This is a genomic window from Thermococcus marinus (genome assembly GCF_055389025.1).
Genome location: NZ_AP042417.1, coordinates 930209 through 986282, shown reverse-complemented (window position 1 = coordinate 986282; position 56074 = coordinate 930209). Strand labels below are relative to the sequence as shown.

Sequence of the window (56074 nt, the reverse complement as noted above, 5' to 3'; positions counted from 1 at the left end):
GAGCGCTATCGAGGCAGATATGGCCACTATCATGACAACCACTAGCTTGGTAATTGCCCTTGTTATCAAATCCATATGCCTGTGCGGTTCACTGGCCTCAAGCTCCTTTACTATCTTCTCCTGCTCGCTCGTCAGCCTCAGCACGCTGAAGGCCCCCATAATCGCCAGGAAGAAAACGAATGTCTCGAAGAGGGTATCAAAGCCCCTGTAATTCCACACTATCGCGGTGACGACCTCCGGGCTGTGGCTGGTCAGGCCCTCGTGGGCGAAGGAATGGCTTAGATAAAACTCCCCGAGGGGCCTGAGCTCGGCTCCCCCCAAACCGAGGACATTCTCCACAGTCACCGCGTAGGCTATGAACAGGAAGGCAAGCAGGAATGAGACGGCGACTACGACGTCCCTCTTCATTCTCCCACCTCGTAGCGCTCCGTTTTGCTTATGGCGAGGATCACAAGAGCCGTATATGCACCGACGGCTATCGCAAGGTATGCCAGGACTATATCGGGCGCGGCCAGTATGTAGAAGCCGAGGGCGAAGAAGGTTGACTGTACTGAACTCAAAGCTAAGGCCTTTAGCAGGTCGTGCTCCTTCATGGCAAGATAGCTGAAGACGAAGCCGAAGGAAACAACTATCGCCAAGATTAGGAAGTGTAGCTCAATCATTTCATCAACCTCCTGAATGTGAACTTCGGCTCCTCTTCCTCACCCGGAAGCTCCTCGTGCTCGTGAACAAGCTCTGCAACGTCCTCTCTCTTCGGCAGGTCTTCCTCAAGCTGGTCGACGACCAGCGGCGGCTTCTTTCCGACCCTTCCGAAGTAAACCGCTGAAACTATTGAGTGCGTTCCGGTGGGCGCTATCAGAAGGATAAGGACACCCACGGTAAACGCTATTCCGGCCATAAAGAACCTCTGGGAGCCAAGGGGGTGGTAGACGAGCGCCACCAGTCCCGCCCCGAAGATGGGCAACACCGCACCCCCAATCGTCCCAACGGTAGCTGCATGAGTCCTCATGTAGAAGTCGGGGAAGCGGAGCAGGCCTATAGCCGCTATTAGGTCGTAAACCGCCCCGAGGAGTATGGCTATTGAGCCGATTATGAAGACGATGTTCTCTAGGATCATACCTCCACCTCCCCGTAGAGGACGTATTTCGTGTAGTAGATGTCCAGCATGAAGGCCCAGAGGGTGAGTATTATCGCACCGCTCGCGAGCATTATTGACTTGAAGTAAATCCCCAGCACAACCATGAAGGCGGCCATATCAAATGAGAGACAGTCAACGGCAAGGATAATATCAGCAGTTGTCGGCCCCTTAATTGCCCTAATTCCGTAGAGGACGAAGGCAAGGGTGTAAATGACAGCGGCGAAGTACAGGACGTTAAGGAAAACGGCCTCAACGTTCATGCAAACACCCCCAGGAGGATTATTACCACGGCCATTGCTATCGCAAAACCGCTCATGAGCGTGTTCATGTCGGGGTTCCGTGATTTACCCCACTGGGCGAGTTTCCCAACGGCCCTTATGATGGGCATAAACATGGCCTCGTCGAGGTGTCTGATGGGGTAATCGAGGGCATCGTCGTAGTCCTTGATGAGAGGTAACTCATGCCTCGGAACGACCTTTATGATGGGGAGTATGCGTTTGAGGTAAAAGTCCTTGCCCGCTGAGATGAAGTAGTCGGCCGTGAATCTGAGAATGTCGCCCATGTTGTAAAATATGAGGAGGAGCTCGCTTACACGCTCGGTTGGCATTCTGCCTATCCTCAAGCCCGTGTACACGGTAGCGATAAGCGTAGCGAGTGCGATGAAGGAGCTAGGTCCTCCAAAGAATAGCTCCACAGGATTCTCGGGCAACGGGTAACCGAGCCCCTCCACCGATCCCGTCAGCCAGGGAAGCAGAATGAACGGAAACACCGCCACGGTGAAGCTTACAAGTGCAACAGCTCCGGTTACCGCCCTCATCACAAAGGGAACCTCTTCCCTCTCTACCTCTCTCTTACAGAGGAGCCTGTTTACCCTCCTGACCTGGATTATCGAAGCCAGCGGGAATATCCCAAGGAAAGCCACCGTGACGACCATGAGCCAGAGGAGGACGTTGGTCGTGCCCATCGAGGCGGTGTAGATCAGCCACTTGCTCACGAACGCCGAAAGCGGCGGGACTCCTGCCATTGAGAACACGGAGAGCGAGACGAGGAAAGCCATGACATGGCCCTTAAGGAGCTTCCTTATTGAGCATATGTTGGGCTCCTCGCCGTAGTGCTCTATTGCGCCGAGGCCGAAGAAGAAGGCGCTCTTGTAGAGGATCTGGTAGAGGACGTGAAGCAACGCTCCGAGGAGGGCAACGGTTCCGAGGAAACTTCCTTTGAGAACGAGGGAGCTACCGAGGGCGAAGTAGGCTATTCCAACGTCCATAACGCTGTGGTATGCGAACTTGCGCTTGAGCCTGATTTCCCTGAAGGAGTAGAGGGTGGCAAAGGCCGTTACCGTCCCTACGAACGCAACGACGTATCCGAAGGCCTCACCCGTCGGAATGATGAAGTGGGCAACCCTCAGGAGCAGGTAGACACCAAGGCCCTCACCGATGAGGAAGACCGGAATAAATGGGCTTGGAAGTGAGCGGTAAACCCTCGGAACCCAGACGTGGAACGGAAACGCCCCGCTCCTGACGAGGGAAGCCGAGAGGAAGAGGGCCACGAGGAATGCAGGGCCCACGGGGAGCTTTCCAAGGTTTTCGTGGAGGGCGTGGAAAGTCAAGTGGTGCAAATCTCCCACTGCACCGTAGGCAAGCCCGCTGACCACCAGAAGGGGGATTATCCCGAAGACCTGCGTGAGAACCAGGTAACGCCAGGTGGCCTTCCTTGAACCTCTCGTTTCAGAGGCGAGCACCATGACCACGGTAAACACCGCAAAGAGCTCGTAGGCGAGAGTAAGTCTTTCAAGGTTGTCAGTTACAAGGAAGAGAACCGCCGAAAGGAGGGCCATGTTGGTGGCCATTGTCAGAAATCTGACGTTGCCCCTGACCTCGTAGGAGGGGACGTAGAGTGAAAGAGCCAATGCCGTGAAAGCTACGACAAAGAGGAAAAGGGCCGAGAGGGAGTCTATTTTAACCGTCGTAGGGAGGAAAGGTATAATCTCGCCCTCAAGGCCTTTGAGGCCTTCAATTGAGACTCCGAAGAGTGCCAGTGAAGAGAGGAACGTGAAGGCGTAAGCTACTCTCTTTCCGGTGAAGAGGCCGACCAGAGCCGCTATGAAGAGCAGTCCGAGGGCCAGCTCCAGGAAGTAGAGGCTCATGGTACCACCCCGTAGAATGTTATCTCCTCAACGAGCGGGTAGGCGAGGTAAGCCGAGACCAGCGTCAGGACGATGAGGGTGACCAGAGAGGCCGTTATTATCGGGTGGGTTGGGGCTCTCTCAACGCTGGGCCTGCCAAAGACGTTTCTCGTTATCCACTTGAGGCCGACCCAGAGGAAGACGGCCGAATCAGCCAGCACCATCAGTATCGGGAGCCAGGCCAGAGCGGAGACCCTGATGAGGCTCAGGTTAGTCAGCAGTTCTGCCTTGCTGAATGCTATTCCCATCGGGGGGAGGCCCGCTAAACCGAGGAGTGCCACCGTCCAAGCGAGGCCGTTTATCGGCAGTATTTCCCTGAGACCGCTTATCCGCCTCAGGTCAAGGGTTCCGAGGGAGTACGTGAAGGTTCCAGCGGTGAGGAAGGCAAGGCCCTTGACGAAGGCGTGGGTTGTCAGCTGGAACATCGCGGCTTTGAGGCCGATGTCGAACCCAGGGGCCTTTCCAGTAAGGCCGAGGACGGCGTAGGTCAGGCCAACGAACATTATTCCCGCCTCTGCCACCGTTGAGTATGCCAAAAGCCTCTTCGCGTCCTTCTGGACGGGGTAGTTGAGTATCGGGATTAGGAGCGTGAGGGAGACCATTACGGCCATGAAGTAGAAAATCCAGACTGGCAAAGGCCCTATGAACTGGATAACCCTCGCGACGAGGTAAACGCCCATCTCAACCATCGCCGCGCCGTGGAGGAAAGCGCTCGCTGGAGTCGGCGCCTCCATCGCGTCCGGAATCCACGAGTAGGTCGGGAACTGGGCGCTCTTGGTGTATCCCGCTATGAGCAGGGCGAGGAAGAGCCATGGCTTGACGTCGGGGGAGACCTTGGAAAGCGAAAACAGGCTCAAATCGTGGAGCTGGGTGAGGCCGATGTAAATGGCCGTGTAGAAGCCTATCATAGCCCCTACGTTCGGAATTATGAAGGCCTTGAAGCCCGCCCTCCTGCCTGCGGGAGTGTTGTAAAAACTAACGACGCCCCAACAGGCCAGTCCCATAAGCTCGAAGAAGATGAGCAGGCCGAGGAAGGTCGAGGAGTATATGAAGCCGAGTGTTGCCCCCTCGAAAAGGGTCATCCAGGCGTAGAAGAGGCCCCTTCCCTTTCCTCCGGGGTGGCCGACGTTTCTTTCGCTCATGTACTCGACGCCGTAGAACATGAATATGAAGCCAGCAACTGCAACGACCGTTCCGATTAGAACGCTCATGGGGTCTATTATTATGCCATAGACTTCGCCGAACTGGGTGCTTCTTAGGTAGGTTATGTGGATTAGTTCCTCATGGGTTTTAAGATACAGGAGAGCGACCCCAAGCTGGGCTATCATCGCAGTGAGAAATGAACCTAGCATCACGATGTCGGCCTTTCTCTCGTCGAGCTTGAGGAGGATTAACCCACCGATGAGCGGGACTACGAAGGCTAATGTTACGAGAAGGTCTATCATGACTGACCCCCCAGTCGGGTTAAAGTCCATTCGGTTTGTCTAACGAACCTTTTTAAAGTTTTTCGTTTATCCCCGAAAGGCCTTTAGGCAAAAGTTAAATTAGGGCCAAAATCTGAGGAATACCCAAAGGCCTTTTGACTGATTTTTACTCCTTCCCTTCCTCGTCCAGCTGGATGTATTCAATAGTGCTGATGTACTTCACGTAGTCCATCGCCTTCTTTGGGTTCAGCATATCGCTTATGAGATTCTGGAAGTAGTCCTCCCTGTCGTAGGCAACCTCGTAGTTCACCACGACGTCAAGGTAGCCGGAGTGGAAGTTCTCCGCCTCCTCACGCGTGTATAGCTCGAATGAGACATGGTAGCCGTACTTCTCCTCTATCGGGTCCCTGATGTTCTCGACAAAGTCGGCGACGCGGTTCATCTTCACCGGGTCGTAGGCGTGCTCGATGATGACCATAACGTCTATCTCAGGGAACTCCGGGTCTTTAAGGTGTCTGCCGTAGAACACCACCGAAACGAGATTATCCCCGTAGAAGTCCTTCAGCCTCCTGAGAAGTTCCTTCTTCGCCTCATCAATCCTCCTCACGTTTTCACCTCCAAAAAGTTAAAGATAAGATCTCAATCGAAGCTCGGCCGGTAGCGGTACTCCACGTGAAGCCTGCTCTCCGCGTCGAGCTTTCCGGCTGCCTCCAGCAGGAGGTTCCTGTCCCCTTCCGGTAGTTTCTCAATCGGCAGCTTCATGATGTCCCTTGGCGTTATCTCGAACTCCCTTGCGTCATCGGCAACCCCCAGCGTGCTCTTAATAACCTTCACTGCCTCTTCGCTGAGCTCCCCTTCCTCCTCTATCAGCAGCAGATCGCCCGCGTAATGTCCCGTAATCCTCGCCGAGTACTCCGGGTAGTCCACGTACTTGAGGCGGTAGAGCTTCCAGGGCACCTCAGACACCCGCCGTAACGGGGTATTTCTTCCTGAGGGCCTCTCCCAGGGAGCGGTACTCATCGTAGAGGCGCCAGAACTCGTTCTCAAGGAAACGCATTGCAAAGCCAACCCTGGAGTCCTTCTCTTTGAGGAAGTATCCTGTGACGAGGTCGTGGAGCTTCTCCCTCGGGTTCTCGGGGCTCTCTTTGAAGGCCCTATCAACGAGCTCGATGAAGTCGTTGAGAACCGCTTCCCTGTCGTAGTAGCCTATGACGCGCCTGAGCTCCTCCCTCAAGGTTAGCCAGTAGCGCAGGGGTATCGGCCTGTCCGGGATTCTAAACTCAACCTCGTTCTCGGCCTTGGGCGTCTCCTTCGGCGGGAGCGCAATCCAGTATTCACCTTTCATCTTCTTCTCCTTGATGCCGAGGAGCTGGGCCACGCCGTAGAGTATCTCCTCCGGACTCGGTGGACAGCCGGGGATGTACATGTCTATCGGCACTATCATCTCGGGCCCGCCGCTCCTGAGCCTGTCCCTTCCGCGCTGGGGAGAGGTGTTGTAGAGGGCGTAGCTGTTGTAGAAGATTCCACCGCTCGAGGCGCACGTCCCTATCGCGACCACTATCCTCGGCTTCGGCGGCATGGCCTCGTAGGCCTTCTTGAGCATTATCCTCGTCTGCCTCGTGAGCGGGCCGGTGATGAAGAGCGCATCCGCGTGCCTCGGGTTGGGGACGACCTTGACACCGAGCCTCTCGAGGTCGTAGTAGGGGCTGAGTACGTCGAGCACCTCGATGTCACAGCCGTTACATGAGCCCGCATCAACGTGATAGACCCAGACGGACTTGAGCCTTCTTTCCATCACTCCTCACCCCCCTTCTTTACGAGTATGAACGCTGGATATGCGTTGCCCTCGGTTTCCCTGAGCTTCTCGACGGTCTTCCTCATCTTTGCCTCCTGGGTTAGGCAAATCCTGTCTTCGAGCGCGTACATGTCGAGGATTTCCTTGGGCAGAATCGCCTTAACGTACTCAATCTGCCTCTCGGTGAAGTCGAGGTACTCACCGCACTCCTCGCAGTAGGCCAGCTTGTGCTCAACGACCTCGACGAGGTCCTCCTTGTTGTCAGTCGCCACTTCGAAGATGTTAGTCGGCTCCATCGCGCCGGTCGGGCAGACCTCAACACAGCGGTGGCACCTTATGCAGCGGGCCGCGTTGAAGGTGAGCCTCTTGACGCCCCTCTTTTTGTCCCACTCGAGGATTAGGGCATCGGGCGGGCAGGCGTTGACGCAGGCTCCACAGCCTATGCACTTCTCGGGGTTGATGTGCGGGATTCCCCTGTACTCGGGTGGCTTCTCAACCTCAACAAAAGGATAAAGGGTGGTGACCGGGGCCTTTTCGCTGAACTTCCCTGCCTCCATCCTGTTCCACTTCTTGAGCTTCTCGGTGTAGGAGAGGCTCTCGGCCATCAGAACACCCCCTTGTATTTAATGGAGAGCTCGTTGAACTCGGCCTCGGTGAGAACCCTAACTTTACCCGTCTCCACGTCAACGAACTGAACCCTCTCGGTACAGGAGTAGCACGGGTCAATGCTCGCTATGATGAGCGGTGCGTCTGCAACGTGGTAGCCCCTGAGCATCTCCGGCACGGCGGGCAGGTTGTTGTAGGTCGGAGCCCTAACCTTCCAGCGGTAGACCTTGTTCTTCTCGCCGGTCATGACGTAGTGGACGACCTCACCGCGGTGGGCCTCGGTGAAGCCCAAAGCTTCTTCGTACTCGGGCAGGCTTCCTATCGGCGTGAATATGTCGCCGCCCGGCATCTGGTCTATGAGCTGCTCAACAATCCAGATGCTCTCGAAGAGCTCGTCCATCCTGACGAGAACCCTGGCCAAAACGTCGCCCTCTTTGTAAACCGGAACCTTGAAGTCAACCTCGTTGTAGGCTGTTGCTGTTTTCGTCGCCTGGTCGAGCCTCGTGTCAATCCTCCTTCCGCTGGCCCTTGCAGTAGGCCCGAGGACGGAGTAGGCCTTGGCAACCTTGTAGGGCAGGATTCCAACCCCCTCGGCGCGCTTGATGAACGTGTTGGTGTTTAGAGCGATGTCGATGAACTTCTTGGTCTCCTCACGTATCTGCTTGACGACCTTCAGGATTTCCTCCTTGCGGTAGTCCAGGAGGTCTCTCCTGACGCCACCTACGATGTTCATTCCGTACTGCTTCCTGTTTCCTGTGAGCCTCTCAACGAGCCACATGACTGGCTCACGAATTCTCCACGCGTGCATGAAGCCCGTGTCGTAGCCGACGAGGTGAGCGGCAATGCCGACCCAGAGCAGGTGGTTGTGAATCCTCTCCAGCTCAAGCAACAGGGTCCTTATGTAGCGCGCCCTGTCTGGAATCTCCACATCGGCCAGGCGCTCAACCGCCATTGCGTAGCTGACCGAGTGCTGATAGCCGCAGATTCCGCATATTCTCTCCGCCAAGAAGAGAACCTGGTTGTAGGTCAGTCTGCCTTCACCAGTCTTCTCGATTCCCCTGTGGGAGTAGAAGCCGCGGTAGTCAACGTCCACTATTTCCTCGCCCTTGACGAAGAGCCTGAAGTGGGCAGGCTCCTCTATGCCAGCGTGAACCGGACCCATCGGGACGAGCGACGTACCTTTAGGGGTTTCCTTGAACTCCGTCTTCGGTTCAGTGACGGGAGAGTGCCTGTAGTCCATGTCCTTTCTAAGAGGATAAACTCCCTCCGGCCAGTCCTCTGGGAGGATAAGCCTCCTCGGGTCTGGGTGGCCAACGGGGTTGAAGCCGAGCAAGTCCTTAACTTCTCTCTCTATCCAGAGCGCCGCTGGAAGCTTCTCGGCCACACTCGGGAAGCTGGGGTCGTCAGCGGGCAGATAGGCTCTGAGGAAGACGTAATAGTTCTCGTCCATGTTGAAGGGCTCAACCTGGACGTTGAGGAAAGGCATGTAGACGAACTTGCCGTTGAGCGGTCTCTCGTCGGTTCCAACGGCGGTCGAGAGGTGGGTCTCCTTGAACTCGGGGTGGTTGTGCCACCAGAGCACCGCCTCGGGGAGGACTTCCCTGTCGATGACGAACATGTACTGCCCGTAGCTCATCCTCTTGCACTCTCTAATGTGCTCCTTGAAGGCCTCGTAAAACTCCCTCAGACCCTTCCTTTCAGCCAGGATTTCGTTAACGTCCGCCCTTCTGCAGTGGCCCTTTTCACATGCCCTGCATTCAAACTCGGAGTGAGCTTCCAAATCCTTCGTCCTAACCATTTTCACCACCCCATGAACGCCATCGCAAACACTATCAGACCTGCGAAGAACATTCTAACGTTCATCTTGACAACGTGGTCTACCCTAAGCCTTGCGTTGGTGGCTTCCAGAGCCGCTATAACGGGGTAGAGCGCTATCGTCAGCAGGAACTGGAGGGCCAGCACCAGTACTGCCTTCTCCGCCGTGTCTACTGGTCCGACCCACGGAAGGGTCAGCAGGCTGACGAAGAACCACAGCAGGGCGAAGCGCTTGATGTAGATGGCGTAGTAGAAGACTCCAAGGAGCCTTCCGCTGTACTCTGCCAGAGGCCCACCTATGACCTCCTGCTCCGCCTCGGCTATGTCGAAGGGCACGAAGCCGCTCTCAACGTAGAGCGCGTACGCCAGGATTATGTATGCCAACAGCAACGAGGGGGTGAAGTGGAGATTGGCCACGATGTCCGCTATGTTAAGCGAGCCTGCGTTATAAGCAAGGACGCCATAGATTATCGCTATTAGCGGTTCGACGGTGAGGACGATCTGCATCTCCCTCGACGAACCTATGTGGCTGAAGGCGTTCTGGACGCTGAGGCCAGCCAGGATAAGGAAGACGCTGACCATCAGCACCACGTAGAAGAACACCACTAAGTTGAATCCAAAGTCCACGGGGACTACATTGCCGTAGGGGAGGAGCAGGGCCGCCGACATCGCCGAAGCGAGTGCCAAATAGGGTGCCCATGTGAAGAGCGCGCTCTTGGTCGGCTTGACCGAGGGGAGGGCAAAGAGCTTGTTGAGATCGTACCATGTCTGCATGAGCGGTGGTCCGCGCCTGTACTGGAGCCTCGCCTTAACCCTTCTGGCTATACCGTCTAGGAGAGGAGGCAGGAACAGGAACAGGACGATGCCCGCAAGGCTGAATCCAAGTTTGACCGCGTCTATCTCCATCTCCCTCACCTCACAGTGCTATCAGTATTCCAACAATCGCTCCCACCACCACAAGGGCCAGCACGACGAAGGTTCCAAGCCTCATCCCTGGGAGGACGTCCCTGGCGATGTTAAGGAACCTGACGAGTGGCTTGAAGACCTCCTCGTCTATGTGCATTATCTCCCTCTCGCGGAGGTCGTCGAGGGTCTCTATCTTGGTGTACGGTGTGTCAACTATCTTGGTGAAGTAGCTCGCCATCCAGAGGTAAGCCTTGGTTATGTAGTGAATTGCTCCAGCTCCGACGCGGTAGAACCAGTCGCCTAACCTATAGAACGAGCCTATCTTCTCCTCGTACTTGAGGTAGTAGCCCTCGGCGTTTATCCTGTACTCGTCCTCGTCAAGCTTCGTTGCACCGCAGTCCCAGGGCTTGGCTTCCTTTCCGAACTCCGGTTTGAAGACGAGGTAGAGTCCAAAGGCCAGTATTCCGAGAACTATCACGAAGAGCACTGGAGAGAACATCACCGACTGGAAGCCTATCTTGTAAAGGTTCTCGTTTAGCGGGGCGTTGAAGACGTTGAGGATTCCCGTTACCGTTCCAGGGAAGACGCCTATGAGGAGCGTTAAGCCTGCGAGAACCCACTGGCCAACGAGCATCCCAGCTGGAACCTCCTCGACGTTCTCGTAGCGCTTCATCTCACCGCCGAACTGGGCACCATAGAGCTTTATTGAATACGCCAGAGTTCCCGCACTGAGGAATGCCGCGAGGACGGCGCCGAGGGCCAGGATGTAACTGTCGGAATAGTAGCCCGAGACGTAGATGAGCCACTTGCTTATGAAGCCGTTGAAGGGCGGAACGCCACTTATGGCGAACGAGGCGAAGAGCGCCGCCAAAGCTGTTACCTTCATCGTCTTGCCGAGGCCACCGAGCTCGTTGAGCTCAACTGTTCCAGTCCTGTACTCAACTGCCCCAGTCGAGAGGAAGAGCGAGGCCTTGAATATCGCGTGGTTGAGGGCATGGAAGAGTCCCGCGAAGGCCCCAAGCGCTCCAACGGTGCCGAGGAAGCCACCCTTCGGGATGAGGGCCATTCCTACTCCGAGGCCGAACCAGACGTAGCCCATCTGGCCGATGGACGAGTAAGCCAAGAGCCTCTTGGCGTTGGTCTCCCTGAGGGCGTAGAGGGTTCCGACGGTGAGGGTTATCGCGCCTATCACCGCAACGAAGAGGCCGAGGTTGTAGCTCGTTCCGACGGTTCTCCAGATGAGGGCTATGAGGCCATAGATGGCCACTTTCTCCATTGCACCGGCCATTACAGCCGAAATGCTGGTTGGAGCGGCCCTGTAGGTCTCGGCAACCCAGAAGTGGAATGGCACCATACCCGACTTTGCCATGAACGCCACCATGAGGAGCGCCGTGAAGACGGCCTTGGTGCTGGCAGGGGCGGTTGCCATCGCGTTCGCTATGTTCTCAAAGGTAAGTTCTTCAAAGTTTCCAATCAGAGAATAAGCGGTTCCCAGGGCGAGGAAGAGCGGGATAGTGTCGAGAAAGTGCATGGTGATGTAGTACTTGACGCTCGCGTTGACGTCCCTCGCTTTTTCGCTGAAGAACACCAGCACGAACGAGCTGAGGGTCATGAGCTCCCAGCCCATAACGAAGTACTCCATGCTGTCCGCGGTAACGATGAGGGCCATGCTCGCGAGGAGGGTGTTGTATGCTATCGCGTAGACCCAGCCCTTGCCGACTTTTTCGAAGAGCTCCATGTAGTTTATCGCGAAGAGCGAAGCCGCCGCTCCGACGAGGCCAATTATGAGGAGGAACACTATCGAGAGGTCATTTATCCTGATGGGGATTCCGAAGAGGTCGCCCGAGACAGGGCCGCTGGTGTAAACTTCGTAAACCTGCCAGAGGAGGGCGAGTGAGCCGAGGAAAGCCATGAAGCTTGACGCCTTAACCGTGGCCTTGTAGTCCCTAAGCAGGCCGACGAGACCACCGAGGATGAAAGCCCCAATCGCGTATTCGAGTATCATCTCACATCACCCCGCAAAGCCTATCTTCATCACAACGTCGAGGCTGACCCAGGGCATCACTATGCCGACGATTATGAGGACGATGAGCACCGCAACGATGACCTTTGGCTCCTTCTTGGGCTCACCCTCGCCGAAGAAGCTCTCCCTGAACCAGAGGAGAACGACCACGAGCAGTATTGCGGCGTCTATTAAAACAACCGCAGGGAAGAGCCACGATGCTATTCCCTTCGCATGTCTGGTGCTCATGATGGTGAAGGCCTTGCTGAAGAACAGTCCGAGCGGTAGGACACCCGAGAGACCGAGGAAGCTGAGGAACCAGGCTATGCTCGTCCACGGGACGGTTCTTCTCATACCCTTAATGAGCTTGAGGTCGGTGGTGCCGTAGGCAAGGGCAAGCCCACCAACGGAAGCGAAGGCGAGGGCCTTAACGACGGCGTGGTTGACGACCTGGTATAGGGCAATCTGAATCCCTGCCACGTGGCCGAGTAGCGCGTAGGCAAGGGTTATGTAGGCAACGGCAGTTTGCCCAATTGTGGAGTATGCTATGAGCCTCTTCGCATCGCGCTGGAGCGGGTAGTATATCATCATGAGGACTATCAGGACAACAGTCAGACCTCCAAGAACCCAGAAGTATTCGTCGTTCGGCTTCATGTACTGGATTGCCCTGAAGAGCATGTACGCACCGAGCGGAACAATTGAGGCAGAGTGAACGTAGGCGCTCGCTGGAATCGGTGAGGCGGTTGAATCTGGGAGCCATGAGTAGAACGGGAACTGGGAGCTCATCATGAAGGCCGCGAAGATGAGCAGGAGGAATGCCGTACCGTCATAAGTGGCCGTGGTGAGGTCCTGTCCTGTGCCGAGAACGGCAACCGCTCCGAGGATGAGGAGCACCCCAACGTTGAGGACGAGGAAGGCCTTGAGGGCGTCGGTCTTGGCACCGCCGAGCTCAACTAAGAAGAGCATCGCTATCGCCATCAGCTCAAGCGCAACGGCGAACTGGACGAGGTTTGTGGAGTATATGAATACCATGCTGGCCCCTGTGAGCAGGCCGAAGAGCGCGTAGAACTGTCCTTTTCCTGAGTCAAGGAACCTGCTCGCGTAAACGGCCATCAAGAACGCAATCAATATCGAGACGAAGCCCATGAGGATTGAAGCGACGTCCAGGTTTATCCCAAAGACCTCGCCGAGGTTACTGGTGGTGACGTAGCTCGTATGATAGACCTTCTCGGAGCCCTTTGAGAAGAAGTCGTAGACTGCTACACCATTGAGGAGCAGGGAAACGCCGAGGACCGAGCTCGCTATCAGGTCGGCGGTTTTTCCTTCGAGCTTCCAGATGAGCAGGAGCGCGAAGGGGATGAGCGCTGAAATTAGCACCAGTTCAATCATCACCATCACCCCTTGGTTTTTAACCCTAGGTTTCCCTCGCAAAAAAATAAGGTCAGAGGACGATGTAGGCCTTCTCGCCCTCTCCCTTCTCGGCCGAGCCCTTCAGGTTGGCAACTATCTTCCCTTCCCTGTTCCAGAGTATCTCGTTTATCTCACCGAACTTGAGGGCCTCAGTTGGGCATGCCGAGACACAGGCCGGAAGCAGACCCTCTGCCCTTCTGTCGGCACAGAGGTCGCACTTGTCCATAATCTTGTTCTCCTCGTCGAGCTTCGGAACTCCGAAGGGACAGGCGACGGCACACATGAGACAGCCGATACACTTGAGGGGGTCGAAGGCCACCGCGCCGTCCTCGTCCCTGAAGAGCGCCCCCGTCGGACAGACGTTCATACAGGGTGCCTTCTCACAGTGGCGGCAGTTGAAGGGGACGGTGAAGAGGTCGGGGAACTCGAAGACCCTTATCCTTGCCTCGCCGTGCGTCATTTCACAGGCCACTTCACAGGCCTTACAGCCGATACAGCGCTTATAGTCGAGGAAAATCTTCTTGCTCATTCCAACCACCTCACTCCTCCACCTTCCTAACCCTGGCCGCGACGGCCTTGAGCTCGGCCATCTTGGTCTTCTCGTGGGTAACCTCAAGGGTCAGGACGTTGATGTTCCAGTGGTTCGGCATCGCTATGACGCCCTCCCTGACGTGCTCGGTAACCTCTGCCCTGACGAGAACGCTTCCGCGTCTGGTCTCGACCTTGACGAGGTCTCCGCTCTTTATGCCGTACTTCTCGGCGTCCTTCGGGTTAATCATGACGTACTCCTCGGGCCAGCGCTTCTTCAGGCTGGGGCTCTCAAAGGACATTGTTCCGGTGTGCCAGTGACCGACCTGCCTGAAGTTTGTGAGCCAGAGCGGGTACTCCTCGTCGGGCATCTCGGGCGGCTCGCGCCACTTGACGGGCTGGAGGTGTGCCTTTCCATCTGCCGTCTTGAAGCCCTTCTTGAAGAGGACCTTCGTTCCCTCGCCGGGCTCTGTGCACGGGAAGAAGCATCCCTCGGGGTGCTCGGCGAGGTATTCTGGAGTCGCGCCCTTGAACATCGGAATGACGCTGTTTATCTCCCTGAGGATTTCATCGGGGTGCTCGTACTTGAAGTACTCGCCGAGGCCGAGCTCCTTGGCGAGCTCAACCAGGATGAGCCAGTCGGGCTTGGCCTCTCCTGGGGCTTCGGCGGCCTTGTAGCTCCTCTGAACCCTTCTCTCGGCGCTTATAGCTGTTCCCGTCTTCTCGAACCAAGCCGCAGCCGGGAGGACTATGTCGGCATATTTAGCGGTCTCGGTGAGGAATATGTCCTGCACGACGAGGAAGTCAAGCTTCTTGAGCTGCTCCCGAACCCACCTGCTGTTCGGGGCAGACTTGGCGATGTTACCGCCGACGATGTACATCATCTTAATCTTGTTGCCCATCTCACGTATCATGCTGGTGAGGTCAAGGCCAACCCAGTCGGGTATCTTGAAGCCCCAGAGCCTCTCAAGCTCGGCCCTCGCGGCCTCGTCGGTAACGAGCTTTCCTGTCGGGAGCTTGTTGGGGGCAATGCCGCTCATTGCCGCACAGAATCCGCACTGCGCTCCCGGGAAGACACCGCTCCAGACGCCTTCCTTGCCGATGTTGCCGGTAATCGCGATGAGGTTCGCGAGGGCGAGGGCGAACTCGAAACCGTTGACGTGCTGGTTGAGACCCTCGTTGACGAGAAGAGCGGTCCTCTTGGTGGCGAAGAGCCTCGCGACCTTCCTTACCTCCTCGGCGGGAACGCCACTTATCTTCTCCGCCCACTCGGGGGTGTACTCCTTAACGGCCTCCTTGAGCTCCTCGAAGCCAACGGTTCTCTCCTGGACGAAGTCCCTGTCGTAGAGCTCCTCGCTTATGACGACGTTGAGCATGGCCAGGGCTATCGCGAGGTCGGTTCCCGGGTAGGGCTTTAGGTGTATGCTTGCATACTTGTGGCCCCTCGTCTCGCGCGGGTCTATAACGACCATCTGGGCACCGTTGTCGAGGACGGCCTTCTCGATGTACTGGCCGAAGAAAACGGGAGCGGTCTCCGCTGGATTGTGACCCCAGATGACTATCAGCTCGGCCTTGGCAACGTCCTCGAAGGGGTTGGTGGCAGCCGCGCTTCCGAAGACGGCCGTTCTCGCGGGGCTGTTGGAGTACTGGCAGTACCTTCCCGGGAAGTCGAGGTGGTTAGTTCCTATCGCCTTAGACAGCTTGTGGACGAGGTAGTTCTCCTCGAAGGTTATCTTCTCGCTTCCGAGGAAGGCTATCGCCTCTGGGCCGTAGGTCTCCTTGATTTCCTTAATCTTCTCGGCGATTATTCTGTAAGCTTCGCTCCAGCTTATCTCCTCAAACTTTCCTTCTCCCTTCTCACCAACGCGCTTGAGGGGCTTTTTGAGTCTCTTGGAGCTGTTGATGAACTGGTAGGAAGCAACGCCCTTTGGACAGAGCTTTCCGCGGTTGACGGTGGGGTGGTCGTAGTCGAATTCAATCCTCCTGATGTATCCGTTAACGCTGACCGCATAGAAGCGACAGCCGACTGAACACCAGGGACACACTACGGGCACGAGCTTTTCAGCCACGTCCATCACCTCTAAGTACATTGACTGACTAGTCATTTACCCTTGTACCTTAAATACCTTTCGTGCACACAATTAAACACTCTTGTAAACAGAAAGGAAGATAAAACGTAAAGTGTTTCACAGAAGTTATCCCAAAAGGGTTTATATCTCAGCGGAGAGCTTAAGGTAAGATGTAACGACATCCACCAAGTGGTTCAGGTACTCCTCGTCACTGAAACCAACGCATTCCTTCGCGTGCAGATAGTGGAGCAGAGACCCTATAAAGACCTGGAAGGCGACGAGGGCCTGGGCAAACCCGACTTTTGTGTAAACCATTATCCTGCGGGCTCCGGTTCTGAGAAGTTCGGAGCATGATTCGTTATAAAGCAGGTCAAGAGATTTACTACGTTTTCTCATGGCCAGGAGGCTGAAAAGTATCTCACGGCGGTGGTTTTTGCCGTAGAATTCCAAAAATTCCCTGCCCAGGGCCAGAAGAAATTCCCTGAGTGTGGGATACGAAACAGTGACATAGGGATCTTGGAGAGAGGGAAATGCAGCTATGGGCATAGCATCAACGGCAATCTCCTTTATTAAGTCGTCCTTGCTCTTGAAGTAGAGGTAGAACGTGCCCTTTGCAACCCCGGCGCGGTTCACTATCTCATCTACAGTGGCCTTATCGAAGCCCTTCTTTGCAAAGAGCTCCATTGCCGCGGAAACGAGTTTCTCGCGGGTCTTGCCAGGGGACTTCATGGACAAACCCTCACTCATGACTAATTAGTCACTCACCTCATTGAGGATATACCAACAAGGATTTAAACTTTCCGCCTCAGGGATATGGTTGATCAAACCCCATAAATTCCGACTTTCAAGGGACGCATCTAACCTCATTTCTAGGATTTAGGATAAGTTAGCAGGCACATGCCAGCCTTTCACAACATGCCCCATCTGACTGACCAGTCAGGAAAAAATATATTAGGCAGATGGTACTCTAACCAGAGTTGGTCAGTAATCATGGCCCTGATGCTCGCGGGAAGGGTCGTTGAAGTAAAGGACGGAAAGGCAATAGTGGACGTTGACGGCCGCCTAAAGGAAGCAAGGCTGGACTTCATCAAAGATATAAAACCTGGGGACTACGTGAAGATTTACTACGGCATAGTCCTTGAGAAGGTCAGCAGAGAAGAGGCCAAGGAGACCCTCGCGAGGTGCTCTTATCACCGCTCAAGCAAGCTTGAACTGACCTTCACGGTTTCAAACCGGAGGTTTTAGAAAAGCTAAATAGCCCCTCTTGAGAACCCAAGGTAGGTGAAGCTCATGTGTTTAGCAACCATCGCGAAGGTTTTGGAAGTTGATAGGGAGAAGGGAACCGCTTGGGTTGACTTCGGAGGAGTTAAGAGGGAGGCGAGGATTGATCTGATGCCCGACGTCAAGCCCGGCGAGTACGTGCTAATTCATACCGGATTCATAATAGAGAGAGTAGACGAGCAAACGGCCAGAGAGATACTGAGTGCCTGGGAGGAGGTCTTCAAAGCCGAGGAAAACGCACTTGGAGGCTACTACTACCCGGGTGATTGAGATGGAAGGCGTTGAATCAGTTGTGGCTCCTTACAGAGACAGGGGAATAGCCCAAAAGCTCGTGGAGAAGATTAAAGAAGAGGCAAAAACCCTCGACGGCGAGATAAGAATAATGCACGTATGCGGGACCCACGAGGACACGATTACCCGCTCAGGAATCCGCTCTCTTTTGCCCGAGAACGTTAAAGTAGTCAGCGGACCCGGCTGTCCGGTCTGCATAACGCCGGTTGAAGACATCGTGGCGATGCAGCTGATTATGAAAAAGGCCCGCGAGGAGGGGGAAGAAATAATTCTCACGACCTTCGGTGACATGTACAAAATCCCCACTCCAATGGGAAGCTTTGCCGACTTGAAGAGCGAGGGCTACGACGTTAGGGTCGTTTACTCAATCTACGACGCCTATAAGATGGCCAAGGAGAACCCGGAGAAAACCGTGGTCCACTTCAGCCCTGGCTTCGAAACGACAACCGCCCCAACGGCGGGAATGCTCAACGCCGTCGTCAACGAGGGCCTTGAGAACTTCAAGATTTATTCCGTGCATCGGCTCACGCCCCAGGGAATAGAGGTCCTCATAAAGCAGAAGAGCAGGATAGACGCGCTTATAGATGCGGGCCACGTCTCGACGATAATAGGCGTCAGGGGCTGGGAGTTCCTGAGCGAGAAATACGGGATTCCGCAGGTCATAGCCGGCTTCGAGCCAAACGATGTTCTTCTAGCAATCCTGCTCCTGATAAGAATGTACAAGGAGGGCGATGCGAGGGTCGTCAACGAATACAAGCGCGCCGTCAAATACGAGGGGAACGTCGTCGCCCAGCGGCTGATTGAGAAGTTCTTTGAGGTCAAAGACGCAAAGTGGCGTGCCCTTGGAATTCTTCCAAGGACAGGGCTGGAGGTAAGAAAGGAGTGGGAAGAGCTCGAAATCCAGAACTTCTACCACGTCGAGGTTCCCAAGAACCTGCCCGACCTTGAGAAAGGCTGTCTCTGTGGTGCCGTGCTGAGGGGTCTGGCAATGCCAACCGACTGCCCTCACTTCGGAAAGACATGCACGCCGAGGAGCCCCGTCGGCCCGTGCATGGTGTCGTACGAGGGGACATGCCACATATTCTACAAGTACGGGGCGTTGTTCTAACACCAAAGGTTCAAAACTCCCCTCTCGTTTTCAACTTTTGGTTTTGAAAACCTATAAAGGTTCCAAATGCAAAAGGAAAGCGGTGGAAGCTATGAAGGCTTACCGCATTCACGTTCAAGGCATCGTCCAGGCCGTCGGGTTCAGGCCGTTCATCTATAGAATAGCTCACGAACACAACCTCAGGGGCTACGTCAAGAACCTCAGCGACGCCGGAGTTGAGATAGTAGTCGAGGGAAGGGAAGGGGATATAGAGGCTTTTATCCGTGACATATACCGCAAAAAGCCCCCCCTTGCGAGAATTGAGAAGATTGAGCGAAAGGAGATACTACCACAGGGCTTTGACCGCTTCTACATCGAGAAGAGCTCGAAGGGCGGAAGCGGCGGGGACTCGATAATCCCGCCGGACATAGCGATATGTGAAGACTGTTTAAGAGAGCTCTTCGACCCGACGAACAAGCGCTATATGTACCCCTTCATCGTCTGCACCAACTGCGGGCCCAGGTTTACAATCATCGAGGATTTACCCTACGACCGCGAGAACACGACCATGCGTGAGTTCCCGATGTGCGACTACTGCGAGAGCGAGTACAGAGACCCGCTCAACAGGCGCTACCACGCCGAGCCCGTCTGCTGTCCAGTCTGCGGGCCGACCTACCGCCTTTACACAAACGACGGCGAGGAGATAACCGGAGACCCACTCAGGAAGGCGGCGGAGCTGATAGACAAGGGCTACATCGTGGCAATCAAAGGAATAGGTGGAATCCACCTCGCCTGTGATGCCACCAACGAGGAGGCCGTTGCAGAACTCAGGAGGAGAACTTTCAGGCCGCAGAAGCCCTTCGCGATAATGGCGGACTCCCTTGAAACAGTCAAAACCTTCGCCTACCTGAGCAAAGAGGAGGAAGAGGAGCTGACGAGCTACAGGAGGCCAATCATAACGCTCCGCAAGAGGGAGCCCTTCCCCCTCCCAGAGAACCTTGCGCCCGGTCTGCATACCATCGGTGTCATGCTCCCCTATGCGGGAACCCACTACATCCTCTTTCACTGGAGCAAAACGAAGGTCTACGTGATGACCTCGGCAAACTATCCAGGAATGCCCATGGTCAAGGACAACGATAGGGCATTCGAGGAGCTGAAAGAGATGGCAGATTACCTTCTCCTGCACAACAGGAAGATACTCAACAGAGCAGATGACAGCGTGATCCGGTTTGTAGACGGAAAGAGGGCCGTTATAAGGCGCTCCCGCGGTTTCGTCCCGCTCCCGATAGAGATTCCCTTCAACTACCGTGGCCTGGCGGTTGGGGCCGAGCTGATGAATGCCTTCGGAGTGGCCAAGAACGGGAAGGTATACCCAAGCCAGTACATCGGCAACACGGGGAAGGTCGAGGTTCTTGAGTTCATGAGGGAAGCAACAGAGCACTTCAGGAAAATCCTTCGCGTGAAGGACTTCGATTTAATCATAGCCGATCTCCACCCAAGCTACAACACCACGAAGCTCGCCATGGAGCTGGCGAACGAGCTCGACGTGGAGCTGCTCCAAGTTCAGCACCACTACGCCCACATAGCGAGCGTTTTAGCCGAGAAGAACCTTGAGAGCGCCGTTGGAATCGCTGTGGACGGAGTCGGCTATGGAACCGACGGGAACACGTGGGGCGGTGAGGTTCTCTACCTCGGTTATGAGGACGTTGAAAGGCTGACCCACATAGACTACTACCCGCTCCCCGGCGGAGATTTGGCGAGCTACTACCCGCTCAGGGCTTTAATGGGAATTCTGAGCAATATATACAGTGTTGAGGAGCTGGAGGGAATCATAACCAAGTGCTGTCCAAAGGCCATCGAGAGCCTCCGCTACGGAAAGGTTGAGTTCAACGTCGTACTGACCCAGCTGGCGAAGGGCATCAACACGAGCTATGCCTCCTCGACTGGAAGGGTTCTCGACGCCCTGGCAGTCCTGCTAAACGTCGCCTACAGGAGGCACTACGAGGGAGAGCCTGCGATGAAGCTTGAGAGCTTTGCCATGAAGGGCAAGAACGACCTCAAGTTCGAGGTTCCAGTTGAGGGAGAGCTGATAAAAGTTGAAGAGCTCTTTGCACAGATTCTCGGCGTTCTTGAGAAAGCTCCGCCCGCCGACATAGCCTATTCCGCCCACCTCGCCCTTGCGAGGGCCTTCGCAGAGGTCGCGATTGAGAAGGCAAGGGAGTTCGGCGTGAAAGATGTCACCATGAGTGGCGGCGTTGCCTACAACGAGCTCATCGTCAAGACGGTGAGGAAGGCTGTGGAGGCGTCGGGCCTTAGGTTCCACGTCACAACCGAAGTCCCGAGGGGGGACAACGGGATAAACGTTGGCCAAGCATTCCTGGGTGGCCTCTACCTAGAGGGCTACCTTACGAAGGAAGACCTGATGCTGTGAAGGTTTAAGTGGTGAAACGCAGAAAGCCGTAGGGGGGAGAGTGGTGGCCACGATACCACGAGAGGAACTCCTTAATATCCTTCGGGAGGTTAAGGAAAAAGCCAAAGAAATACTCGGCGATGACTTAGTGGAGGTCATACTCTTCGGCTCCTACGCTAGGGGAGAGGCGAGGGAAGACAGCGACGTTGACGTCCTCATCATAGTCAAGAGGAGGTTGACGCTCGACGAATACGACAGGCTCAGCGAGGTTACTGAAAAGTATCTCCTTGACAGGGGGCTTGTTATTTCGGTTATTGTCTATCCCACAAACGCGAAAATGGAGCACGATCCGCTAATTCAAACGGTTCACACGGAGGGCATCAAGATATGAGGGAGTACGCGGAGATACTAAGGAAAGCCAAGAAGAGCATCGAGGCCGCCAGGACACTGTTTGAAAACGGTTTCTACGCCTTTGCACTTTCAAGAGCGTACTACTCTATGTTTTACTGCGCCGAGGCAATTCTTATGACCAAAAACATACGCGTTTCGAAGCATTCTGCGGTCATAGCACTTCTGGGCAGAGATTTCGTCAAGACGGGAGAGATCCCCCACAAGTTTTTCACTTACCTAAGAACCACATTTAATCTCAGACAGACCGCCGATTACTCCTTTGTTTTGGACATCACCGAGGAGGAGGCGCGCGAAAACATAAGGCGTGCCGAAGAATTCCTCGAATTCACGAGGCAATACATCTCATCTAAAGGTCTTTTGGAGGGTTAAACATGGGCGAAAAGATAAAGCTCGAACACGGAGCCGGCGGAGAGATTATGGAAGAGCTCCTCAGGGACGTTATACTGAAAACTCTGACCCTGAAGAGCGCGGGTGGAATAGGGCTGGACGCGCTCGACGACGGGGCGACGATACCATTTGGAGACAAGCACCTTGTGTTTACAATAGACGGCCACACGGTCAAACCGCTCTTCTTCCCGGGTGGAGACATAGGAAGGCTCGCGGTTAGCGGGACGGTGAACGATTTGGCGGTGATGGGCGCGAAGCCTTTAGCCTTAGCAAACTCGATGATTATCGGGGAAGGCCTCGACATGGAAGTCCTTGAGAAGGTTCTCCGCTCGATGGACGAAACCGCCAAAGAAGTTCCCGTTCCAATAGTCACGGGCGACACCAAGGTGGTCGAAGACCCCATAGAGATGTTCGTGATTACCGCAGGGGTTGGAATCGCGGAGAGGCCGATAAGCGACGCTGGAGCGAAGGTCGGCGACGTTGTTCTGGTCAGCGGGACGATAGGCGACCACGGGATAGCGCTGATGAGCCACAGGGAGGGCATAGCCTTCGAAACCGAGCTGAAGAGCGACGTAGCTCCCATATGGGAGGTCGTTGAGGCAGTTGCAAAGGCCATCGGCTGGGAGAACATCCACGCTATGAAAGACCCAACCAGGGCAGGGTTGAGCAACGCTCTCAACGAGATAGCGAGAAAGAGCAACGTCGGAATCCTCGTGAGGGAAGCAGATATACCCGTGAAGCCAGAGGTGAAGGCCGCGAGCGAGATGCTGGGAATCAGTCCCTACGATGTTGCGAACGAGGGCAAGGTCGTCATGGTTGTTGCCAAGGAGTATGCGGAAGAGGCACTTGAAGCAATGAGGAAAACGAAGAGGGGCAAGGACGCGGCGATAATAGGGGAGGTAATAGAAGAATACAGGGGGAAAGTTCTCTTAGAGACTGGAATCGGCGGAAAGCGCTTCATGGAGCCCCCCGCCGGAGACCCCGTGCCGAGGATATGTTAAGGGGAGCTCTCCACTTTTTTCCACAGCTCTTCTATCTGCGGTATCGGCTCAATCTCCCTGCCCTTCAGGCTCCCGAGTATGAAGTTCTGGTCGAAGGGTATGACAACATCGGGCTTGACCGGAAGCTCCTCCTCGACGCCGGGCAGGGCTTTGTTGAGAACCAAAATGTGCTTCAATCCAAGGCTCTCGCTCAGAGTGGCTATCTTCTTTGAGAGCTCTATAGACTCAGCGGAGGGCTCTGCAACATCAATGACAACGTCAACGTACTTATCAATGCCCCTGCCGAAGTGTTCTATGCCCGCCTCGGTGTCAACTATGATGATTTCGCCGTCTTTCAGCGTTATGCCTTCGAGGAGCTTTCTCGCCAGGAATCCATAGGGGCAGGCACAGCCTTCCTCGGCCTCTTCAATCTTCCCGATGGTCAGGACGGCGAGGTTTCTTTTTTTGGCCAGAATCTCCCCGGGGATATCGTCAAGCGTCCAGTTGAAGAGCTCTTCATCGAGCTCACCTTTTCCTTCCGCCGCCATGAGGATTTTGGCCCTCTTCTTCCCGCCGAGGTGCTCGGCCAAAGTTTTCACTTTCGGAAGACCAAGCATCCTGTAGAGGCCAGGGTTGGACTCGTCGGCGTCTATGATAAGAACGCGGTAGCCTTTACCTGCGAGGTACTTGCCGAGCATAGCGCTTATCGTGCTCTTCCCGCAGCCGCCCTTACCGCTTACGAGAACCTTCATTGGTATCACCATTTGGCAAAAAAGTAGCACGACTTATAAGGGCTTTGGTTCATTCTTGTTTCTAACCTCTGGTTCAGGAAAGCGGTATAAAGTTCTCTTGCAAAGATAAGGCCGGTGGTGAAGTATGATTATCTCAAAACCCTGCGTCACGATGAAGGGCGTCGTTATAGGGGCCTATTCGTGGGAGAAGAAGATACAGCTCGACCTAACGAAGACTGCACAGTGTCTAAAGGAGAAAGGCTACACCGTAAAGAAACTTCTCCCGAACATGATGCTCATCGCCGAGATGGACGGCTACGAGGTAAGCGTTTATCCGAGCGGGAAGATAATCATCAAGCTTCTGGAGGACGCGAAGAAGGGGGAAGAACTGGCCAGGATAATTTACGACTGCGCCGGAGTTCTGGAGGTGGTCTCATGAGGATTCCTGAAGACGTAAGAAAGGATATCCCGCTGACGAGCGAGGTGATTTATTTCGACAACACGGCCACTTCGCTCACGCCCAAACCTGTTGTAGAGGCCATGGACGAGTACTACTTCAAGTACCGCGCCAACGTCCACCGCGGCGTCCACAGGCTCTCCCAGATGGCGACCCACAAGTACGAGGAGAGCAGGAAGGTCGTCGCCGACTTCCTAAACGCGAAGTTTGAAGAAATAGTCTTCACCAAGAACACGAGCGAGAGCCTCAACCTGGTCGCCCTCGGCCTTGAGGGCATCTTCAAGCGGGGAGACAAGATAGTAACGACCCCCTACGAGCACCACTCGGATTTACTCCCCTGGCAGAGATTAGCTAAAAAGCTCGGGCTGAGGCTTGAGTTCATAGACGGTGACGACGAGGGAAACCTCGATTTAAGTGATGCGGAAAGGAAAGTTAAAGGCGCCAAGCTCGTCGCGGTCCAGCACGTCTCGAACGCCCTCGGAGTTATCCACGAGGTTGAAGAGCTCGGGAAGATGGCAAAGGAAGAGGGGGCGATATTCGTCGTTGACGCCGCCCAGAGCGCCGGCCACATGGAAGTGGACGTGAAAAAGCTCCACGCGGACTTCTTAGGGCTGTCGGGCCACAAGGGGCCGATGGGGCCGACGGGAATAGGCGTCCTCTACATCAGCGAGGAGTTCTTTGACGCCTTCGAGCCGCCCATGATAGGCGGCGGGACGATTGAGGACGTAGACCTCGACGGCTACAAGCTGACCGAGCCTCCTGAGAGGTTTGAAGCAGGTACCCCCAACATAGGCGGTGCGATAGGCCTTGCCGCGGGAATAAGGTACATCGAAAAAATTGGAATAGACAAAATCGAGAGACAGGAGCACAAGCTCGTGAAGCGCATTACCGAGGGCCTTGACGAGCTAGAAGTGCCGTGGTACGGGCCGAGGAACCTGAAGAAGCACGCAGGCGTTGTGAGCTTTAACGTGCCCGGTCTGCACCCGCACGACGTCGCGGCCATACTCGACGAGCACAACATCATGGTTAGGAGCGGCCACCACTGCGCCCTACCTGTGATGAAGAAGCTGGGCGTGAACGGCACGGTCAGGGCCTCTTTCCACGTCTACAACAGCATCGAAGAGGTCGAGACCTTCCTCGGCGTCATGGAAGAGCTTGTCAGGGGTCTTCGGTGATTCAATTTTTTCTTTTTAAAAACCGGAAATAAAAGACGAGAACTGAGAAAACTAGAGGAAGGACTTCACGCTAAATCTATCCGCTGTGAATCATCACACTGAACTCGAAGTTGAGCTTCTCAGTCAGGAGCCCTCCCGGGGACGTCGGCCACACGAGATAGTAGTGCTCCTTGTCCACAATCCGCTTTGTCCCGTTGACTTCCGAGACTTCGTAAACGTAGACGTCAACCACAGGCAGAACCAGCCACGGCCGCGTCATGACGATGTGATTCAGCCTTTTTGGGAGTTTAAGGTCGTGGGAAATGCCCGTATCAACAAGACGGTAGACGTCGATGACCCCAAAAGAGGGAACACCCAAAGCCTCCAACTCTTCCCTGCTGAAGCCATACTCGGTTATGAGGGCCGAAGACATTATGCAGGAAGACGAAAGGCACGTTATCTTTTCATCATAGGGCATGTGGAGGTAAAGGTACTCGTCGAGCAGTTCAGCCCCTGAAAGCGACGTTATGACAACAGCAACCGCAAGAAAGCCCGCAAGCCGCTTCAGCCGGTAGTTACCCTTTCTGATGTACTCGTACGAGGTGGCGAACCATAGGAGTACGGCCACCATTATTGAGAGGTAGTATGCCAAAAAGAGCGTCCCGAACGTAACCGGGTCTGTGGCATGCTCATAATACACCATTTTTTACTCACCAGTAAAAGTTTGAAGAACCACTTAAAAACTTTAAGGGACAAAAAAACTCATTGGAGTACATCCTCGGGCAACTCACCAAAAATAACGTCAACACTCTCCGGACTCACCAATATCAATGCTCCATCTCCCTTGCTCACGTACTTCCGCACGGGGCCCATTGGGATACCGTTCGACTCGTAGACAAGGAACTGGACGTCGGGGTCGTGGTACAAAAGGAGAGTTGGGCCCCCTACGTTCAGAAGCGAATCGGTAGCATACTGGCTGGCAACGACCGTAACCCTAGTCCTCAGCGGCCTTGTAAGGAGCGACAGAGCGGCGCTCCCTGCGGGAGTGTAGGCGAGAACGGCGCCGTCAACGAGGCCAAGAACCGTCTCGCGCCTCTTCTCAAAGGCCGCCGCGAGCGTGAGGAACACGGCACCAACCAGGGTTATACTGTGCGCTTCGCCGAGGTTAACAAGGACGCTCCCCTTGAGTTCATGGAGCTCACCCGTGTAGAGTGCCTCGTCTAGCGGTGTGTAGCTCTCAAGTATGACTTCCGAGTACTTCTCATCTCTTCTAACGGCCTCAGGAACGCTTGAGACCTTCCTAAGGAGCACGTCAACGTAGAGCCTGTCGGTTAATGACCTATCGAGGCCATAAAGCGTCTGGACTATGGAAACGGCGGTGTAAGGGTCAAAGTAGCCCACACGGAAGAGCTTTATCGGGTCGAGCCCAAGCGGTGAACCGTCGCGAACCTCAATCACAGTATCGAAGTCGCCCTTAACTTCTCCCGTCGTGTCGAAAACGACCGCTGAATACCCGAGCTTCTAGTACTCGCCGACCGCATAGGAGATGAACCTGACCGGGTAATCGTCCATTCCAAAGACCTTAAGCGTCCTGCCGTGGTAAACGGGGTCGTAGAAGACCGGCTCCCCGGCTTCGAGAACCTTAAACGCTATCTTACTGTGCCTCATCAGAATCCCCGAAAAAATAAAGCAGGGAAAGTATAAATGGGTTCCGGCGGGCCTAAATGACCTTGACAAGCCTCTCCATCCACGAACTCACGCGAACTCTCAGGTAGCCCCTGAACTTGTCGTCAACTTCCCTGTCCCCGGTGTACACTCTAATGGGCCCCTTAATCTTGTCGGGCGTGGCGACCACGAGCACGTTCTCTCTGGGAATCCTCCTCAGGACTTCCGCCGAGAACTGCTGGTTGCCCCGCCCAAAGAGAAAGTTCGCACCGCCCACGACGGTGACGACGACCTTAGGATCCCTGTCCACGAACCTCAGCAAGTCCCGCTCCGTCGCGTCTTTGACAAGGAGCCTCGCCCTGCCGTCTTTCACCTCGACGACGTCAACGCCGAGGAGCGTTCCCTCTATGCCCAGACTGTCCTTTATGCGCTTTATTGTCGAGCCTGAGCCCAGGAAGTAGATACCGTCGTTCTCAAGAATTTCCTCGGCGACTGCCTCGGCGAGGGCCTCAAGCTCCTCACTCTCGTCGGCCTTCACGGCCTCCTTACTCCCCTGCACGAGGTTCTCCACGACCGGGACGAGGGCAGTCCAGTAGGTCTTTGCCCTGACCTCATCACGGCGGAACGAGTCCTCGTCTATGTCCCTAACCTCACGCTCCTCCAGCCTGGCCTCCCCGCGCAGGAACTTGACAAGCACTTCCACCGCCTTCTCAGGGGAGACGGCAAAAACGCCGGAATACATCTTAACTCCGGTTGGAATCCCCAGGATTGGGACTTTTTTACCGACGACGCTCACGATGTCCCTTGCAGTCCCATCACCGCCCGCGAAGAGTATCAGACTTACCTTGTCGAGCATCTCACGGGCCAGCGCCTTTGTGTGCTCCGGGCCCGTGTCGGGTATTACAACTCCATCAACCTCCCGGTAGCGGACTTCAAGGGGGATGACCTCAAACTTAAAGCCCAACTCCCGCAGGTAGTCCTCACCGAGGGGCCCGGGCCCTGTGAGAAAAACTATGGACCTGGCCCCAGGGTAGTGGGACAGCTCCCGCAGAAAGAGCCTGACGAGGTCGGGCGAAACTGGCCTCGCTCCACGCCGGATAGCTTCCTCAACAACCCCGTCGGTGCCCTTGAGGGCGACCTTTCCCCCCATGCCCGCTATGGGGTTAACAATCAGCCCGACGCGCATTTTATCACCTCATGTACTTCCTCGCGAACACCGTCAGGAATACCGCCCACATAAACATTCCGAAAAGCGCCTCAACTGAGGCTATAATCCTCCCCACGCCTATCGGGTGGTAGTCACCGTAGCCGAGCGTCGTGGCAGTAACGATGCTGAAGTACTCGTAGTCTAGGAAGCTTAGACTGCTGGAAAGCCCCTGAACACTCTTCGTCACGAAGAACAAGACAGGAAACAAGACGTTGACGATGAAGAGCCATATCAGTATTGGTCTCTTCCAGTCAGTCCCGTACTTGCACGTCAGGTCGGCAAAGAGCCACTCAAAGAGGACTTCGAAACGGTCAAAGAGCTTTCTCAGCCCTTTTCTCCTTGCCTTCAGCCGGGCCTTCCTCCGGGCGACCATCTCAAGGTAGTAGTACTCGTCGGCCCTTTCAAAGTCCCCGCTGCGCTCCCAGCTCGTCCTCGCGAGGCGGTAGAATACCTCTTCGGCGTACGGGTTGTTGAAATGGCAGTCCTCTATTATCATGAACCCGCTAACGGTGAGCTCAATGGGCAGGCTCGGGAGAACGGTCATTGCCCACGTCGGCCCAACGGTAATGTGGGACTTCCTGATTATCAGGTTGCTGTGAATGAGCACGTGAACGAACTCCGGGCTCTTCAGGTTGCTCCAGCTGATTTCAATATGACCAAACACATCGAGGTTCTCAAGAACAAGATTCCCAGAAAACCCGCCTATTGAAAGCCTGACCTGACGCTTGTATCTGGGTGCGGCGTCAAAAGAGACGTCCCGGATTATCAGAGAATTGACTTTTACGGTCCTCCTGCCGCCTTCCGAGACGTTGACCCCGTGCTCTTCAAGGATTTTTCTGAGAAGTGGATAGCGGGTGTTTATTCCAATCCTCCTCACGTCGCGGAGTCCGGCAATCTCGACCACGCCCTTTGCGCTCTTCTCTCCGTAGCTCTCCTCGGCCTTTTCACCAACATACTGCGTCGAGTTCAGCATAAGGTACTTGACGCTTGAATCCCTGACCGAGATGTTGCTGGAGAAGTCAACCTGAAGGACGTTAAGCCCAAAGACTGTGGAGCCCTTGACGAGCAGAACCTCAATCTTGGAATGAAAGAGTATCACCCTATCGACGGTAGAGTTAATGAGAATGAGCCCCTTGAACTCGGAGTCCTCGATTACTAGGCTCTTAATCTGGGAGTTCTTGAATACAAGCATTTTCTCGCTCCGGTATTCTTTTATAGTGGCGTCATAGAGGTAGACGCCCTCAAAATAGCTCTGACCACGGTTAAGCCTGCGCTGAAACGTCTTGTCCTTGAGGTTTTTTATCTCCTCCCCCATTAAGGACTCGCCTTCTTCATAGGGGATGTGGAGCGGACAGTATTTCGACCCTTCGACGGCCTTTAGACGGCACTTTTTACCGTTTTCGTAGACGTACTCGCACATCGTTTTGAGTTTACCTGGGCGACTATTAAGGTTTTCTACACACCCAGAACAGATATGAGGGTGCGGCCTTCGGGGACAGGGTAGCGCCATGGAGACATACAACGTCGTGAGTTCAGCGGGTTACATCGCAGGCAGTGCTATAAGCGGTGCAATTGTTTCCTCATTGGGCTTTGAGGCGGCATTTGGCCTCACACTCACCCCTAATGGGAGGAGCATAGCACTAATGAAAAAGTGAAGAAAAGTCAGAACTTTAGGACCCTCGCGAGGACTACGAGCGGGTCCCACACTGGGGCAAAGGGCGGTGCGTAGGCTAAATCCGTGAAGAACGCATCCTTTGTGGTGAAGCCAGCGGTGAGCATTGCCGCGGCGGTGTCAATCCTCGGAAGGATTTCAGCGCCAACGGCCTGGAGACCGAGGAGCCTGTTCGTCTCGTTGTCCACAACTCCCTTCAGCCATATGTTCCTCGCACCTGGGTAGTAGTGGGGCTTCGTCTTGGCCTTTATGAACGCCGTCCTGACGTCATAGCCCTCCTTAATCGCCTCCGCCTCGGTGAGGCCAGTCTTTCCAATCTCCAGGTCAAGGAACTTCGTTACGCTCGTCCCAAGAACTCCCGGGAAGTGAATCTCCTTACCCGCGATGTTGCTCCCGGCGACGTAGCCCATCTTGTTGCCGGCGGGGGCCAGGGGCATCCAGACACGCCTGCCTGTGATGATGTGCTTCGTCTCGGCGACGTCTCCAGCGGCGTAGACGTTCTCAACACTCGTCTGCATCTTCTCGTTCGTCCATATTGCACCTGTTTCGCCTATTCTAACTCCAAGCTCCCTCGCGAGCCCGGTATTCGGCTTTATTCCAGTCGCCACTATGACGAGGTCCGCCCTGTACTCCCCAGCGTCCGTGACAACCTTTTCAACCCTGCCATCGCCTTCAAAGCGCAGGGTAAGCTCTTCAAGGCGGAGGTTTAGGTTCTCCCTCAGCTTTTCCTCAACGATGTCGGTAATCTCCTTGTCAAAGGTCTTTCTCAAAACCCGCTCACTCCTGCCTATGAGCGTCACTTTCTTGCCCCTCTCGACGAAGGCCTCGGCCATCTCAAGGGCGATGTAGCCAGTGCCGATGACAACGACGTCCTTAACGTCGTGCTTCTCCAGGTATTCAGTTATGGCAACTGCATCAGGGGGAAGGTCTGCGGTGAAGACCCCTGGGAGGTCGATTCCCTCAATCGCAGGAACCTGGGGCGAGGCGCCGTTGGCAAAGACGATGTAGTCCCACTCGTAAGTGTGCTCCCCGTCCTCTTCACGAACCCTAACCCTACCCTGCTCGACCTCGATGACTTCCGCCTTGAGGTGGAGGTCTATGCCGCGCTTCTTGATGAAGACCTCGGGCGGGTAGTGCATGAGCTTCTCCTTCGGCGAAAGTCCTTCCACAACATAGGGGATTCCACAGGGGGCGTGGCTGACCCACTCCGTCGCCTCGAAGACCTTGACGTCCCACTCCGGTTTGAGCCTCTTGACGCGCGATGCGGCACTCATTCCCGCGGCACCGCCGCCTATTATCACTACCGTCTTCTTCATGAGAATCACCGGGTGAGGTTCAAAACCTAAGGTTAAAAAGGTTGGTGGGCAAAAGCGTCACTTCTTGCCCCTGAAGTACTTCCTGCCTTTTACCCCAACCATCTTATAGACCTCACCCTCCTTCACCTCGAAGGGCGGCCTGTTCAGCTCGTAGGTCTCATAGCTTTCCATGTCCATCAGCTGGACTTCCCTTGGGCTCATGCTGGTCACCATCGCCTCGCTATCCTCGTGCTCAACGGTGTCAATGGCTTCCCTTTTCGCGGTCTTCCAGTCAAAGTGCTCGCTCTCCCAGTTCTCAAGGTTCCTGAGCGTCAGGCCCTTGCCGTCAACGCGCTCGACCTCGTAGACGTTGCCCTTCCTGTCGGCCACTATGTCGCCCCTTCTGAACTTTGGAATCCTCACGCTCACGCTCGTCCGATAAACTTCTTTGCTCGTCTGCCTGTCAATGCCAACGAGCTCGTAGGCCTCGCTTATCGTGCCGCCGAAGCGCTCCTTTATTGCCTGAGCTATCTTCCTCGCAGAGCTTGTCGAGCCCATGTAGAAGTCCAGCCCCTCCTCCTTCTCTATAGTGTCCTGGATGAAGCCCATTCTGTCCCTTCTCATTATCTCGTCGACCTTTTGCTCGACGAGCTTTCCTATTGCCTTCCGCTCCTCTTCGGTCAGCGGCCTGTCCTCGGCGCGAACCTGGAGGATGGCCTCGAAGTAGCCGCCGAGGAACTTCTGACAGCGGGGGCATACAGTCTGGCGGACGTACACCGTAACGCGCTTTCTCTCGTCGTGGAGCTCCCTCTGGAGCTCATGGGTCTTGGCCTTGACGCGGACTTCATAGACGATTATCGCCGGGAAGTATTCGATGTGAAAGTCCACGGGCTCAAATGAAACAGCCGCCCTGCCGACGGGCAGGTCCTCTATTTCGTCAAGCTCTTCCGGGGGAACGACCTCGTACTCCCTGATTTTGTCGCTGAGGGAATCTTCAAGCGTCTCGAGGAGAGCGTTTTCCGCGACCTCGAAGATGAGCTCTTCAAGCTCGTAGCTCTTCGGGTCGACCCAGACTCCCCTCTTCTTGTAGCTCCCGCAGTTCTGGCAGAGTTCGGTGTTGATTTCGTCTCCGATAAGCAGGACCGGGTTCTCCTTGCGGTAGCAGACCTGGCATAGGCCGTCTATAAGCGGGCCGCCCTCGCTCTCGCTTATCCCGCACCTGTAACAGAACCTCTCGCTCATCTCTCTCACCGTCCTTGAGTTTGGTCAGGGGTTTAAAAAGTCTCAGAAGAGGAGCTTCGCCATCTGGGCGTGAGGAATCCCCTCAATCCTGAGCACCCTGTTGGGGTCAACGTAGCCGAGCTCGATGGCCTTGGAGACACAGCGCTCGCCCGTCAGGTTCGCTATCGTGGCCTCGTTGAGGAGCTCCTCGAGCTTATCCTCCTCCACAAGCTCGCCCTTGTAAAAGCGCTCCTTGACCTCAAGCTTCAGCTCCCCCTCACGGAACGTCTTTCCCAGCAGTTCCTCGTCGCACGCCGCGAGAAGGACTTCTCCCTGAACGCGATAAACTTTGACATATATCATGAGCGTCACCGAGAAGAGAACCATGAACCTGTTTAAAAGTCTTGGGTAGAAAAATCAAGAGGAAAGAAAGAGGGCGTCAGCTCTCGGAGTTCTCGAGTTCTTTAATAGCATTCTCCAGGATCCGTATAGCATCTCTGATGCTAACGTAGGCTTTTCTGAAGTGCATTAAGGCCAGAACACCACTAGATGAGGCCATTGGATTCATGGATTCAAGACCTTTTTCATACCATGCCTCTGCTGCCTGCTGGTAGTCAAGTGCCATCTGGAGAGTCTCATTGTCAACACCGAGCTCAATAGCCTTCTGGTAAAGCTCAGCGAACGTCTCGTTCAGCTTAATGAACTTGCTGTAGTAGAAGTAGTTAAGACCACTAATCACAGGCTCCTTAAGCGTACTCGAATCCTGTGTTGGAGCCGCTACAGCGGGTGTCACCGAAAATGCTATTGAGACCGAAGAGAGCAACATCATTATCAAGGCCAAACTGCCCAAATTCCTTTTGTTCATTATGCCACCCCCAGAGTGTAATGTTCATCACTACCACAGAGGGGATATAGGATATAAATGTTTTGACTAATGGTTCCCCTAGCGACACTATCATAACAATATAACTCCTTATCCGGAAATCTTGTTATAAAAATGCCATTGCTTTAAACGCCTTGGATAGAAACGGTAGAAAAATCAAGAGAAAAGGAAGAGGGCATCATCCCTCGGAGTTCTCGAGTTCTTTGATAGCATTCTCCAGGATCCGTATAGCATCTCTGATGCTAACATAAGCCTTCCTAAAGCGTATCAGAGCCAGGACTCCACTGGACGTGGCCTTGGGGTTCATGTACTCGAGACCCTCCTTGTACCATGCCTCTGCTGCCTGCTGGTAGTCAAGTGCCATCTGGAGAGTCTCATTGTCAACACCGAGCTCAATAGCCTTCTGGTAAAGCTCAGCGAACGTCTCGTTCAGCTTAATGAACTTGCTGTAGTAGAAGTAGTTAAGACCACTGGCAAGATAGCTTAATTTTGCGTAGTCTATGGTAAGAGTGATTGGAGATGCAGTGTACTTGACTGTGATAATAGCGTAAACGGAGTTCTTTCCGCTAGTGGTGTAGTAGTTGAGCACGTTGTCCCCACTAAGCCTTAGGTACACAGTATCTGCCGGGAGGGGTACCACAAGATAAGCTATATCCCCGCTCGGGCCATCTAGCGTTATCGTCATAGTTGCGGTGTCCACGCTCACGTCAGTTATAGTGCCGCTGCCAAGGGCGATGAAAGGTGTTGCATCAGTTGGTCTAACTACCTTATGTGAAACCGCGTCTACGACTTCATAAGTGAGCTCCTTTGAGAATTCAGCGTATCCTTCCCTTCTGACTGTCACGTTGATTGTGTACCTGCCGATGTTAAGCATTTCTGGCTGGAGCTGGAGTCTAAGCTTTCCGTTTTCGTCTGTAACGCCGTAGTAGGAGCCGTCGATGTAGACTTCAGCACCCGGCACTGGAACTCCAGTAAGGGCATCCTTGACAATGATGACTGGGCTCTCCTTGCCGAGCTCAATCTCGTCTTTTTCAAAGCCCACTGCGAAGGAGGAACCACCAACCTTGACGAAGAGAGGCACTTCTAAGACTTCAAGTTTTCCGTCCTCAAAGTAGGGGTCGTTAAGTACGAAGTCAATGAAGCCTATGTTGACTCCAGGATAGACCTCTTCGCTGGCGTCAAGCAGGAGGGTGATGTTTGTCATAGCCCCCGTCTCAAGGTAGGCAGTGGATTCGTAGCTGAAGAGATAACCGTCTCTGAGAGCGTACTTTGTAAGCATGAAGTCAGTGGTTCCAGAGGGAACGTCGTAGCCGTGGACCCTTATGGTGTAAACTCCTGGCTCCGGGTCAGCAAGTTCAAAGGTTTCATCTGAGGTCGAACCAATCTGGTCAGTGTATACGGTACCGTCTGGACCAATTACGTAGAGGTCAAGGTCTGCATCGATATCTCCTGGATTGCCGATACCGATGTGAAGGAAGAGTGTACCTGTTGGAACAGTGAACTCCTCAACGTACCAGCCTCCGTCATCAACATTCTCGATGCTGGCGTTGTACGGGCCAACACCCACTGGGACTATAGTAGCGTTAATCGGGGCATAGAGATTCTTAATGGTGTAGTTAAAGATCACTGGGCCCACATTGTATGGAACGTATGGTATTTCGTCACCCTTCTCAACCCCGTAGAGAGTCAGGTTGAAGTCAACGTCCGCCGCGAGTGGTGGCGCATATATATCCCATGCCCAAGCGTTGAAGTAGTTGTTTGAGGCGAATATCTCCCATATTCCACCCTCAGGTGAGTATATGTAGCGCCTGTCTCTCGGGCCACCCATGTCCGAATAGTATTTGCACTCCTTCGAGCTTGGCATATCTGGACCCACTGTGCCTATTCCCATGACTTCCATTCCATCGGGGTCAAACACGAAGCTAACAACATCGGCACCGTTCTTCTGGTAGACCTCGATGTCAAGGAGCTGGGCGTCGCTGGGCACTTTGAAGAGGAGCCTGTTGATGTTGTAGTTGCCCTCCTCACCAGCCTTAACGTGTATCTCCTTGCTTATGGTGTAGTTGTTCTCTGCAGTGAACTCGTAGGGCACCACTATGGTTATTGGGGCCCTCATGTCCGTAATCTTGGTGTTCGGGTCGTCACCGATTATCACGGCTTCGTGGACGCCTGGGGACAGGGTAACTCCCTCAAAGGCGTAGGGTGTTGTGAAGAATATGACGTTTATACCACCTGCAGGCACCACTATTGAAGTCTTTGCGACTCCGCTCAGGAGCTCTGTAAGGTTGTCGTTCATGAATATGTACGGGGCGAGTTCTCCCTCGACTGCAAGGTTGAGCGTAATGTTATGATCACTGGGGTTGTAAACCGTTATGAAGCCTATTGGCTCATCGTATCTTGAAGTCATGGCAAGGCCATAGGTTGCATCCGGGTGCAATGGATCTGACAAGTTAACAGCCCACTCAATCGGATACTGAAGATAGGGGTAGCCAACACCTATACTGTCTTCAAGGGCGTCCTGGAGTTTTTCCCTGTTCTCGCTGTCCCTTGCATAGTAGCCTGAGTAAACGAGCGGGGACTCCTCAACGGTGTCATAGCTCTTGAGAACCTCCCACGCAGCCGTGACGTTAAGGAAGCCCGCACCGGCATCAACGAGGCTCTGGTTAAGCGGGATAGCTCCCTTTATGAGGGCATCCTTGACCATATCAGGAGTAGGCCTGACACCATAGGTGCTCTTGTACGCTCCAATGAGCAGGGCAAGGGCACCTCCTACGTGGGGAGCCGCCATTGAGGTACCGCTCATGTACTGGTACGGAACGGAGTTCGCGGAGAACAACTCAGAGAGAGGCATAGCAGACATTACGTCTGAACCTGGAGCAACGAGAGTGGGCTTGAACTGCCCGACCTCGTTTGGACCGCGAGAGCTAAAGGTCGTGACGACAGCATAGTCGTTTATCTGGTCAATGGGGAATCCCTCTATGGTGTCTATACCGCAGGCATCGCAGATGTACTGGTACTCCGGGGTGTTAATCACGTTCTCGTTAAGCCACTCCATTCTCTGCTTTTCCATGGCCGCACCAACGGAGATGGCGTTAAAAGCAACACTGGGTGAACCCACTGAGTTAATACCAGGCCCCTCGTTTCCTGCCGAGATTGAGAACGGTATGTCGAACTGGTCGGCCACCCAGTTGAGAACTAGGTCGTCAGTATCATCGCCCAGCTGGAAGACTGGGAGTCCTCCTATGCTCATGCTCACAGCGTCTGCCTCATCTCCAGTGTTGGGCTCATTATCGGGACCAAGGGCCGCGTAAATGAATGCGTCAACGAGATAGCTCGTCAGAATGTATCCTTTGTAATCGCTCCCGACTTTTATAACTATGAGCTGAGCTCCCGGAGCCATACCCTTGATCCAGCCGTTTGCAGCTATGGTACCAGCAACGTGAGTTCCGTGGTCACCCATGTCGTAGCCCAGGACTATCCAGTTACCCTTGGAATCAAGTTCAGATACGACAAAGTTCTTCTTTTGTCCAATAGTTTCGTTCCAGACCCACGCACCAACGTTCTCCGGGCCGGGGTTGGCACGGTAGAGTGTCAGCGGCTTCTCATCGGCAAAGCTTCCATCGTCGTCAGTGTCAACGTAAACGAGGTCATATACCCCGGGAGTCTGGTTGTCAACTACGAGGATTGCGCCAGCCCATGGGTCGTAGTGGGTTCCATCGTAGGGGTTCATCGTGGGGTTATTAACAAAGTCTCCATCCAGCTCAACACCGAGCTCTTCAACGTGGCCTATGTGATAGACACCGCTCTTTGAGGAAGCATCGCGAGGAAGCTTAAATACTCTGTCCATGTACCTCACAGTACCATCGGTGGCCTTGACCTCGGTTGAAGTGTCAAACCATCCCGAGGCCGGTTTGTAGGGGATTCCGAAATAGTAGCTGAGAAGCCAAGTGTCGGTCAGATCAACGTAGTCCACAATCTTCGGTTTTCCGTCCGTTGTCCAGAGGAGGTCGGGGTGACCTGGGTCAACACCGGTATCAATAACAGCGATCGTGGCGTTCTTACCATCAAACCCAAGCTCCCACATGGCCTTGGCGTAGGTGCTCTCCACACTAACATTGGCGAGCCCCTGAGCCTCCTCCGCAGAGAGCGTCAGATTGCTGGAAAAGTAGTTCGGCCTGAGGTCACCGTCCCTCTGAGGTGCGGGTGGAACTATCCTGTAAATCTGATCCACCCATACTCTGTTTATCGCCTCACTCTTGTACAAGAGATCCATATTGTCAACGTCCACAGCTACAGAAACCAAGTCAAGAACGTCAAAGCTCTTGACGACCATAAAGCCCTCATGAGCAAGGTCTTGGGCAGTGTATCCTTCTTTGAGATGCACTATCAGAGGCACCACATCAAACCCCTGCGCCTTTGCCTGTACGAATGCGGCAATCACTGACTTGGGTATATACGGAGTATCTGACGCCCTCTTGACGTTTTTCTGAAGAGTAGTAGGCACTGTTATTTCACGTATGTCCGATCTGAGCGTGGGAAATGCAAACGCCGCTGGAACTGCTGCAAGCACCATCACTACCGCGATTAAAAGGCTCAAGACTTTCTTATTCATTCCAACACCTCCACGTTGTAATGCTCATCTTCCAGATAGACAGGACAGAGATATAAAGATTTCGACAATAAGACCTAACAATTTCCCATATAGGACAATCAACACTCCGAGTGACTATTTTGAGCCACTAATGATATTAAGATGCGAGCGAGCATCAAGACTCGAAAACAGCAATATCCCTATGATAAAAAGCAGGAGAAATCCATCAATCCCCGGGTCTATTGCATACAGCATTATGGAGAGCACTACTACAAAGCTTTCTAGAGTTTTTTCACTCTCTCGGAGAAGCGCTCCAAGAAAAAAAGCTTCAACAACACCAAAAACCCCAAAATCCGCTATGGCCTGCCCAAAAAAGAAATACGTATAGTGCGTGGAAGCACTAAAGAGTGAAGCGACCATAGCCCGAGGGTTAGTACCAAATAAGAGTGCACCGTGAAAGAAGCCCCACGGAAGAGAGAGGCGTACTAAGTTATGAAACACGAGAAATGTAAACCCAATTCTAATGAGAACAGCTTCCAATCCTCCACTCATAGCCACTATTACAAACACCGGGACCGTGCTGAAGGCAAGAAGGAACTTCCTGAGCGCAGGATATCTAAAATAGGCGTCTAGAAAATAGGCCAGGTATACCAGGAGAACAAGAGAACGGAAAGTCCCAAGGAAGAAAAGAAACGTATATACAGCCAATAGAAACGTTTTCCAACGAAAAGAGATCGTCGAGTAAGTTATCCCAATCGTTGCCAGAATCGCCGCCAGAACTAGGGGGGCAACTAACTTGTATCGAAGGGAGTTTTCAACTAACGGAACGCCCACAACAACGTAAAGAGCAATTGGTATCAAGAGTGAAACCAAAAGTATGTATCTGGCAAAGATGCGAGGGGCATTGAGTTTCATACAATAAGCAAGAAGTGTTAAAAGTGCCAGAATTGGAACGAAGAAAAGGCCACGAAACGACAGCACCAGAAAGAGAGTAGCCAGTAGTGCAGGTGGGAGCTCAATGTTAGACAGATACCCTAATGCAAAGAATGCAAAAAAAGCGAGTGCACAGGCTATACTCAGAACAATCATTGAGGGTTCTGGACCGCTCGAATACATACTATCTCGTAAGTTTTCATTAAAATAGTTAGTGTAAAGTGACAGGACAAGATAAGAGAGCAGGCCCATGCTAAAGATTTTTAACCCTTTCACTTTACCACCAACCAATGTTAAAGCAGAGAGCTTAAAAATTTGAGGGGTGTCGCGAATGAAAAGAGAAAACCTGTACATCCCCTTGCTTCTCATATCCAGTTTTATAATCCGACTGATTCCCCATAGAACGCTTCTGCTGGCCACATACGATGAGTATCTTCACAGAGATATAACTTTAAGAATAGTTAGCCAGGGCATAGACTCAATACCCAAGGACGTACTCTCACTGATCGGGCTGAAAGCTTATAGTTACCCACCCCTGTTCCATATAATTGGAGCGGTGTTTTACAAAGTATTTCACTCAGATTACTTGTTTTTCATTCTTCCCGCATTATATGGTACATTAGCTGTTTTTGGGTTCTATTTGGCATTTAAAGAGTTCATGGGAGACAAAGAGCGTGCCCTTCTTGCCACAACGTTTCTAGCATTCGCCCCTAACTTTATATATCGGACGAGTCTGTACATTCCCGAAAACCTTGGTCTGTTTCTGTTCTCGATAAGTCTGATGTTCCTAATAAAATTTCTAAAGTCAAGAAAGCTCCCGTATTTTGCACTCTTGGCCATTGTTATGGTCGTTTACATGTTAACCCACAGAGGATGGATATTCTTTGCTCTAGCATCTATCCTCCTATTTGCCTCATATCTATGGCCCTTCATCAGGAGGCATCTACACTATGTTATCGCACTAGCGGCTTTAGTCTTCATAGCGTATACGCAGGTTCCCCTCATCAAGTCAACCGTTGGAGAGTTAGTACTTAGGCTTCAGAGAAGTGAGGTCAGCTTTCTGGGATATTTCAAATGGATAGGCGTTATCCAGCTTGTCCTTGGAACAATAGCAAGCCATTATTACATTAAAAGAGACAGCATACGGCGTGGTTTTGTCCTATGGGCATGGACTTTTATGCTGGCGGGAGGAATTTCCTTCCGCTTCCGTGACCCATATGCAACGATACCCCTCTCTGCCATGGCCGCAGAGTATATTATCGATGTTGTCGCTCCAACGGTAGGCCCAGTTATTAAGAGCATCTTCGAGGACATAAAAGGTCCCGGGGCAGGATGGATAAAAAGTATCTCAAAAAAACACTGGGTTGCATCATTTGTAATCTTTCTACTCATTGCAACCCCCATTGCGCAGGGAGCATATGGAGCTTATAGGTACATAGAAGCACCAACACTCAGCGATAAGGAAGCTTATGAATGGATTATCCAGAACACGCCTGAAAGTGCCACGATATTAGTCTGGTGGGACATGGGATACCTTCTCATCGGAAATACACACAGAAAAGACGTTGTTGTCTGGAAAAAGGTTTATCAAGGCTTTTTCGGAGAGGCACCTACAGTTAAAGAAGCCAGCCAAGCGTACAATGACCACGTCGTTATGTTCAGTTCAAATCAGAGAGAGCGAGTATACTACCTCATGAAAAAATACAACGTAAGCCACATTTTTGTGGATAGGAAAAGACTAAGCTACGGCCTCATCAGGTACGGCCTTATGGAATACGCCCCATACGATACACACTTCAAGCTGGAGTTTTGCAACGGTCATTCATTGATATACCGGTTCATTCCCAATCCAACCTTAAGAATGGAGCAGCCATTACCCCTCAACCACACAGGAAGCTACTCATCATTGGTAAGCTTCCTGGAGAAGTTTTGGACTGGCTATAACTATGCCGACTTTGACGATAATTACAAAGCATATTTCAACTTAAATGCATGGATAATAGACATCTACAGCAGGCTTTATACAAAGACAGGATACGAAGGATTCAAAAAACGTGTCGAGTGGCTCAAAAGATGGCTGAACTACAAGCAGATGGAAAACGGGGCTTTCCCCTGGGGGGTTCCGCCCAACGATTACACGCTCTACACCGCCTATACATTAGAACCTCTAAAAGACAAGAACTTTAAAGGTATCGAAAAAGCCCTTGAGTTCCTTAGGGAAAGAGAGCAAGAGGACTATTTCATGACAACTTCCAAAGACAAGGCTGGGTCGCTCGTTGTGAATGCCCTCCTCCTGCCACTCTACTGGGATTTGGGTGTGTTGAACGAAACAACAAGAGAAAATGTCCTCGATAAGCTCCTTGACGAACAGGAAAGCGATGGAAGCTGGAGAAACAACGTCGGAACAACTACAGCAATAGCATCTGGGCTCGCCAGATATTATCAGTTAACAGGGGACAACAGAGTTCTTGATGCAATAAAAAATGCTGCCCAATGGTTAAGTGAGCAACAAGAAGACAACGGAAAACTAAAAGCAGAGAAGTACGAATACGCGTATTCCAGAGCCACATACGCGCAGATGGCCTACATATACCATGTGGCAGGACTTAACGACAAGGAGGAAATCACTTTGAGGTTCCTCTATGATACATTTGACCCCAACAGGGAAACACACCCACTCGACACTGTGATAACGATGTACCGTTACTTTAGCTATGCCTATGGCAGTGATACTGCCATAGAGATGCTAGATGAGCTCCTAGCTATCCATCCACTTCTGAAGTTTAGTTAGCTCTTTTTCTAAATTTTTCAAAGCATAAGCCAATCAAGGAGTTCCATAACAAAAGGTTTAAAACTTTTGTAAGACGACAACGCCTCAAAAGTGGGTATTAGAGACGCCTATTGGCAAATGAGCACATCCTTTTTCTTTTTCAACCTTATACACTGGCGAACAGCCCTGGATAGTTAATTTTAAAAATAGCCAGTAGACATATCACCCGCAGTAATCAAAACGGAGGGAAAATGCCATGAGCGAATACAGGTTTATAAGGTGGTTCGAGGAGCTCGGCAAGGAGGACGTCCCCCTTGTCGGTGGTAAGGGAGCCAACCTTGGTGAGCTTACCAAGGCCGGAATACCGGTTCCGCCTGGGTTCTGTGTCACCGCTGAGGCCTACAAGTACTTTGTTGAAAACGTCAAGCTTGAGGACGGTAAGACCCTTCAGGAGTGGATTATGGAGGTCATAAGCAACACCAACGTTGACGACAGCAAGCAGCTCCAAGAGAACACCGCCAAGATAAGGCAGAAGATAATCGAGCTCCCGATGCTCCCCGAGATCGCCGAGGAGATTGAGAGGGCTTACAAGGAGCTCAGCGCCAGGTTCAACAAGGACGCCGTTTACGTCGCCGTCCGCTCTTCTGCCACCGCTGAGGACCTTCCGGAGGCTTCCTTCGCCGGCCAGCAGGAGACCTACCTCGACGTCTACGGCGTTGATGATGTCATAGACAAGGTCAAGAAGTGCTGGGCCAGCCTCTGGACCGCGAGGGCCACCTTCTACAGGGCCAAGCAGGGCTTCGACCACAGCAAGGTCTACCTCTCAGCCGTCGTCCAGAAGATGGTCAACAGCGAGAAGAGCGGTGTTATGTTCACCGCCAACCCGGTCACCAACGACAGGAACGAGATAATGATCAACGCCGCATGGGGCCTCGGTGAGGCCGTCGTCAGCGGAAGCGTCACCCCCGACGAGTACATCGTCGAGAAGGGCACCTGGAAGATAAAGGAGAAGTTCATCGCCAAGAAGGAGGTTATGGTCGTCCGCAACCCGGAGACCGGCAAGGGCACCGTCTACGTCAAGGTCGCCGACTTCCTCGGCCCGGAGTGGGTTGAGAAGCAGGTTCTCACCGAGGAGCAGATCGTTGAGGTCGCCAAGATGGGCGCCAAGATTGAGGAGCACTACGGCTGGCCGCAGGACATCGAGTGGGCCTACGACAAGGACGACGGCAAGCTCTACATCGTCCAGAGCAGGCCGATCACCACCCTCAAGGAAGAGACCAAGGCCGAGGAGACCGAGATGACCGAGGAGATGAAGGTCCTCCTCAAGGGTCTCGGTGCCTCACCGGGTGTCGGCGCTGGTAGGGTCGTCGTCATCTTCGACGCCAGCGAGATCGACAAGGTCAAGGAGGGCGACGTCCTCGTTACCACCATGACCAACCCGGACATGGTTCCGGCCATGAAGAGGGCTTCCGCCATCGTCACCGACGAGGGTGGAAGAACCTGCCACGCCGCCATCGTCAGCAGGGAGCTCGGTATCCCGGCCGTCGTCGGTACCAAGGAGGCCACCAAGGTCCTCAAGGACGGCATGCTCGTCACCGTCGACGGTACAAGGGGTGTCGTCTACGAGGGCATAGTCAAGAGCCTCGTCAAGAAGGAGGAGGAAGAGAAGGCCGAGGGCGGCAAGGTCGTCGTTGCCGGCGCTCCGCTCGTCACCGCCACCGAGGTCAAGGTCAACGTCTCAATGCCGGAGGTCGCTGAGCGCGCCGCCGCCACCGGCGCCGACGGTGTCGGTCTCCTCAGGGCCGAGCACATGATCCTCGGCATCGGCGCCCACCCGGTCAAGTTCATCAAGGAGGGCAAGGAGGAGGAGCTCGTCGAGAGGCTCGTCGAGGGCATCAGGAAGGTCGTCGAGGCCTTCTACCCGAGGCGCGTCTGGTACAGGACCCTTGACGCCCCGACCAATGAGTTCCGCGAGCTTCCGGGCGGCGAGGACGAGCCGGAAGAGAGGAACCCGATGCTCGGCTGGCGCGGAATCAGGCGCGGTCTCGACCAGCCGGAGCTCCTCAGGGCCGAGTTCAAGGCCATCAAGAGGCTCGTTGACGAGGGCTACGACAACATCGGTGTCATGCTCCCACTCGTCAGCCACCCGGAGCAGATCAGGAAGGCCAAGGAGATCGCCATGGAGGTCGGTCTCATTCCGCACAAGGACGTCGAGTGGGGTGTCATGATCGAGACTCCCGCTTCAGCCCTCATCATCGAGGACCTCATCAAGGAGGGCATTGACTTCGTCAGCTTCGGCACCAACGACCTCACCCAGTACACCCTCGCCATCGACAGGGACAACGAGAGGGTCTTCAAGCTCTACGACGAGAAGCACCCGGCAGTGCTCAAGCTCATCGAGAACGTCATCAAGACCTGCAAGAAGTACGGCGTTGAGACCAGCATCTGCGGCCAGGCCGGTAGCGACCCGAAGATGGTCAGGCTCCTCGTCAGGATGGGCATCGACAGCGTCAGCGCCAACCCCGATGCTGTCGAGCTCGTCAGGAAGACCGTCGCCAGGGAGGAGGCCAGGATCCAGCTCGAGGCCGCCAGGAAGGCCCTCCGCGAGTGAGCTTTCTTCCCTTTTCTCTTCATTCGTTTTTGAGGTTGAAGTTTTCCCATACCAAAAGCCTTATTTTGTCCCAGTTCGTATAGGCTAATGGTGATTACATGACCACTGTGGAAGTCAAAAAAATTGACCCCCAGGGAAGACTTGTCTTGCCAAAGAGCTGGCGTGAGAGGTGGGGAAATGAGGTCATTCTAATTGAGCTTGATGACAGGATCGAGATAATCCCCCGGAAGAAACCAAGACTCTCCAGGTTTTTCAACATAATTGATGCCGAGATCAAAGGAACAGACATTGAAAAAGAGCTCCTGGAAAGCCTCTACTGAGGTGTTAAAATGAGGTTCATAGACGCCAACGTCTTCCTGTACGCCCTGCTGAAGCCAAAACCGGACCTTCCGGAAGAGGTTCTTGAAAGAAAAGCGCGGGCAATGAAAATCCTGAGGAGAATTGAAGACGGGGAGGAGGTAGCTACCAGTGTTGTGCATCTAAGTGAGGTTGCCAACATAATAGAAGCCAAAGTAAACCTCTCCACGGCACTGGCTTTCATTGAGGAGTTGCTCACGGCGGGCAATGTTCATATTCTTCCAGTCACTCCGGAGGACTACTTAAAGGCCACCCTCGTGGCATCCGACTTCCTTGGCCCTCTGGTAGAGCCTCGCGCCGACGGCCTGGCCGACCATCGTTCCCATCGCCATGCTAGAAGAGAATCAGCGTAAACGACGCCCTGGCTTATTTGAAGATGAAGGAACTGGACATCAACGAAATCTACACATTCGATAAACATTTCTTGAATCTCGACGTTCGCGTTCTTCCCTGAGCTGGCTCTTTTATCCACAATAAACTTTTTATACTAACGTTTCGATAGGCATCTGATGGCCCATGGACGGCGAGAAAATTCAGAGAATGCGCGAGCAGATTCTCAACGGGCCGATAGTGAAAACGCTCCTCGTGTTAGCATACCCCATAATAATAAACCAGCTCGTCCAGGTTCTTTACAACCTCACCGATACGTTCTGGCTCGGTAAGCTCGGCAGGGAAGAGCTGGCGGCACCGGGGACGGCGTGGCCGCTGGTGTGGTTCTTCATGTCTATCGGAATGGGTTTCGCAACTGCCGGCTTCGCTTTCGTGAGCCAGTACGTTGGGGCCGGGGACTACAAAAAGGCCAACCGCGCCGCTGGAGCTCTCTATTCACTCATGATGTTCTTTGCAATTGGGGTGGGGGTGTTCGGTGTCATCTCAACCCCGTATCTCCTCAGGTTCATGAACGTTAGCGATACTGTTTACCCCTATGCCCTAAAGTACACCCGCATTATCTTCGCAGGGATACCCTTCTCGTTCACGCTCTTTGCATTCAACTTCCTCCTCAGGGCGATAGGCGACACCAAAACGCCGGTCAAGATAAACATAGGAACAGTCCTCCTCAACCTCGTCCTTGACCCGTTCTTTATCTTCGGCTGGGGGCCGTTCCCGGAGCTCGGCGTTGTCGGAGCGGCTGTTGCAACGATGCTATCCAACAGTCTCGGCTCCCTCGTGGGTGGCTATCTCCTCTTCAGTGGAAAAGTCGGGATACACCTCACACCCCACAACCTCAAGCCGGACTGGCCTTTCTACTCCAGAATCTTCCGCGTCGGCATACCGTCAAGCATAGGCTCATCAACAACGGCCTTTGGCTTTGTAATCCTCACGAGGATAATCTTCACCATAGGAGAGCTCTACGGCCAGACACACGGCATTGAGAACTTTGAGGACATTGCCTTCGCTACATACTCGATAACCAACAGGCTTACCAACTTCATGTTCGCGTTCTCAGATGGAATAAGCATGGCGATGGGAACGATGGTCGGCCAGGCCGTCGGCGCGAGGCTCTACCAGAGGGCCAAGGAAGTCGCGGAAAAAACCATGGCAATAAACTTCACAATCCTTGGCGTTGGGACACTCCTCTTCGTCTTTTTCCGCGTTCAGATTTTCAGGTTCTTCATCAACGACCCGGCAATAATAGCCGAGAGCGCCAAGGTCGTGAAGTACTTCTCAATATCGCTCCCGTTCTTCGGAATCTTCGCCGCTGTGGAGAATGTCTTCAGGAGCGCAGGACACACCAAAAAGAGCATGATACTCGACATGTTCCGCCTGTGGGTGCTCAGGCTCCCGCTGAGCTACGGGCTTGGAGTCATCATGAGGGATACTGCTGGAATGTGGCTTGGAATGGGTCTGAGCAATATTCTTGGTGCCCTCGTTGCGCTGGCCTGGTTCCTCAGGGGCAGCTGGATGAAGGCGATAATCGAAGAGGAACCCTCTTCATAAGGGTAAACTTTTTATCACACATGTGCAAAAGATTATCGGGTGGATTGCTTGGAAATCCGGCGCCTCGGTCTCGTGCTTGTGACCATAGGACTTTTGGGAATCATCGTGGGAAGCATTCTTCGGAGCCCCCCGAATATCTCACCCCAGATCAAAGAGGTTTCTCACCCCCGACCCCAAAATGAGGGTATCCATGAATCAATGACTGAGGAGAAGGAGGAGAAACAAAAGAACAGCCCAGAGCCCCCGTTAGTTTTTGTCCACGACGTTACTCCGTACTACTTCGATGACCTGAGAGAGATTGTAGCCGTTCTTGATGAGTACAACTACTCCAACAGGACTGTTCTCTTTGTAATCCCCGTCTTTGACCCCGACCACTACGGTGACGAGTGGAGCCTAAGAAACCACCCAGATTTTGTGGAATACCTGCACAAGCTCCAGATGAGAGGCTATAGGGTGGAGCTCCACGGGTACGGGCACACCTACCACGAGTTCAACTGCTCCTATGAGACTGCGAAAGAGAAGCTCGACAACGCAACGGCCATGATGACCTCGCTGGGCTTTGGCAACCTTACACTTTTCCTCCCGCCAGCGTGGGCGCTCAACAACGAGTCCCTCAAGGCAATTCTGGAGCACAACCTCACCGTCGTCACGCCCGACTGGCTCATCTTCCCCAACGGAACCAGGCAGAGGATATGGAACCGGGAGTACACCTGGTACATAGAGCGGAATGAAGTCGAGGGCAGGCTCTCAGTTGCCCTCCACGACTACAGAAAGGCCATTGAGGAAGGAATTCCTTTCTACCTGTCAGTCCACCCGGGGGTAATCAACTACGGGGGCGGGCTCGAATTTCTGAGAGAGTTCCTGGATACGGTCTGTCGTCCAGAAAAATCATAAACTTTTTATAACAGCGTTTCGACTGCGGTCTGAGCGAAGATGAGCGAGAAAATCCAGAGAATGAGAGAGCAGATACTTAACGGCCCGATAGAGAAGACCCTCCTGGTTCTCGCGGGCCCGTTAATAGTCAACAACCTCGTCCAGGTGCTCTACAACATAACCGATACCTTCTGGCTTGGAAAGCTGGGCAGGGAAGCCCTGTCCGCTCCGGGCGTCACGTGGCCCATAATCGGGACGCTCATGGCGCTGGGCATGGGCTTTGCGACGGCCGGATTTGCGTTCGTCGGGCAGTACATCGGGGCGGGCGAATACGAGAAGGCGAACCGCTCGGCAGGGGCACTCTACTCCCTCATGACGTTCTTCTCGGTCGCCACAGCCATAGTGGCCCTTCTGATTCTCCCCTACGCCCTCCGCTTCATGCGCGTGAGCGAGAACGTCTACCCCTACTCCCTAACCTATGCCACCATAGTTTTCCTTGGACTGCCGTTCTCCTTCGCGTTCATGGCCTTTGGTGCCCTCATGAGGGCCACGGGCGACACAAAGACGCCCGTCAAGATAACGCTCCTCACAGTGATGATAAACATAATCCTGGACCCCCTCTTCATCTTCGGCTGGCTGGGCTTTCCTGAGCTCGGCGTGGCCGGGGCGGCGCTGGCGACGGTTATAGCCAACGTTGTCGGAGCGGCCATCGGACTCTACCTCCTCTTCACAGACCGCGTTGGGATAAGCCTGAGCATTGAGAGCCTCAAGCCCGACTTCGAATTTTACGGAAAGCTCTTCAGGGTCGGCCTCCCATCGAGTATAGGCCAGTCCGCAAACAGCTTTGGATTTGTGATACTCACAAGGATTATCTTCGGCTTCGGCGACGTTACCTACGCCGCCTACACCATAACCACCCGCCTCGTGAACTTCCTGACCGGCATATCGAGGGGTATAAGCATGGCAATGGGGACGATGATAGCCCAGAACGTTGGGGCAGGGAAGTTTGAGAGGGCGAAGAAGATAGCCGAGAGGACGATGCTCGTCAACTTCGCAATAGCGAGCCTGGCGGTTCTGATAATTGGAATCTTCCGCGTCCCAATCTTCAGGGTCTTCCTCGACGACCCGAAGGTCATAGCCGAGAGCAAAATCGTCCTGGAGTACTTCCTCATCTCGGTGCCCTTCTTCAACGGCATCTTCATAGTCGTGAACAGGACGTTCAGCTCAGCTGGCCACACTAAGAAGAGCATGCTCCTCGGCATACTCCGCCTGTGGGGCCTCAGGATACCGCTGAGCTATGCCTTCGGCTACATAAGGGGCATCACGATACTTGGAATATCCATACCGCTTGCAGAGCTCTTTGGCTACACTAGCAAGGGCGTTTTCTTCGGCATGGGTATGAGCAACTTTGTGGCGGCGGTCATAGCGCTCGCTTGGTTCCTCCGCGGCAGCTGGATGAAATCCATAATCGAAAAGGAGGCAAAAACTGGGGACAAAACTAGTTCAGGTTATCAGGCGGAAGGCTAATAAACCCCTCGCCGAACGGGTTTCGGTGAGAACATGAAGGCTGAAAGGTGGGAAGGTGTTTACTCCTTCGAGGACAGCCCCTTCATCATGGAGATTCTGACGGAGCTCAGGGACGAGAGGACAGGGCCGATAGCCTTCAGGAAAGGTCTCGTCAAGCTCGGCCGCTACATGGCCTACGAGCTGACGAAAACGATGGAAACCGAGAGGGTTCCCGTCAAGACCCCGCTGGAGGAAACCGAGGGCGTAATCGTCAGGGACAGGCGCAACGTCGTCATAATAACAGTCCTCCGCGCAGCCATACCGCTTATGGAAGGCCTCATCAAGGTTCTCGACCACGCAAGGGTTGGTATCGTCTCGGCCTCCCGCGGAAAAGCTCCAAAGTTCGAGATTGAGATGAACTACGTCAAGATACCCCAGATAACCCCCGAGGACACCGTAATAATAGCGGATCCGATGATAGCGACGGGCTCGACGCTGATAAAGGTCATTGATGAAGTCAAGCGCTACGGGAAGCCGAAGAGGCTTGTTGTCGTCGGCGTTCTGGCGGCCCCCGAGGGGATAGAGAGGGTAAAAAAGGCCCACCCAGAGGTCGAGATGTTCGTGGCAAAGGTTGACAGGGAGCTGAACGACAAGGGCTACATCTTACCTGGTCTTGGGGACGCTGGAGACAGGGCCTTCGGTGCCCCCATCAAGCTTTGATTGGATTATCTGCTCTTCTTATATCATTTTCAAAATTCCCGCCCGATGTAGTGGGCTTTCTCCATTAACGGGCAGAAGGGCCCAACATTGAGATGGGGTCGGCCAGTGCCAGTCTCATCATTTGGTAGCGACTCAGACCGGTAAACGCTCTTCATCCCCCACCCGTTCTCGGCGGTTGCTTTTTAAAAGGTTCCCTCAAAATTCCTCTGGCCGATGACGAGCGTTAGCCACGCTGAACGGTGAGGAAAAGAGGGTTAGCCGAGGCCACTTCCGGAAGTCTGTTTTTCATGGGTCGTTACAAACCCAAAAAACTCCCTCAGGAACTCCATTCCTGCTTTGTTGTTCACGGCCCCAGGGTGAACCGAGAGAAAGAAAGTCCCCTTAGTGTGGATATACGAGGATTTGGCGCTTTCCAGGTTGTATCCAAGGAGAAACTCCGGGAGGTACCACGTGTACTCCCTGTTGAGCACGGGGCTTGAGGTGCCGTCCGGGGAGATAATGAAGTCCTCCCCGATGACAGTGAGGTTGTAGCCCAGCAGAACTTCAAGCGCACCGCCCGACAGGGAGTAGCGGGGAGCGATGAAGTATTCGGGCGTGGCGTTGAGGTATGAGAGGGCCTTCAGGCCTAGCTCAAGCTTTCTCCTGGCCATATCAGCGCCACAGTCAAACTCGTCCCCGATGTGGTCGTACCCGTGGAGCTCGACGTGGTAGCCCTTAGCCCTGAGCCCGGAAATGAACTCCACGAACTCCGGGTGCTCACATATGGGCATTTTCCCGCCGTGGTTCGGGATTACAAAGAGATAGGTCTGGTTCTGGAGGCCGTACTCGTCAATGACTGCCGTTATCTCCCTCAGCTGGGGCAGATAGGCCGGGCTGACATCGTGAATGAGAATTGCGAAGCGCCCGAAGGAAGGGACGTAGGCCGGGCTGGATAGGGAGCTCGAAGACACCAGAACCAGAAACAGCGTCGCAAGGGCAACCAACCTCCTCATCAGAAAGGGAAAAGAAAGGCGGCGTAAAAAGGTTTCTAAAGATGTCTGCTGAGGAAGTCCTCCACCCTCGCCTTCCACTCCTCCGGGTGGAGCTTCAAAGTCCTGACGTGTGGCGCATCGGTGACCCAGAGCTCGACGTTCGGGTTCACCTTCTTGTTCCGCTCGTAGAACTCCCTGACCTCTTCCGGCCTGACGAGCGGGTCTTTCTCGCCAGCTATGAGGAGCAGGGGCTTTTTCACCCTGTGGGCATACTCGACCATGTTAAGCTCCTTTCCGCCGGTGAATAGCTTCGTAAACGGCTTGACGAAGTAATAGAGCCACTCAGGAAGGTTCGCGAAGTACTTCAGGCCCCTTGCCCCAGTCTTGTTGAGGTAGATGGGCGGTGAATCGGCTACGCCGCAGGCAATCCTCTCGTCCTCTGCGAGTGCCCTTATCGTGACGACTGCCCCCATCGAGAAGCCGACGAGCCCTATCTTTTCCGCATTCTCCGGGTGGTGCTTCTTCAGCCAGTCTATGGCGGAGATGACGTCAATAAGCTCCTTCTCCCCGACCGTCGTGTAGTTGCCCTCGCTCTTTCCGTGGGCGCGGAAGTCAAAAACGAGGACGCTGTAGCCTTCTTTGAGAAGGAACTCGATGGTCTGCCTCATGTATACCTCGTCCCACCTGCTCCTCGTGTAGCCGTGAAGGGGGATAACCGTCTTGTCGCCGTTTGGAATCCACCAGCCGCTGAGCTTGAGCCCGTCCCTCGTCTCAATGGTGACATCTTCGTAGTCGTAGCCGAGGTCTCTGGGCGTCCAGTCGCCGACAAAGCGCGGCGGCTTGACCATCTTGTAGCCCACAAAGGCAGAGAACGTCAGGAAGGCCAGGAGAATAAAAAGGATAAGCCACAGCATCATTCTTTCCTCACCTCAAGCTCCTTCATGCTCCATATTAACGGCATCGCGAGGAGCACCAAGAACGCTCCCAGCGGGAAGAGGATCCTGTAGTTGCCGCCGGCCAGGTCAACGATGGCCCCGCCAATTGTTCCCGCGAGGAGCACGGGAATTGACTTGGTGGCCTCGTAGACGCCGTAGTAGCGGCCCGTGAAGGCCTCCTTCTCGAACTTGGTGAGCAGGTCGCCGACGACCGGATAGGAGGCCGCTATCAGGGCACCCCAGCCAACGCCCGCTATCAACAGTGCCGCATAAATCTGGGTCTCAGTATGAATAAACCAGCCCCAGAGCTGGGGGAGGGCGAATATGAGGCCTCCGATGATTATGCTCAGCCTCCTGCCGACCCTGTCGTAGATGTATCCTCCGGGCAGAGAACCAACGAGCACGGCCACGTTGAACAGCGCCATGAGGTAGAGGCCCATCGAGGTAACCGCGTCAATGTTTTCCTTGGTGGCTGCGCCCTTGAGGATGAAGGCTATTATGCCGTAGAGGAATATTGCTATGAACTCGAAGCTCATCCACCAGAGAATTTGAGCCGTGTAGAACTTGAGAAAGTCCTTCGTGGCGAATATACTCTTCACGTACTCGGACAGGCTCTCGTTGTCCTTTATCTCCGGGGACTCGAGCTCTCTTACCTTGTAATAGACGAAAGCCGCCGCGAGGAACAGGAAGATGGCAGTCAGACCGAAGGGGCCGATGTGGTCCTTCCCGTACTTCGCGACCATAAAACCACCAAGACCAAAGAGGAAGAGGTTGCCGGCCCACTCAAGAAGGGTTATGACTCCACTCGCCTTTCCGCGCTGACCGCTCTCAATTGTGTCAGGCATCAACGCCCTGAACTGCGCGGTGTAGAGGTGGAGCGAGAGGTACAGGAAGCCCAGCGTGAGGGCAAAGGCCCATAGGGGAGCCCCAATCTTGTAGGCCGTCCATATCATCAGCGTCGCGATAGCGGCTAGGACTCCGCCGACGAATATGAAGGGCCTCCTCCGTCCATGTTTTGAGCGGAGGGTATCGCTGTAATAGCCGAGGAGAGGGGGGACTATCAACCCTATAACCCCTTCAAGCGCCAGAATGCTTCCCTTCACAAAGGCAGAGCTCGTGTAGTCGGAGAGTAGAGGAAACGAGAATCCCTTGTTGAGTGCCCACCCCATGCTCCTGCTGAACCCTAAGAGGGCAAGACCGAGAACCACGCCCCAGTCAAACTTTCTCCTTTCCATTGTATCCACCCCCATTTGAGTTTTCAAGGTTAATATGGCATAAAATGAAATCAAAACCAGAGACACTCAATCAATCCATATCCGGCACATAGTCCAGCGCATCGCCCTTGTACCTGACGATGTCTCCACGCTTAACGAACTGCATCGTTATCGTCGCTATCAGGAAGAATGCCACCGCGAACGGCAGGAGAGTCTTGTACCCTATCACGTCGAGGAATGCCCCTGCCAGCGGGGGAGCAACTAAGTTAGCCGCCTGGCTGAAGAAGTAGTAGAGGCCCGTGTAACCTCCAAGCTTCTCTTCGGTCGTCATGTCCACAACCATTGGAAGGGAATTGACGTTGACCATCGCCCATCCAATGCCACCAAAGAAAAAGAGAACCATGAACTTCAGCACCACCGGGTCCGTCAAGGCACTACTTCCAGGTTTTGAAGTCTCCCCGAGGAGGTAGGCCCCCAGCATGGCGGCACCCACAATAATCAGCCCTGCCGTGATGGTCTTTTTCCTCCCCACACGGCCGCCTAGAAGACCAGCGGGAATGGCAAAGAGCATGAAGCTGAGTGAAACGACGCCCATCATGAAGGCGCCGGTGCTCTCCTCGATGCCGAGGTGGTACTTCGCGTAGCTCGTGAAGAACGTCTCCACGGAGTTGAAGGCGACGAACCAGAAGAATATGGAGAGCAGCATGAAGAACAGGCTTTTCTCGTGGCTGGCAAAAACGTCCTTGAGGTTTTCCTTCAGCTCGCCAAAGCTCTTCTTGGAAGTTTCGGAAAGGAGCTTCCGCAGGCTGATTTTTTCACCCGAGACGCGGTACTCCTCGGGTTCCGGCACGAAGAGGACGACGAGCAAGTTTGCGAGGAGCATTATGGCCGCGCCTACAAAGAACGGGTAGGCGTAGTTCATGTCGTAGAGCACCTTGCCGCCGAAGTAGGCCAGCAAGGCACCTACACCACCCATGAAGTTGATGATGCCGTTCGCCTGTGAACGCTTCTCGCTCGGGGTTATGTCCGGCATGAACGCTATGACCGGCGAGCGGAAGAGTGCCATGAAGAAGTTCATCAGGATTATAGTTCCCATAAAGAGGGCGAGGTTTTCATACGCCCTTGCCACCGGAATGAGGGCGAACATCAGGGCGGCGGAAGGAGCACCCATCAAGATATACGGCTTCCTGCGGCCCAAGCGCGTCCGCGTTTTGTCGCTCAGCGCCCCCAGAAACGGCAACAGCAGAACCGCAAAGAGGTTGTCTATCGTCATTACGAAGCCCGTCACAGTCCTGCTCATTTTGAAGGTGTCCTGCAGGAAAATCGGTATGTATGCGTTGTACAGGGACCATATTATGCTTATACCGAAGAAACCGAAGCCGAGGAGGAATATCCTGCGATACTTAAATTCCAACTTACACACCCCCGTTTTCAATTACAGGCCATGCTAACGGAAAAATACACGGATGAAACTTTTAAGACTTGTGAGACCATTTTCGAACGCCGGGAGAGGTGACGGATATGGACAGTGAAAGGCCTATCGTCCTTGGACACAGGGGTCTAAAGGGGCCGCTTGAGAACACTCTCCCCGCCTTTAAGAGGGCCCTCAGGCACTGCGACGGCATTGAATTTGATGTAAGGGTTACGGCAGATGGAAAACTGGTGGCAATACACGATGGAGAGTTTCAGGTCGGGGGAATAAAATACATAGTCAAGTCCCTGACGTACCGGGAGCTTACAAGGCTCCACCCACGGGGAAGGCTTATCCCAACCGTGGGGAAGATTCTAAAACTGCGGCCCGGCCTGATAAACGCCGACCTTAAAGACCTGGACGCTCTAATCCCCCTCATCGATTCCCTTGAGCGGAAAAAGATGCTTGAAAGGACAGTTATCTCGACGGACGTCTGGAAATGGGTTCTCATTATCCATAGGGAGTGTCCGGACTGTCGAGTTGGGTTTTCAATAACAAATGCAATGGGTCTGGTCAGAAGCCTCCGCGCGGGGGTGTACTCCGTCCACGTCCCGCTTGACCTCGTTGAATACCTCGGTCTCGAGGGGTTCGTTGCCCTCCTCAACCTCTACCGGAAAAACAGTGAGGTGTGGCTCTGGAACTACATGATGAACGAGATTGAGATAGTCCCCAGAGTTATTGGGCTCGCAAACGCGGTAATCTCAGACGACCCGCTGAGGCTGAAAAGGTTTATATTCTCCCGACTCACCTGGACTGAGGCGACCTGATATGTGGGAGCGGGATAGAGTGATAGTTCTCGGCCACAGGGGTTTTATCGGCAAATACCCCGAGAACAGCCTTCTGGCCTTTAGAAAGGCAATTGAAGCAGGGGCAGATGGAATAGAGCTCGACGTCTGGCTGACCCGGGACGGAAGGGTCATCGTCATGCACGACGAGACCATAGACAGGACGAGCAACATAACGGGAAGGCAGAAGGACATGACCCTTGAAGAGCTGAAGAGGGCGGACATTGGCGGCGGCGAGAGAATTCCTACCCTTGAGGAAGTTTTCGAGGTTCTCCCGAAGGACGCACTGGTCAACATCGAGCTTAAGGACAAGGAGGCCGCGAGAGAGGTCGCCCGGATTGTCAGCGAGAACAACCCGGAGCAGGTCATGATCTCCTCGTTTGAGATTGATGCACTTAGGGATTACCGCAAATTCGACAGGGACACCGTCATGGGCCTTCTCATAGACAGAGAAGACGTCGTCCCGATGATTCCAAAGCTTAAGGAGGAGCTGAACCTCTGGTCAATAAACGTCCCGATGGAGGCAATCTCTATAATCAGCTTCGAGAAGACCGTTCAGGCGATTAAATGGGCCCGCTCTCTCGGCCTTAAAGTTGTCCTGTGGACGGAGAACGATGAGCTCTTCTACAAAGACGACAACCTCGCAAGGCTGAAGGGCCTCTTTGAGGTGGTCATAGCGAACGACGTTGAAGGCGTGATTAAGTATCTCCACAGCATTGGACTTAGGTGAAACTTTTTAAAGTTTTACTTTTTACAACCCACGGGGATACCATGAAACGGGAAGTCTGCCTGCTCGGGGTTATAGCCTCGCTTTTGCTCGCTTCATTTTTGATTCCGGGGCATTCATACTCGCCCCCCACCACGGAATTCGTTAACAGCAACCTCCACGTTTTCGAGGAGCGCCCTTCGGGGAGCGCCTACATTGAGTGCCTCGTAAATACTCCATCATACTACCACCACGTGGTGAACTGGACGCTCACGTACCCCCACGACTACGGTTTTTCGAGGCCTGGATACTTTAAGACCTGGATAGCAGTGAAAGACTGGAAAAGCTTCTATGAAGAAATCCCCTACGGCTGTGGAGTCGTTGAAGCACACGACCTGGATCAGAACAGCCCCCTTCACTCGGCGGCGCTCCGCCTCAAAAACATCACCACCGGGACGGAGGACTACGCAAAGCTGGAGCCGTTTTTTGAGTATGCCGAACACGACCCTGCACCCACCGGCAACTGGACGCTCGCCCGCATCACCGTTCTCGCCCCGGACGTGATGGTGGCATTTAAGCGCCCCTTCGCGGCAGTATGGGCCGGCGTCGCTGTGCTGAGCCTCATTGGAGTTCTACTCAACATCAGAGGGGATAAAATCGTCCTCGTGGGTTTCTTAGTCCTG

At 53.9% G+C, this 56074-nt stretch carries 53 protein-coding genes and 1 pseudogene (2 of these 54 cut by a window edge); 21 read left to right on the top strand and 33 right to left on the bottom strand.

The genetic code is table 11. The features are described from left to right. The 17 genes from ACZ5ER_RS05405 to ACZ5ER_RS05325 all read right to left on the bottom strand — a co-directional run. Positions 1-408 carry the 5' portion of a Na(+)/H(+) antiporter subunit B gene (locus ACZ5ER_RS05405; RefSeq protein ID WP_050002924.1) on the bottom strand. The gene continues 360 nt to the left of window position 1, outside the view, so only the first 408 of its 768 coding nucleotides appear in the window; the start codon lies at positions 406-408; its stop codon lies off the left edge, out of view. Then, a complete protein-coding gene (locus ACZ5ER_RS05400; RefSeq protein WP_050002923.1) occupies positions 405-662 on the bottom strand; it encodes a hydrogenase subunit MbhD domain-containing protein in 258 nt (85 codons plus the stop codon). Before ACZ5ER_RS05400 ends, ACZ5ER_RS05405 begins: the two co-directional genes overlap by 4 nt. Further along, positions 659-1117, bottom strand: a complete 459-nt coding sequence (mnhG, locus tag ACZ5ER_RS05395; RefSeq protein WP_464934999.1) for a monovalent cation/H(+) antiporter subunit G — start codon at positions 1115-1117, stop codon at positions 659-661. Before mnhG ends, ACZ5ER_RS05400 begins: the two co-directional genes overlap by 4 nt. Continuing rightward, the gene (locus ACZ5ER_RS05390) at positions 1114-1398 is read right to left on the bottom strand and encodes an MrpF/PhaF family protein (protein ID WP_050002921.1); all 285 of its coding nucleotides are present in this window, start codon (positions 1396-1398) and stop codon (positions 1114-1116) included. The genes mnhG and ACZ5ER_RS05390 overlap by 4 nt, the downstream gene beginning before the upstream one ends. Further along, positions 1395-3284, bottom strand: coding sequence for a complex I subunit 5 family protein (locus ACZ5ER_RS05385; protein ID WP_464934998.1), 1890 nt, complete (start codon positions 3282-3284; stop codon positions 1395-1397). The genes ACZ5ER_RS05390 and ACZ5ER_RS05385 overlap by 4 nt, the downstream gene beginning before the upstream one ends. Beyond that, complete coding sequence (locus ACZ5ER_RS05380) at positions 3281-4768, bottom strand: hydrogenase 4 subunit D (RefSeq protein WP_464935112.1); 1488 nt, start codon at positions 4766-4768, stop codon at positions 3281-3283. Before ACZ5ER_RS05380 ends, ACZ5ER_RS05385 begins: the two co-directional genes overlap by 4 nt. Positions 4769-4913: 145 nt before the next feature. Then, on the bottom strand, positions 4914-5354 hold the full coding sequence (locus ACZ5ER_RS05375) for a hypothetical protein (RefSeq protein WP_050002919.1): 441 nt from the start codon (positions 5352-5354) through the stop codon (positions 4914-4916). A 32-nt stretch (positions 5355-5386) separates the two neighbouring features. After that, positions 5387-5704, bottom strand: a complete 318-nt coding sequence (locus ACZ5ER_RS05370) for a hypothetical protein (RefSeq protein WP_227738662.1) — start codon at positions 5702-5704, stop codon at positions 5387-5389. A 1-nt stretch (position 5705) separates the two neighbouring features. Then, positions 5706-6542 carry an NADH-quinone oxidoreductase subunit B family protein gene (locus ACZ5ER_RS05365; protein ID WP_464934997.1) on the bottom strand — a complete coding sequence of 279 codons (837 nt, stop codon included), beginning with the start codon at positions 6540-6542 and terminating at the stop codon, positions 5706-5708. Next, positions 6542-7147, bottom strand: coding sequence for a 4Fe-4S binding protein (locus tag ACZ5ER_RS05360; RefSeq protein WP_464934996.1), 606 nt, complete (start codon positions 7145-7147; stop codon positions 6542-6544). The genes ACZ5ER_RS05365 and ACZ5ER_RS05360 overlap by 1 nt, the downstream gene beginning before the upstream one ends. Next, the gene (locus tag ACZ5ER_RS05355; RefSeq protein WP_464934995.1) at positions 7147-8946 is read right to left on the bottom strand and encodes an NADH-quinone oxidoreductase subunit D-related protein; all 1800 of its coding nucleotides are present in this window, start codon (positions 8944-8946) and stop codon (positions 7147-7149) included. Before ACZ5ER_RS05355 ends, ACZ5ER_RS05360 begins: the two co-directional genes overlap by 1 nt. A 2-nt stretch (positions 8947-8948) precedes the next feature. Beyond that, complete coding sequence (locus ACZ5ER_RS05350; RefSeq protein WP_464934994.1) at positions 8949-9869, bottom strand: respiratory chain complex I subunit 1 family protein; 921 nt, start codon at positions 9867-9869, stop codon at positions 8949-8951. Between the two features lie 10 nt (positions 9870-9879). Then, positions 9880-11874, bottom strand: a complete 1995-nt coding sequence (locus tag ACZ5ER_RS05345) for a proton-conducting transporter transmembrane domain-containing protein (protein WP_464934993.1) — start codon at positions 11872-11874, stop codon at positions 9880-9882. 6 nt (positions 11875-11880) lie between these two features. Next, complete coding sequence (locus tag ACZ5ER_RS05340; protein ID WP_050002912.1) at positions 11881-13260, bottom strand: proton-conducting transporter transmembrane domain-containing protein; 1380 nt, start codon at positions 13258-13260, stop codon at positions 11881-11883. A 52-nt stretch (positions 13261-13312) separates the two neighbouring features. Then, positions 13313-13810, bottom strand: a complete 498-nt coding sequence (locus ACZ5ER_RS05335; RefSeq protein ID WP_050002911.1) for a 4Fe-4S dicluster domain-containing protein — start codon at positions 13808-13810, stop codon at positions 13313-13315. 10 nt (positions 13811-13820) lie between these two features. Further along, positions 13821-15884, bottom strand: coding sequence for a formate dehydrogenase subunit alpha (gene fdhF, locus ACZ5ER_RS05330; RefSeq protein WP_464934992.1), 2064 nt, complete (start codon positions 15882-15884; stop codon positions 13821-13823). Between the two features lie 135 nt (positions 15885-16019). Beyond that, complete coding sequence (locus tag ACZ5ER_RS05325; protein ID WP_081947210.1) at positions 16020-16607, bottom strand: TetR/AcrR family transcriptional regulator; 588 nt, start codon at positions 16605-16607, stop codon at positions 16020-16022. A gap of 261 nt (positions 16608-16868) precedes the next feature. On the opposite strand from ACZ5ER_RS05325, the gene ACZ5ER_RS05320 reads away from it, so the two are divergent. From ACZ5ER_RS05320 to hypE, 7 genes are all read left to right on the top strand, one after another. Beyond that, a complete protein-coding gene (locus tag ACZ5ER_RS05320) occupies positions 16869-17123 on the top strand; it encodes a HypC/HybG/HupF family hydrogenase formation chaperone (RefSeq protein WP_464934991.1) in 255 nt (84 codons plus the stop codon). Between the two features lie 45 nt (positions 17124-17168). Further along, positions 17169-17429, top strand: a complete 261-nt coding sequence (locus ACZ5ER_RS05315) for a HypC/HybG/HupF family hydrogenase formation chaperone (protein WP_050002908.1) — start codon at positions 17169-17171, stop codon at positions 17427-17429. Between the two features lies 1 nt (position 17430). After that, positions 17431-18558 carry a hydrogenase formation protein HypD gene (gene hypD / locus ACZ5ER_RS05310; protein ID WP_050002907.1) on the top strand — a complete coding sequence of 376 codons (1128 nt, stop codon included), beginning with the start codon at positions 17431-17433 and terminating at the stop codon, positions 18556-18558. 91 nt (positions 18559-18649) lie between these two features. Then, the gene (gene hypF, locus ACZ5ER_RS05305) at positions 18650-20968 is read left to right on the top strand and encodes a carbamoyltransferase HypF (protein WP_464935111.1); all 2319 of its coding nucleotides are present in this window, start codon (positions 18650-18652) and stop codon (positions 20966-20968) included. A 43-nt stretch (positions 20969-21011) separates the two neighbouring features. Further along, on the top strand, positions 21012-21338 hold the full coding sequence (locus ACZ5ER_RS05300) for a nucleotidyltransferase family protein (protein WP_050003945.1): 327 nt from the start codon (positions 21012-21014) through the stop codon (positions 21336-21338). Further along, the gene (locus ACZ5ER_RS05295; protein WP_464934990.1) at positions 21335-21727 is read left to right on the top strand and encodes a HEPN domain-containing protein; all 393 of its coding nucleotides are present in this window, start codon (positions 21335-21337) and stop codon (positions 21725-21727) included. Before ACZ5ER_RS05300 ends, ACZ5ER_RS05295 begins: the two co-directional genes overlap by 4 nt. Positions 21728-21729: 2 nt before the next feature. Beyond that, the gene (gene hypE, locus ACZ5ER_RS05290; RefSeq protein ID WP_464934989.1) at positions 21730-22746 is read left to right on the top strand and encodes a hydrogenase expression/formation protein HypE; all 1017 of its coding nucleotides are present in this window, start codon (positions 21730-21732) and stop codon (positions 22744-22746) included. On the opposite strand, the gene ACZ5ER_RS05285 is transcribed toward hypE, so the two are convergent. Continuing rightward, positions 22743-23489: an ATP-binding protein gene (locus ACZ5ER_RS05285; RefSeq protein ID WP_464934988.1), complete on the bottom strand. Its 747-nt coding sequence runs from the start codon at positions 23487-23489 to the stop codon at positions 22743-22745. The two genes, hypE and ACZ5ER_RS05285, sit on opposite strands and share 4 nt — an antisense overlap. Before the next feature lie 112 nt (positions 23490-23601). Between ACZ5ER_RS05285 and ACZ5ER_RS05280 the strand changes: the two genes are divergently transcribed. Next, on the top strand, positions 23602-23895 hold the full coding sequence (locus ACZ5ER_RS05280) for a hypothetical protein (protein WP_050002902.1): 294 nt from the start codon (positions 23602-23604) through the stop codon (positions 23893-23895). Continuing rightward, positions 23892-25088: a cysteine desulfurase gene (locus ACZ5ER_RS05275; protein WP_464934987.1), complete on the top strand. Its 1197-nt coding sequence runs from the start codon at positions 23892-23894 to the stop codon at positions 25086-25088. The genes ACZ5ER_RS05280 and ACZ5ER_RS05275 overlap by 4 nt, the downstream gene beginning before the upstream one ends. Positions 25089-25164: 76 nt before the next feature. On the opposite strand, the gene ACZ5ER_RS05270 is transcribed toward ACZ5ER_RS05275, so the two are convergent. The 5 genes from ACZ5ER_RS05270 to ACZ5ER_RS05250 form a co-directional block, all read right to left on the bottom strand. Next, positions 25165-25770 carry a hypothetical protein gene (locus ACZ5ER_RS05270; RefSeq protein ID WP_464934986.1) on the bottom strand — a complete coding sequence of 202 codons (606 nt, stop codon included), beginning with the start codon at positions 25768-25770 and terminating at the stop codon, positions 25165-25167. 59 nt (positions 25771-25829) lie between these two features. Next, positions 25830-26525: a hypothetical protein gene (locus ACZ5ER_RS05265; protein ID WP_464934985.1), complete on the bottom strand. Its 696-nt coding sequence runs from the start codon at positions 26523-26525 to the stop codon at positions 25830-25832. A gap of 63 nt (positions 26526-26588) precedes the next feature. Next, positions 26589-26735 carry a hypothetical protein gene (locus ACZ5ER_RS05260; protein WP_464934984.1) on the bottom strand — a complete coding sequence of 49 codons (147 nt, stop codon included), beginning with the start codon at positions 26733-26735 and terminating at the stop codon, positions 26589-26591. Positions 26736-26787: 52 nt separating this feature from the next. Next, the gene (locus ACZ5ER_RS05255) at positions 26788-27918 is read right to left on the bottom strand and encodes an ATP-NAD kinase family protein (RefSeq protein WP_464934983.1); all 1131 of its coding nucleotides are present in this window, start codon (positions 27916-27918) and stop codon (positions 26788-26790) included. Positions 27919-27922: 4 nt separating this feature from the next. Next, positions 27923-29359: a potassium channel family protein gene (locus ACZ5ER_RS05250; RefSeq protein WP_050002897.1), complete on the bottom strand. Its 1437-nt coding sequence runs from the start codon at positions 29357-29359 to the stop codon at positions 27923-27925. Positions 29360-29447: 88 nt separating this feature from the next. Between ACZ5ER_RS05250 and ACZ5ER_RS05245 the strand changes: the two genes are divergently transcribed. Continuing rightward, a complete protein-coding gene (locus ACZ5ER_RS05245) occupies positions 29448-29594 on the top strand; it encodes a hypothetical protein (protein ID WP_464934982.1) in 147 nt (48 codons plus the stop codon). A 7-nt stretch (positions 29595-29601) separates the two neighbouring features. On the opposite strand, the gene cdr is transcribed toward ACZ5ER_RS05245, so the two are convergent. The 6 genes from cdr to ACZ5ER_RS05215 form a co-directional block, all read right to left on the bottom strand. Further along, positions 29602-30927 carry a CoA-disulfide reductase gene (gene cdr / locus ACZ5ER_RS05240; protein WP_464935110.1) on the bottom strand — a complete coding sequence of 442 codons (1326 nt, stop codon included), beginning with the start codon at positions 30925-30927 and terminating at the stop codon, positions 29602-29604. Between the two features lie 57 nt (positions 30928-30984). Beyond that, positions 30985-32148 carry a 60S ribosomal export protein NMD3 gene (locus tag ACZ5ER_RS05235; protein WP_464935109.1) on the bottom strand — a complete coding sequence of 388 codons (1164 nt, stop codon included), beginning with the start codon at positions 32146-32148 and terminating at the stop codon, positions 30985-30987. A gap of 42 nt (positions 32149-32190) precedes the next feature. After that, positions 32191-32490: a DUF424 domain-containing protein gene (locus ACZ5ER_RS05230; RefSeq protein WP_050002894.1), complete on the bottom strand. Its 300-nt coding sequence runs from the start codon at positions 32488-32490 to the stop codon at positions 32191-32193. A 76-nt stretch (positions 32491-32566) separates the two neighbouring features. After that, positions 32567-32992, bottom strand: coding sequence for a hypothetical protein (locus tag ACZ5ER_RS05225; protein ID WP_464934981.1), 426 nt, complete (start codon positions 32990-32992; stop codon positions 32567-32569). A gap of 196 nt (positions 32993-33188) precedes the next feature. After that, a complete protein-coding gene (locus ACZ5ER_RS05220; RefSeq protein ID WP_464934980.1) occupies positions 33189-37622 on the bottom strand; it encodes a S8 family serine peptidase in 4434 nt (1477 codons plus the stop codon). Between the two features lie 114 nt (positions 37623-37736). Further along, complete coding sequence (locus ACZ5ER_RS05215) at positions 37737-38903, bottom strand: hypothetical protein (protein WP_464934978.1); 1167 nt, start codon at positions 38901-38903, stop codon at positions 37737-37739. Here ACZ5ER_RS05215 and ACZ5ER_RS05210 point away from each other — a divergent pair. From ACZ5ER_RS05210 to upp, 8 genes and pseudogenes are all read left to right on the top strand, one after another. Continuing rightward, entirely contained in the window at positions 38866-41325 is a 2460-nt protein-coding gene (locus ACZ5ER_RS05210; protein ID WP_464934977.1) for a glycosyltransferase family 39 protein, read from the top strand. The genes ACZ5ER_RS05215 and ACZ5ER_RS05210 overlap by 38 nt on opposite strands. A 235-nt stretch (positions 41326-41560) precedes the next feature. Further along, complete coding sequence (gene ppsA, locus ACZ5ER_RS05205; protein WP_050002887.1) at positions 41561-43915, top strand: phosphoenolpyruvate synthase; 2355 nt, start codon at positions 41561-41563, stop codon at positions 43913-43915. A gap of 98 nt (positions 43916-44013) precedes the next feature. After that, on the top strand, positions 44014-44235 hold the full coding sequence (locus tag ACZ5ER_RS05200) for an AbrB/MazE/SpoVT family DNA-binding domain-containing protein (protein WP_050002886.1): 222 nt from the start codon (positions 44014-44016) through the stop codon (positions 44233-44235). Between the two features lie 9 nt (positions 44236-44244). Continuing rightward, positions 44245-44726, top strand: a pseudogene (locus tag ACZ5ER_RS05195) (type II toxin-antitoxin system VapC family toxin). A 62-nt stretch (positions 44727-44788) separates the two neighbouring features. Continuing rightward, positions 44789-46210, top strand: coding sequence for an MATE family efflux transporter (locus tag ACZ5ER_RS05190; protein WP_464934976.1), 1422 nt, complete (start codon positions 44789-44791; stop codon positions 46208-46210). Between the two features lie 198 nt (positions 46211-46408). Further along, complete coding sequence (locus ACZ5ER_RS05185) at positions 46409-47104, top strand: DUF2334 domain-containing protein (protein WP_464934975.1); 696 nt, start codon at positions 46409-46411, stop codon at positions 47102-47104. Positions 47105-47143: 39 nt separating this feature from the next. Beyond that, positions 47144-48610, top strand: a complete 1467-nt coding sequence (locus tag ACZ5ER_RS05180) for an MATE family efflux transporter (protein ID WP_050002882.1) — start codon at positions 47144-47146, stop codon at positions 48608-48610. 33 nt (positions 48611-48643) lie between these two features. Continuing rightward, the gene (upp, locus tag ACZ5ER_RS05175; protein ID WP_464934973.1) at positions 48644-49309 is read left to right on the top strand and encodes a uracil phosphoribosyltransferase; all 666 of its coding nucleotides are present in this window, start codon (positions 48644-48646) and stop codon (positions 49307-49309) included. A 254-nt stretch (positions 49310-49563) separates the two neighbouring features. Here the strand turns inward: upp and ACZ5ER_RS05170 are convergent, their stop codons facing one another. From ACZ5ER_RS05170 to ACZ5ER_RS05155, 4 genes are all read right to left on the bottom strand, one after another. After that, the gene (locus tag ACZ5ER_RS05170) at positions 49564-50301 is read right to left on the bottom strand and encodes a DUF2334 domain-containing protein (protein ID WP_464934972.1); all 738 of its coding nucleotides are present in this window, start codon (positions 50299-50301) and stop codon (positions 49564-49566) included. 35 nt (positions 50302-50336) lie between these two features. Next, a complete protein-coding gene (locus ACZ5ER_RS05165; RefSeq protein ID WP_464934971.1) occupies positions 50337-51197 on the bottom strand; it encodes an alpha/beta hydrolase in 861 nt (286 codons plus the stop codon). Then, complete coding sequence (locus tag ACZ5ER_RS05160; RefSeq protein WP_464934970.1) at positions 51194-52450, bottom strand: MFS transporter; 1257 nt, start codon at positions 52448-52450, stop codon at positions 51194-51196. The genes ACZ5ER_RS05165 and ACZ5ER_RS05160 overlap by 4 nt, the downstream gene beginning before the upstream one ends. 70 nt (positions 52451-52520) lie before the next feature. After that, positions 52521-53843, bottom strand: a complete 1323-nt coding sequence (locus tag ACZ5ER_RS05155; protein WP_464934969.1) for an SLC45 family MFS transporter — start codon at positions 53841-53843, stop codon at positions 52521-52523. A gap of 107 nt (positions 53844-53950) precedes the next feature. Here ACZ5ER_RS05155 and ACZ5ER_RS05150 point away from each other — a divergent pair, with 107 nt between their 5' ends. The 3 genes in view from ACZ5ER_RS05150 to ACZ5ER_RS05140 are tightly spaced (at most 41 nt apart) and all read left to right on the top strand, a layout consistent with a single transcriptional unit that may run on beyond the window. Beyond that, positions 53951-54667 (top strand): glycerophosphodiester phosphodiesterase family protein, encoded by a 717-nt coding sequence (locus ACZ5ER_RS05150; protein ID WP_464934968.1) that lies wholly within the window; start codon positions 53951-53953, stop codon positions 54665-54667. A 1-nt stretch (position 54668) separates the two neighbouring features. Continuing rightward, a complete protein-coding gene (locus tag ACZ5ER_RS05145) occupies positions 54669-55415 on the top strand; it encodes a glycerophosphodiester phosphodiesterase family protein (protein WP_464934967.1) in 747 nt (248 codons plus the stop codon). Between the two features lie 41 nt (positions 55416-55456). Continuing rightward, positions 55457-56074 carry the 5' portion of a hypothetical protein gene (locus ACZ5ER_RS05140; RefSeq protein ID WP_464934966.1) on the top strand. Its footprint extends 624 nt past the window's final position, so 618 of the gene's 1242 nt are visible here — the first part of the coding sequence; the start codon lies at positions 55457-55459; the stop codon falls past the right edge of the window.

What these genes read in the sequence shown, in the direction of transcription:
- fdhF (WP_464934992.1), bottom strand. Translation starts at nt 15,884, where the DNA reads ATGGACGTGGCTGAAAAGCTCGTGCCCGTAGTGTGTCCCTGGTGTTCA.
- hypF (WP_464935111.1), top strand. Translation starts at nt 18,650, where the DNA reads ATGAAGGCTTACCGCATTCACGTTCAAGGCATCGTCCAGGCCGTCGGG.
- ACZ5ER_RS05295 (WP_464934990.1), top strand. Translation starts at nt 21,335, where the DNA reads ATGAGGGAGTACGCGGAGATACTAAGGAAAGCCAAGAAGAGCATCGAG.
- ACZ5ER_RS05390 (WP_050002921.1), bottom strand. Translation starts at nt 1,398, where the DNA reads ATGAACGTTGAGGCCGTTTTCCTTAACGTCCTGTACTTCGCCGCTGTC.
- ACZ5ER_RS05230 (WP_050002894.1), bottom strand. Translation starts at nt 32,490, where the DNA reads ATGATATATGTCAAAGTTTATCGCGTTCAGGGAGAAGTCCTTCTCGCG.
- ACZ5ER_RS05270 (WP_464934986.1), bottom strand. Translation starts at nt 25,770, where the DNA reads ATGGTGTATTATGAGCATGCCACAGACCCGGTTACGTTCGGGACGCTC.
- ACZ5ER_RS05225 (WP_464934981.1), bottom strand. Translation starts at nt 32,992, where the DNA reads ATGAACAAAAGGAATTTGGGCAGTTTGGCCTTGATAATGATGTTGCTC.
- ACZ5ER_RS05185 (WP_464934975.1), top strand. Translation starts at nt 46,409, where the DNA reads ATGACTGAGGAGAAGGAGGAGAAACAAAAGAACAGCCCAGAGCCCCCG.
- ACZ5ER_RS05150 (WP_464934968.1), top strand. Translation starts at nt 53,951, where the DNA reads ATGGACAGTGAAAGGCCTATCGTCCTTGGACACAGGGGTCTAAAGGGG.
- ACZ5ER_RS05215 (WP_464934978.1), bottom strand. Translation starts at nt 38,903, where the DNA reads ATGAGAAGCAAGGGGATGTACAGGTTTTCTCTTTTCATTCGCGACACC.
- ACZ5ER_RS05200 (WP_050002886.1), top strand. Translation starts at nt 44,014, where the DNA reads ATGACCACTGTGGAAGTCAAAAAAATTGACCCCCAGGGAAGACTTGTC.
- hypD (WP_050002907.1), top strand. Translation starts at nt 17,431, where the DNA reads ATGGAAGGCGTTGAATCAGTTGTGGCTCCTTACAGAGACAGGGGAATA.
- ACZ5ER_RS05210 (WP_464934977.1), top strand. Translation starts at nt 38,866, where the DNA reads ATGAAAAGAGAAAACCTGTACATCCCCTTGCTTCTCATATCCAGTTTT.
- ACZ5ER_RS05365 (WP_464934997.1), bottom strand. Translation starts at nt 6,542, where the DNA reads ATGGAAAGAAGGCTCAAGTCCGTCTGGGTCTATCACGTTGATGCGGGC.
- ACZ5ER_RS05250 (WP_050002897.1), bottom strand. Translation starts at nt 29,359, where the DNA reads ATGTGCGAGTACGTCTACGAAAACGGTAAAAAGTGCCGTCTAAAGGCC.
- mnhG (WP_464934999.1), bottom strand. Translation starts at nt 1,117, where the DNA reads ATGATCCTAGAGAACATCGTCTTCATAATCGGCTCAATAGCCATACTC.
- ACZ5ER_RS05245 (WP_464934982.1), top strand. Translation starts at nt 29,448, where the DNA reads ATGGAGACATACAACGTCGTGAGTTCAGCGGGTTACATCGCAGGCAGT.
- ACZ5ER_RS05400 (WP_050002923.1), bottom strand. Translation starts at nt 662, where the DNA reads ATGATTGAGCTACACTTCCTAATCTTGGCGATAGTTGTTTCCTTCGGC.
- ACZ5ER_RS05235 (WP_464935109.1), bottom strand. Translation starts at nt 32,148, where the DNA reads ATGAGCGAGAGGTTCTGTTACAGGTGCGGGATAAGCGAGAGCGAGGGC.
- ACZ5ER_RS05180 (WP_050002882.1), top strand. Translation starts at nt 47,144, where the DNA reads ATGAGCGAGAAAATCCAGAGAATGAGAGAGCAGATACTTAACGGCCCG.
- ACZ5ER_RS05385 (WP_464934998.1), bottom strand. Translation starts at nt 3,284, where the DNA reads ATGAGCCTCTACTTCCTGGAGCTGGCCCTCGGACTGCTCTTCATAGCG.
- ACZ5ER_RS05355 (WP_464934995.1), bottom strand. Translation starts at nt 8,946, where the DNA reads ATGGTTAGGACGAAGGATTTGGAAGCTCACTCCGAGTTTGAATGCAGG.
- ACZ5ER_RS05335 (WP_050002911.1), bottom strand. Translation starts at nt 13,810, where the DNA reads ATGAGCAAGAAGATTTTCCTCGACTATAAGCGCTGTATCGGCTGTAAG.
- ACZ5ER_RS05350 (WP_464934994.1), bottom strand. Translation starts at nt 9,869, where the DNA reads ATGGAGATAGACGCGGTCAAACTTGGATTCAGCCTTGCGGGCATCGTC.
- ACZ5ER_RS05145 (WP_464934967.1), top strand. Translation starts at nt 54,669, where the DNA reads ATGTGGGAGCGGGATAGAGTGATAGTTCTCGGCCACAGGGGTTTTATC.
- ACZ5ER_RS05315 (WP_050002908.1), top strand. Translation starts at nt 17,169, where the DNA reads ATGTGTTTAGCAACCATCGCGAAGGTTTTGGAAGTTGATAGGGAGAAG.
- ACZ5ER_RS05275 (WP_464934987.1), top strand. Translation starts at nt 23,892, where the DNA reads ATGAGGATTCCTGAAGACGTAAGAAAGGATATCCCGCTGACGAGCGAG.
- ACZ5ER_RS05165 (WP_464934971.1), bottom strand. Translation starts at nt 51,197, where the DNA reads ATGATGCTGTGGCTTATCCTTTTTATTCTCCTGGCCTTCCTGACGTTC.
- ACZ5ER_RS05360 (WP_464934996.1), bottom strand. Translation starts at nt 7,147, where the DNA reads ATGGCCGAGAGCCTCTCCTACACCGAGAAGCTCAAGAAGTGGAACAGG.
- ACZ5ER_RS05260 (WP_464934984.1), bottom strand. Translation starts at nt 26,735, where the DNA reads ATGAGGCACAGTAAGATAGCGTTTAAGGTTCTCGAAGCCGGGGAGCCG.
- cdr (WP_464935110.1), bottom strand. Translation starts at nt 30,927, where the DNA reads ATGAAGAAGACGGTAGTGATAATAGGCGGCGGTGCCGCGGGAATGAGT.
- ACZ5ER_RS05280 (WP_050002902.1), top strand. Translation starts at nt 23,602, where the DNA reads ATGATTATCTCAAAACCCTGCGTCACGATGAAGGGCGTCGTTATAGGG.
- ACZ5ER_RS05320 (WP_464934991.1), top strand. Translation starts at nt 16,869, where the DNA reads ATGGCCCTGATGCTCGCGGGAAGGGTCGTTGAAGTAAAGGACGGAAAG.
- ACZ5ER_RS05380 (WP_464935112.1), bottom strand. Translation starts at nt 4,768, where the DNA reads ATGATAGACCTTCTCGTAACATTAGCCTTCGTAGTCCCGCTCATCGGT.
- ACZ5ER_RS05340 (WP_050002912.1), bottom strand. Translation starts at nt 13,260, where the DNA reads ATGATTGAACTGGTGCTAATTTCAGCGCTCATCCCCTTCGCGCTCCTG.
- ppsA (WP_050002887.1), top strand. Translation starts at nt 41,561, where the DNA reads ATGAGCGAATACAGGTTTATAAGGTGGTTCGAGGAGCTCGGCAAGGAG.
- ACZ5ER_RS05285 (WP_464934988.1), bottom strand. Translation starts at nt 23,489, where the DNA reads ATGGTGATACCAATGAAGGTTCTCGTAAGCGGTAAGGGCGGCTGCGGG.
- ACZ5ER_RS05220 (WP_464934980.1), bottom strand. Translation starts at nt 37,622, where the DNA reads ATGAATAAGAAAGTCTTGAGCCTTTTAATCGCGGTAGTGATGGTGCTT.
- hypE (WP_464934989.1), top strand. Translation starts at nt 21,730, where the DNA reads ATGGGCGAAAAGATAAAGCTCGAACACGGAGCCGGCGGAGAGATTATG.
- ACZ5ER_RS05255 (WP_464934983.1), bottom strand. Translation starts at nt 27,918, where the DNA reads ATGCGCGTCGGGCTGATTGTTAACCCCATAGCGGGCATGGGGGGAAAG.
- ACZ5ER_RS05190 (WP_464934976.1), top strand. Translation starts at nt 44,789, where the DNA reads ATGGACGGCGAGAAAATTCAGAGAATGCGCGAGCAGATTCTCAACGGG.
- ACZ5ER_RS05170 (WP_464934972.1), bottom strand. Translation starts at nt 50,301, where the DNA reads ATGAGGAGGTTGGTTGCCCTTGCGACGCTGTTTCTGGTTCTGGTGTCT.
- upp (WP_464934973.1), top strand. Translation starts at nt 48,644, where the DNA reads ATGAAGGCTGAAAGGTGGGAAGGTGTTTACTCCTTCGAGGACAGCCCC.
- ACZ5ER_RS05325 (WP_081947210.1), bottom strand. Translation starts at nt 16,607, where the DNA reads ATGAAGTCCCCTGGCAAGACCCGCGAGAAACTCGTTTCCGCGGCAATG.
- ACZ5ER_RS05160 (WP_464934970.1), bottom strand. Translation starts at nt 52,450, where the DNA reads ATGGAAAGGAGAAAGTTTGACTGGGGCGTGGTTCTCGGTCTTGCCCTC.
- ACZ5ER_RS05345 (WP_464934993.1), bottom strand. Translation starts at nt 11,874, where the DNA reads ATGATACTCGAATACGCGATTGGGGCTTTCATCCTCGGTGGTCTCGTC.